At 42.3% G+C, this 57671-nt stretch carries 60 protein-coding genes (1 of these 60 running past the window's edge); 51 read left to right on the top strand and 9 right to left on the bottom strand.

Going from position 1 to position 57671, the window contains the following annotated elements; genetic code table 11:
• Window positions 1-163: 163 nt before the first annotated feature.
• From C4B60_RS13710 to spoIID, 14 genes are all read left to right on the top strand, one after another.
• The gene (locus C4B60_RS13710) at window positions 164-382 is read left to right on the top strand and encodes an AtpZ/AtpI family protein (RefSeq protein WP_104058593.1); all 219 of its coding nucleotides are present in this window, start codon (window positions 164-166) and stop codon (window positions 380-382) included.
• Between the two features lie 4 nt (window positions 383-386).
• Window positions 387-776 carry an ATP synthase subunit I gene (locus C4B60_RS13705; protein WP_104058592.1) on the top strand — a complete coding sequence of 130 codons (390 nt, stop codon included), beginning with the start codon at window positions 387-389 and terminating at the stop codon, window positions 774-776.
• Window positions 777-781: 5 nt separating this feature from the next.
• Complete coding sequence (atpB, locus tag C4B60_RS13700; RefSeq protein WP_104058591.1) at window positions 782-1492, top strand: F0F1 ATP synthase subunit A; 711 nt, start codon at window positions 782-784, stop codon at window positions 1490-1492.
• Between the two features lie 88 nt (window positions 1493-1580).
• Entirely contained in the window at window positions 1581-1793 is a 213-nt protein-coding gene (atpE, locus tag C4B60_RS13695) for a F0F1 ATP synthase subunit C (RefSeq protein WP_039813889.1), read from the top strand.
• A 19-nt stretch (window positions 1794-1812) separates the two neighbouring features.
• Window positions 1813-1947, top strand: coding sequence for a hypothetical protein (locus C4B60_RS21855; RefSeq protein WP_280632272.1), 135 nt, complete (start codon window positions 1813-1815; stop codon window positions 1945-1947).
• A gap of 56 nt (window positions 1948-2003) precedes the next feature.
• Window positions 2004-2525 carry a F0F1 ATP synthase subunit B gene (gene atpF / locus C4B60_RS13690; RefSeq protein WP_104058590.1) on the top strand — a complete coding sequence of 174 codons (522 nt, stop codon included), beginning with the start codon at window positions 2004-2006 and terminating at the stop codon, window positions 2523-2525.
• Window positions 2522-3058, top strand: a complete 537-nt coding sequence (locus tag C4B60_RS13685) for a F0F1 ATP synthase subunit delta (protein WP_104058589.1) — start codon at window positions 2522-2524, stop codon at window positions 3056-3058. The genes atpF and C4B60_RS13685 overlap by 4 nt, the downstream gene beginning before the upstream one ends.
• A 27-nt stretch (window positions 3059-3085) precedes the next feature.
• Complete coding sequence (atpA, locus tag C4B60_RS13680; protein ID WP_104058588.1) at window positions 3086-4594, top strand: F0F1 ATP synthase subunit alpha; 1509 nt, start codon at window positions 3086-3088, stop codon at window positions 4592-4594.
• Window positions 4595-4682: 88 nt separating this feature from the next.
• A complete protein-coding gene (atpG, locus tag C4B60_RS13675; protein WP_104058587.1) occupies window positions 4683-5543 on the top strand; it encodes an ATP synthase F1 subunit gamma in 861 nt (286 codons plus the stop codon).
• Window positions 5544-5786: 243 nt separating this feature from the next.
• On the top strand, window positions 5787-7196 hold the full coding sequence (gene atpD / locus C4B60_RS13670; RefSeq protein ID WP_104058586.1) for a F0F1 ATP synthase subunit beta: 1410 nt from the start codon (window positions 5787-5789) through the stop codon (window positions 7194-7196).
• A gap of 22 nt (window positions 7197-7218) precedes the next feature.
• Window positions 7219-7617: a F0F1 ATP synthase subunit epsilon gene (locus C4B60_RS13665; protein ID WP_104058585.1), complete on the top strand. Its 399-nt coding sequence runs from the start codon at window positions 7219-7221 to the stop codon at window positions 7615-7617.
• A gap of 312 nt (window positions 7618-7929) precedes the next feature.
• On the top strand, window positions 7930-8160 hold the full coding sequence (locus C4B60_RS13660) for a DUF1146 family protein (RefSeq protein ID WP_104058584.1): 231 nt from the start codon (window positions 7930-7932) through the stop codon (window positions 8158-8160).
• A gap of 481 nt (window positions 8161-8641) precedes the next feature.
• A complete protein-coding gene (murA, locus tag C4B60_RS13655) occupies window positions 8642-9937 on the top strand; it encodes a UDP-N-acetylglucosamine 1-carboxyvinyltransferase (protein ID WP_104058583.1) in 1296 nt (431 codons plus the stop codon).
• A gap of 891 nt (window positions 9938-10828) precedes the next feature.
• Entirely contained in the window at window positions 10829-11833 is a 1005-nt protein-coding gene (gene spoIID / locus C4B60_RS13650) for a stage II sporulation protein D (protein ID WP_245153984.1), read from the top strand.
• A 10-nt stretch (window positions 11834-11843) separates the two neighbouring features.
• On the opposite strand, the gene C4B60_RS13645 is transcribed toward spoIID, so the two are convergent.
• Entirely contained in the window at window positions 11844-12305 is a 462-nt protein-coding gene (locus tag C4B60_RS13645; RefSeq protein WP_104058581.1) for a VanZ family protein, read from the bottom strand.
• A 104-nt stretch (window positions 12306-12409) separates the two neighbouring features.
• Here C4B60_RS13645 and spoIIQ point away from each other — a divergent pair, with 104 nt between their 5' ends.
• Complete coding sequence (gene spoIIQ / locus C4B60_RS13640) at window positions 12410-13105, top strand: stage II sporulation protein SpoIIQ (protein WP_104058580.1); 696 nt, start codon at window positions 12410-12412, stop codon at window positions 13103-13105.
• Between the two features lie 367 nt (window positions 13106-13472).
• Here spoIIQ and C4B60_RS13635 read toward each other — a convergent pair whose 3' ends face one another.
• Window positions 13473-14513: an NAD(P)/FAD-dependent oxidoreductase gene (locus C4B60_RS13635; protein WP_104058579.1), complete on the bottom strand. Its 1041-nt coding sequence runs from the start codon at window positions 14511-14513 to the stop codon at window positions 13473-13475.
• A 209-nt stretch (window positions 14514-14722) separates the two neighbouring features.
• Here C4B60_RS13635 and C4B60_RS13630 point away from each other — a divergent pair, with 209 nt between their 5' ends.
• From C4B60_RS13630 to lepB, 19 genes are all read left to right on the top strand, one after another.
• Window positions 14723-15505, top strand: a complete 783-nt coding sequence (locus tag C4B60_RS13630) for an ABC transporter ATP-binding protein (protein ID WP_104058578.1) — start codon at window positions 14723-14725, stop codon at window positions 15503-15505.
• Window positions 15506-15517: 12 nt separating this feature from the next.
• Entirely contained in the window at window positions 15518-16444 is a 927-nt protein-coding gene (locus C4B60_RS13625) for an iron-hydroxamate ABC transporter substrate-binding protein (RefSeq protein WP_104058577.1), read from the top strand.
• 56 nt (window positions 16445-16500) lie between these two features.
• On the top strand, window positions 16501-17499 hold the full coding sequence (locus tag C4B60_RS13620) for a FecCD family ABC transporter permease (RefSeq protein WP_104058576.1): 999 nt from the start codon (window positions 16501-16503) through the stop codon (window positions 17497-17499).
• Entirely contained in the window at window positions 17496-18503 is a 1008-nt protein-coding gene (locus tag C4B60_RS13615; RefSeq protein ID WP_104058575.1) for a FecCD family ABC transporter permease, read from the top strand. The genes C4B60_RS13620 and C4B60_RS13615 overlap by 4 nt, the downstream gene beginning before the upstream one ends.
• 210 nt (window positions 18504-18713) lie before the next feature.
• Window positions 18714-18959: a sporulation transcriptional regulator SpoIIID gene (spoIIID, locus tag C4B60_RS13610; RefSeq protein ID WP_104058574.1), complete on the top strand. Its 246-nt coding sequence runs from the start codon at window positions 18714-18716 to the stop codon at window positions 18957-18959.
• 214 nt (window positions 18960-19173) lie between these two features.
• Entirely contained in the window at window positions 19174-20175 is a 1002-nt protein-coding gene (gene mreB / locus C4B60_RS13605; RefSeq protein WP_104058573.1) for a rod shape-determining protein, read from the top strand.
• 206 nt (window positions 20176-20381) lie between these two features.
• A complete protein-coding gene (locus C4B60_RS13600; RefSeq protein WP_104058572.1) occupies window positions 20382-21221 on the top strand; it encodes a flagellar hook-basal body protein in 840 nt (279 codons plus the stop codon).
• A gap of 27 nt (window positions 21222-21248) precedes the next feature.
• A complete protein-coding gene (locus tag C4B60_RS13595) occupies window positions 21249-22085 on the top strand; it encodes a flagellar hook-basal body protein (protein WP_104058571.1) in 837 nt (278 codons plus the stop codon).
• A gap of 13 nt (window positions 22086-22098) precedes the next feature.
• A complete protein-coding gene (locus C4B60_RS13590) occupies window positions 22099-22371 on the top strand; it encodes a DNA-directed RNA polymerase subunit beta (RefSeq protein WP_104058570.1) in 273 nt (90 codons plus the stop codon).
• A gap of 27 nt (window positions 22372-22398) precedes the next feature.
• Window positions 22399-22821, top strand: a complete 423-nt coding sequence (gene fabZ, locus C4B60_RS13585) for a 3-hydroxyacyl-ACP dehydratase FabZ (protein WP_104058569.1) — start codon at window positions 22399-22401, stop codon at window positions 22819-22821.
• Window positions 22822-23453: 632 nt separating this feature from the next.
• Window positions 23454-24062 (top strand): PepSY domain-containing protein, encoded by a 609-nt coding sequence (locus C4B60_RS13580; RefSeq protein WP_104058568.1) that lies wholly within the window; start codon window positions 23454-23456, stop codon window positions 24060-24062.
• Window positions 24063-24200: 138 nt separating this feature from the next.
• A complete protein-coding gene (locus C4B60_RS13575) occupies window positions 24201-24884 on the top strand; it encodes a response regulator transcription factor (protein ID WP_104058567.1) in 684 nt (227 codons plus the stop codon).
• A complete protein-coding gene (locus tag C4B60_RS13570; protein ID WP_104058566.1) occupies window positions 24881-25903 on the top strand; it encodes a sensor histidine kinase in 1023 nt (340 codons plus the stop codon). The genes C4B60_RS13575 and C4B60_RS13570 overlap by 4 nt, the downstream gene beginning before the upstream one ends.
• 92 nt (window positions 25904-25995) lie before the next feature.
• The gene (locus C4B60_RS13565; RefSeq protein ID WP_104058565.1) at window positions 25996-26772 is read left to right on the top strand and encodes an ABC transporter ATP-binding protein; all 777 of its coding nucleotides are present in this window, start codon (window positions 25996-25998) and stop codon (window positions 26770-26772) included.
• Window positions 26759-28660: an FtsX-like permease family protein gene (locus tag C4B60_RS13560; protein ID WP_167578668.1), complete on the top strand. Its 1902-nt coding sequence runs from the start codon at window positions 26759-26761 to the stop codon at window positions 28658-28660. The genes C4B60_RS13565 and C4B60_RS13560 overlap by 14 nt, the downstream gene beginning before the upstream one ends.
• 447 nt (window positions 28661-29107) lie before the next feature.
• A complete protein-coding gene (locus tag C4B60_RS13555) occupies window positions 29108-29401 on the top strand; it encodes a hypothetical protein (RefSeq protein WP_104058563.1) in 294 nt (97 codons plus the stop codon).
• Window positions 29402-29687: 286 nt separating this feature from the next.
• Window positions 29688-30041: a YolD-like family protein gene (locus C4B60_RS13550; RefSeq protein ID WP_104058562.1), complete on the top strand. Its 354-nt coding sequence runs from the start codon at window positions 29688-29690 to the stop codon at window positions 30039-30041.
• Window positions 30042-30113: 72 nt separating this feature from the next.
• A complete protein-coding gene (locus tag C4B60_RS21505; protein WP_167578667.1) occupies window positions 30114-30287 on the top strand; it encodes a hypothetical protein in 174 nt (57 codons plus the stop codon).
• 27 nt (window positions 30288-30314) lie between these two features.
• The gene (gene lepB, locus C4B60_RS13545; RefSeq protein WP_104058561.1) at window positions 30315-30968 is read left to right on the top strand and encodes a signal peptidase I; all 654 of its coding nucleotides are present in this window, start codon (window positions 30315-30317) and stop codon (window positions 30966-30968) included.
• Window positions 30969-31553: 585 nt separating this feature from the next.
• Here lepB and C4B60_RS13540 read toward each other — a convergent pair.
• Complete coding sequence (locus C4B60_RS13540) at window positions 31554-31982, bottom strand: YwpF family protein (protein WP_167578666.1); 429 nt, start codon at window positions 31980-31982, stop codon at window positions 31554-31556.
• A gap of 228 nt (window positions 31983-32210) precedes the next feature.
• Between C4B60_RS13540 and C4B60_RS13535 the strand changes: the two genes are divergently transcribed.
• Window positions 32211-32600 (top strand): single-stranded DNA-binding protein, encoded by a 390-nt coding sequence (locus tag C4B60_RS13535; RefSeq protein WP_104058559.1) that lies wholly within the window; start codon window positions 32211-32213, stop codon window positions 32598-32600.
• 155 nt (window positions 32601-32755) lie between these two features.
• Here C4B60_RS13535 and C4B60_RS13530 read toward each other — a convergent pair whose 3' ends face one another.
• Window positions 32756-33067 carry a hypothetical protein gene (locus tag C4B60_RS13530; protein ID WP_135122127.1) on the bottom strand — a complete coding sequence of 104 codons (312 nt, stop codon included), beginning with the start codon at window positions 33065-33067 and terminating at the stop codon, window positions 32756-32758.
• A 217-nt stretch (window positions 33068-33284) separates the two neighbouring features.
• On the opposite strand from C4B60_RS13530, the gene C4B60_RS13525 reads away from it, so the two are divergent.
• The 5 genes from C4B60_RS13525 (at window position 33285) to C4B60_RS13505 (ending at window position 38460) form a co-directional block, all read left to right on the top strand.
• A complete protein-coding gene (locus tag C4B60_RS13525) occupies window positions 33285-34298 on the top strand; it encodes a permease (RefSeq protein WP_104058557.1) in 1014 nt (337 codons plus the stop codon).
• A 14-nt stretch (window positions 34299-34312) separates the two neighbouring features.
• Window positions 34313-35197 carry a TIGR03943 family putative permease subunit gene (locus C4B60_RS13520; RefSeq protein ID WP_104058556.1) on the top strand — a complete coding sequence of 295 codons (885 nt, stop codon included), beginning with the start codon at window positions 34313-34315 and terminating at the stop codon, window positions 35195-35197.
• A 315-nt stretch (window positions 35198-35512) separates the two neighbouring features.
• Window positions 35513-36373 (top strand): manganese catalase, encoded by an 861-nt coding sequence (locus tag C4B60_RS13515; protein WP_104058555.1) that lies wholly within the window; start codon window positions 35513-35515, stop codon window positions 36371-36373.
• A 195-nt stretch (window positions 36374-36568) separates the two neighbouring features.
• Complete coding sequence (locus C4B60_RS13510; RefSeq protein WP_104058554.1) at window positions 36569-37708, top strand: YibE/F family protein; 1140 nt, start codon at window positions 36569-36571, stop codon at window positions 37706-37708.
• A complete protein-coding gene (locus C4B60_RS13505) occupies window positions 37705-38460 on the top strand; it encodes a YibE/F family protein (protein WP_104058553.1) in 756 nt (251 codons plus the stop codon). Before C4B60_RS13510 ends, C4B60_RS13505 begins: the two co-directional genes overlap by 4 nt.
• A 250-nt stretch (window positions 38461-38710) precedes the next feature.
• On the opposite strand, the gene C4B60_RS13500 is transcribed toward C4B60_RS13505, so the two are convergent.
• Complete coding sequence (locus C4B60_RS13500; protein WP_104058552.1) at window positions 38711-39370, bottom strand: phosphatase PAP2 family protein; 660 nt, start codon at window positions 39368-39370, stop codon at window positions 38711-38713.
• 257 nt (window positions 39371-39627) lie between these two features.
• Window positions 39628-40836 (bottom strand): YibE/F family protein, encoded by a 1209-nt coding sequence (locus C4B60_RS13495; protein WP_104058551.1) that lies wholly within the window; start codon window positions 40834-40836, stop codon window positions 39628-39630.
• A gap of 318 nt (window positions 40837-41154) precedes the next feature.
• Between C4B60_RS13495 and C4B60_RS13490 the strand changes: the two genes are divergently transcribed.
• The 5 genes from C4B60_RS13490 to C4B60_RS13470 all read left to right on the top strand — a co-directional run bounded on the left by C4B60_RS13490 (window position 41155) and on the right by C4B60_RS13470 (window position 45340).
• The gene (locus C4B60_RS13490) at window positions 41155-42114 is read left to right on the top strand and encodes a helix-turn-helix transcriptional regulator (RefSeq protein WP_104058550.1); all 960 of its coding nucleotides are present in this window, start codon (window positions 41155-41157) and stop codon (window positions 42112-42114) included.
• 73 nt (window positions 42115-42187) lie between these two features.
• Window positions 42188-42820: a type 1 glutamine amidotransferase family protein gene (locus tag C4B60_RS13485; RefSeq protein WP_104058549.1), complete on the top strand. Its 633-nt coding sequence runs from the start codon at window positions 42188-42190 to the stop codon at window positions 42818-42820.
• Between the two features lie 233 nt (window positions 42821-43053).
• Entirely contained in the window at window positions 43054-43554 is a 501-nt protein-coding gene (locus tag C4B60_RS13480; protein ID WP_104058548.1) for an NUDIX hydrolase, read from the top strand.
• 5 nt (window positions 43555-43559) lie between these two features.
• The gene (locus C4B60_RS13475) at window positions 43560-44126 is read left to right on the top strand and encodes a histidine phosphatase family protein (protein WP_104058547.1); all 567 of its coding nucleotides are present in this window, start codon (window positions 43560-43562) and stop codon (window positions 44124-44126) included.
• A gap of 545 nt (window positions 44127-44671) precedes the next feature.
• Window positions 44672-45340: a DNA alkylation repair protein gene (locus tag C4B60_RS13470; protein WP_104058546.1), complete on the top strand. Its 669-nt coding sequence runs from the start codon at window positions 44672-44674 to the stop codon at window positions 45338-45340.
• Between the two features lie 100 nt (window positions 45341-45440).
• Here C4B60_RS13470 and C4B60_RS13465 read toward each other — a convergent pair whose 3' ends face one another.
• The 3 genes from C4B60_RS13465 to C4B60_RS13455 all read right to left on the bottom strand — a co-directional run bounded on the left by C4B60_RS13465 (window position 45441) and on the right by C4B60_RS13455 (window position 51013).
• Entirely contained in the window at window positions 45441-48272 is a 2832-nt protein-coding gene (locus C4B60_RS13465) for a DEAD/DEAH box helicase (protein WP_104058545.1), read from the bottom strand.
• Window positions 48259-49821 (bottom strand): SWIM zinc finger family protein, encoded by a 1563-nt coding sequence (locus C4B60_RS13460; protein ID WP_104058544.1) that lies wholly within the window; start codon window positions 49819-49821, stop codon window positions 48259-48261. The genes C4B60_RS13465 and C4B60_RS13460 overlap by 14 nt, the downstream gene beginning before the upstream one ends.
• Before the next feature lie 523 nt (window positions 49822-50344).
• A complete protein-coding gene (locus C4B60_RS13455) occupies window positions 50345-51013 on the bottom strand; it encodes a serine/threonine protein kinase (protein WP_104058543.1) in 669 nt (222 codons plus the stop codon).
• Between the two features lie 660 nt (window positions 51014-51673).
• On the opposite strand from C4B60_RS13455, the gene C4B60_RS13450 reads away from it, so the two are divergent.
• The 6 genes from C4B60_RS13450 to C4B60_RS13425 form a co-directional block, all read left to right on the top strand.
• Window positions 51674-53599: a BglG family transcription antiterminator gene (locus tag C4B60_RS13450; protein ID WP_104058542.1), complete on the top strand. Its 1926-nt coding sequence runs from the start codon at window positions 51674-51676 to the stop codon at window positions 53597-53599.
• 123 nt (window positions 53600-53722) lie between these two features.
• A complete protein-coding gene (locus tag C4B60_RS13445) occupies window positions 53723-54151 on the top strand; it encodes a PTS sugar transporter subunit IIA (protein ID WP_104058541.1) in 429 nt (142 codons plus the stop codon).
• A 12-nt stretch (window positions 54152-54163) separates the two neighbouring features.
• Window positions 54164-54439: a PTS sugar transporter subunit IIB gene (locus tag C4B60_RS13440; protein ID WP_245153983.1), complete on the top strand. Its 276-nt coding sequence runs from the start codon at window positions 54164-54166 to the stop codon at window positions 54437-54439.
• A gap of 1 nt (window position 54440) precedes the next feature.
• The gene (locus C4B60_RS13435) at window positions 54441-55703 is read left to right on the top strand and encodes a PTS ascorbate transporter subunit IIC (RefSeq protein WP_104058539.1); all 1263 of its coding nucleotides are present in this window, start codon (window positions 54441-54443) and stop codon (window positions 55701-55703) included.
• 272 nt (window positions 55704-55975) lie between these two features.
• A complete protein-coding gene (locus C4B60_RS13430) occupies window positions 55976-56593 on the top strand; it encodes a hypothetical protein (RefSeq protein ID WP_104058538.1) in 618 nt (205 codons plus the stop codon).
• Between the two features lie 81 nt (window positions 56594-56674).
• Window positions 56675-57671, top strand: partial view of a serine hydrolase domain-containing protein gene (locus C4B60_RS13425; protein WP_104058537.1) — the 5' portion only. The gene runs 77 nt beyond the window's last position; 997 of the gene's 1074 nt are visible here — the first part of the coding sequence; its start codon is at window positions 56675-56677; its stop codon lies beyond the right edge, outside the window.

Here is a 57671-nt window from a genome sequence, read left to right as displayed (position 1 = left end):
AACTTTTTGTTCATCACTCGTTGACATACAATAGTGCCTATTGTATGCTTTTAAAGGGTATAATGATAAGGTTTTCATAGATTATTAACTAGCTTAATTATTCTTGATTTCAGCACCATTTACCTACACCCCAATTCCATTCTCAGAATGTGAGGATGCGCCTATGCGTCATCAAAGACGTCCGTACCAAGCGATGGCATTGTACTCTGCCATTCTGTCACAACTAGCTGGTTCCATGCTGGTCGGTCTTTTCGCCGGAAGGTGGTTAGATCAGAAATGGAACACAGAACCGCTGTTTTTGATTCTTGGCCTGCTTCTTGGTCTAACCACCGGAATCTACGCCATGCTTCGCACAGTGAATCATTTCAACTCAGGAGAGTAGTCCAATGCCTGACCTAAAACAGCATTTCCAACGGTATACCAAGTACATCCTTTACTTACTGTCCATCTTCGTTCTCGGCTGGGGTTTCACCCCTTATCCATCAGTGTTTCTAGGCTTAATATTGGGAACTTCTCTCAGCCTTTTTAATCTTTGGCTGATCAGAACAAGAATGGAACGCTTTGATCGGGCAATTGATGAAGGAAAGAAAGTGCGTTCACTTGGGACGTTTTCGCGTATGGCCTCGGCAGGAGTTGCGGTTTTGATCGCCCTGGAGTTTCCGGAATTCATTCATTTGATTTCCACTGTCTTTGGATTAATGATGGTTTATTTCGTCATTATGATAGATTATTTTTGGCAGCAAATTATCCTACATATGAAGCGGGAAGAGAGGTGAAATAAATGAATCATGAAGCGCCATTACGTGAATTTTTGGGGCTGACCTTTAATCTCTCCAATATTCTGATGGTGACCGTTGCAAGTGCAATTGTACTTCTCATCGCTATTTTATCAACAAGAGCACTCGCAATGAAGCCGACAGGCATGCAAAATTTCATGGAATGGATCATGGATTTTGTAAGGAATATTATCAAGAGTAACATGGATTGGAAAACGGGTGGAAGTTTTCACATTCTTGGTATTACGCTGATTATGTATGTTGCAATTTCTAACTTTTTAGGATTGCCGTTCGCGATTACGTATGACCATGTGCTTTGGTGGAAATCACCAACAGCCGATCCGATCATCACGATGACTCTTGCAGTAATGGTGGTGGCACTTACCCATTATTACGGTATTAGAATGAAAGGGTTTAAGGAATATGGGAAAGACTTTTTCCGCCCTATGAAATTCCTTTTCCCGCTTAAGATTATTGAAGAGTTTGCAAACACGCTAACGCTCGGTTTGCGTCTTTACGGTAACATTTACGCAGGTGAGATTCTGCTTGGTCTACTTGCAGGAAGCCTGGCAACAGGTGCCTTTGGATGGATCGCAGCAACGATTCCAACGCTTGCATGGCTGGCATTCTCAATCTTTATCGGTGGAATCCAGGCGTTTATTTTTGTCATGTTAACGATGGTTTATATGGCCCACAAAGTGAGTCACGACCATTAATTATATTACCTGTTCAGTCCGCTGAACAAACCTGAAAACAAAAAACTATTATCCAATACAAGGAGGATTTACCCAAATGACAGGTTCAATTGGTCTTTTAGCAGCAGCATTAGCAGTAGGATTAGCAGCACTAGGTGCAGGTATCGGTAACGGTATGATCGTATCAAAAACAGTAGAAGGTATCGCACGTCAGCCAGAAGCGCGTGGAATGCTTCAAACTACAATGTTCATCGGGGTTGCATTGGTTGAGGCCGTTCCGATTATCGCGGTAGTAATCGCGTTCATCGTACAAGGTCAATAAGCAATAACCTACGATTCAAATGGCGAAGATCATTCCAAGCGAACCTTCGCCATTATTATGGAAAAATGAAGCCGATCGATTAAAAGAGACGCTGACCTTTCCGAAGATCTTCCTATTTAATAACTTTTCTTATGACTATCATCTTTCTTACTAGAAAGATAAACGACATACATCGTATAAAGATTGACTCTTGAAGGGAGTGAAACGAGCGTGTTCACACTTGATGCATTGATTCTAGGAGCTTCTGATGGCTTTAATGGCGGGGATATTCTTTTCCAGCTACTAATGTTCATTATCTTAATGGCTCTTTTAAAGAAATTCGCATGGGGTCCTTTAATGGGCATCATGAAGCAGCGTGAAGATCACATTGCAGGCGAAATCGAAGCGGCAGAACAAAGCCGTACCGAAGCAAAGCAGCAGCTTGAAGAACAGCGTCAGCTTTTAAAAGAAGCGCGTCAGGACGCACAGGAATTAATTGAGAATGCGCGCAAGCAGGGCGACTTACAGCGTGAAGAAATTATCACAGCCGCTCGTGCAGAATCTGAGCGTATGAAAGAAGCTTCATTGCGTGAAATTGAAACAGAAAAAGACCAGGCAGTTGCAGCCCTGCGTGAGCAAGTGGCAACTCTATCTGTCTTAATTGCATCTAAAGTGATTGAGAAAGAATTGACTCTTGAAGAACAGCAGCAGCTGATCAATGAGACAATTGAGAAGGCAGGGGATCTGCGATGAGCAAGTCAACAGTCGCATCCCGCTATGCCCAGGCTCTTTTTGAGCTTGCATTGCAAAATGGACAAGTGGATATAGTGGAAGCGGATCTTCGCGTTGTGCGCGAGGTGTTTGAAAAAAATCCGGAATACACACTGCTTCTTCAATCGCCAAAAGTGACAAAAGAGCAAAAGAAACAGCTGATTCAGCAGGCGTTTAACGGGCTATCAAGCTATGTGATTAATACGCTGTCGATCTTGATCGACCGCCGCCGCGATAATGAAATTGCAGCGCTGGCAGATGCGTTTATCGAGCTTTCCCTGACAAGCCGCGGAACAGCCGTAGCTTATGTATCTTCAGCAACAAAGCTTAGCGAGGCTGACCAGGCGTTGGTTTCACAGGTGTTTGCTGGACGAGTCGGCAAATCAAACTTACAAATTCAAAATCATGTTGATTCATCGCTGCTTGGCGGCATGAGCGTACGCATCGGAAACCGTATTTTTGACGGTACCCTTCGCAGTAAGCTGCAGCGTCTAGAGCGTGAACTAAAGCGATAAGATTCCACAAAATAAGGGGTGACATTCATGAGCATCAAAGCTGAAGAAATCAGTGCGCTGATAAAACAGCAGATTGAGAACTATCAATCAGACATTCAAGTAACAGAGGTTGGTACCGTAATCGAAATTGGTGATGGTATTGCCCGGGCTCATGGCCTTGATAACGTCATGGCTGGAGAGCTGGTTGAATTCTCTAACGGTGTTATGGGTATGGCGCAAAACCTTGAAGAGAATAACGTAGGTATCATTATTCTTGGACCATACCGCGATATCAAAGAAGGCGATGAAGTTCGTCGTACAGGCCGTATTATGGAAGTGCCGGTTGGCGATCAGCTAATCGGACGTGTAGTAAATCCACTTGGTCAGCCAGTCGATGGCCTTGGACCAATTTCAACATCAAAAGCACGTCCAATCGAAAGCCCGGCTCCTGGTGTTATGGCGCGTAAATCAGTACACGAGCCATTGCAAACAGGAATTAAAGCGATCGATGCTCTTGTGCCAATCGGGCGCGGACAGCGTGAGTTAATTATCGGTGACCGTCAAACAGGTAAAACATCTGTTGCGATTGATACCATTCTTAACCAAAAAGATCAGGACATGATCTGTATCTATGTTGCGATCGGTCAAAAGGAATCAACCGTTCGTGGAACAGTTGAAACCCTTCGTAAGCACGGAGCACTTGACTACTCAATCGTCGTTACAGCATCTGCATCACAGCCTTCTCCATTGCTATTCCTGGCTCCATACACAGGAATCACAATTGCAGAGGACTTCATGATCAACGGCAAGCACGTTCTTGTTGTCTATGATGATCTTTCTAAACAGGCAGCTGCCTACCGTGAGCTTTCCCTATTACTTCGCCGTCCTCCAGGTCGTGAAGCATACCCTGGTGACGTATTCTATCTTCACAGCCGCTTGCTTGAGCGTGCAGCGAAGTTAAACGAAACACTTGGTTCAGGTTCGATTACAGCTCTTCCATTCGTTGAGACACAGGCTGGAGATATCTCTGCGTATATTCCAACCAACGTTATCTCAATCACAGATGGACAGATCTTCCTTCAATCAGATCTATTCTTCTCAGGTGTTCGTCCGGCAATCAACGCAGGTCTTTCTGTATCACGTGTTGGAGGATCCGCACAAATTAAAGCAATGAAAAAAGTATCCGGTACGCTTCGTCTTGACCTTGCAGCTTACCGTGAGCTTGAAGCATTTGCTCAATTCGGATCAGACCTTGATAAAGCAACACAAGGTAAGCTGAACCGTGGTGCGCGTACTGTTGAAGTACTGAAGCAGGATCTGAACAAACCTCTTAAGGTTGAAAAACAGGTTATGATTCTTTATTCATTAACACGCGGACACTTAGATGACATTCCAGTAGGGGACATTCGCCGTTTCGAAACTGAATTCCTAAGCTGGTTGGATTCAAACCACACTGAGCTGCTGGATCACATCCGCACTACACAAGGTCTTCCAGAAGACGATGCAATGGTAGCGGCAATCAATGGATTCAAAAAGACGTTTGCTAAAAGCGAATAAGCTTTCGTAAACCGCACATAAAGAACCATGTTGATCAGCGGGCCTCCCGCTGGATCCACATTTTTAACCAAAAGGGTGGTGAGAACCAATGGCATCGTTACGCGATATAAAAAACCGTATTACATCGACAAAAAAGACAAGTCAAATCACAAAAGCGATGGAGATGGTATCTGCTTCAAAATTAAGCCGTGCTGAGTCAAATGCAAAAGCATTTGTCCCTTACATGGCGAAGGTTGAAGAAGTAGTTGCTTCGATCGCAGTAGGCGCTAAGGATGCAACGCACCCAATGCTTGTATCACGTCCGGTGAAAAAGACTGCTTACCTTGTCATCACGTCTGACCGCGGATTGGCAGGAGCGTATAACTCAAACGTTATCCGCGCTGCTTACAATGCAATCCAAAGCCGTCATACGAGCAAGGATGAGTATGTTGTTATGACTGTAGGCCGTGTTGGCCGTGACTTTTTTGCGAAAAAAGAGGTTAACATTATCGATAGCATCCTTGGATTACCAGATCAGCCAATCTTTGCTGATATTAAAGAAATTACGAGCAAGGCAGTGGCGATGTATGCAGATGAGGCATTTGATGAGCTTTATATGTACTACAACCACTTTGTCAGTGCCATCTCCCAGGAAGTAACGGAGAAAAAGGTTCTTCCTCTTACAGATGTTGCCTCTGTATCAAGCAAGGTTTCATCTTATGAGTTTGATCCTTCTGCCGAAGCGATTCTTGAAGTGCTTTTACCACAATATGCAGAGAGCCTTATCTACGGGGCACTGCTTGACGGAAAAGCCAGTGAGCACGCAGCACGTATGACAGCAATGAGAAGTGCAACTGATAATGCGAAAGAGCTAATCGACTCGTTATCTCTATCCTACAACCGCGCACGTCAAGCCGCGATCACTCAGGAAATCACTGAAATCGTCGGCGGAGTAGCGGCACTGGAGTAAGAAAAGCGGAGGCGGCCGTTTAGCCCCGACAAGCATAAGACAACCTGCCCGAATAGGCGCTTTTTGCCTATTGGGCGGGGTGGCTTATGACTCGAGGGGCTGGCCGCCGGAGCTAGCCAAAAGAAAAGTGGAAGACGCCGTTTAGCCCCGACAAGCATAAGACAATTCTTTTATGCACTCGAGCAGCTGACGCGCTTCCGTTTCCAACATAAGTTTCGTAAAAGCAAGCTAGGAGGGAAAAACATGAATAAAGGACGCGTTCAAAAGGTAATGGGACCGGTTATCGACGTAAAATTCGATAACGGCCAGCTGCCTGATATTTTTAACGCTCTAACAGTACCTGTCGGCGTCAAAGGCGACACGACACTAACGTTAGAGGTTGCGCTTCACCTGGGTGATGATGCCGTTCGTACGATTGCTATGTCCTCTACAGATGGAGTAACACGTGGTGCTGAGGTTACTGACCTTGGTGCGCCAATCTCTGTACCTGTAGGAGATGCAACATTAGGACGTGTATTCAACGTACTTGGAGAAGCAATTGATTTGGCTGGCGAAATGGCACCGGGCACTCGCCGTGACCCGATTCACCGTCTAGCGCCAACATTCGAACAGCTTTCAACAGATACTGAAATTCTTGAAACTGGAATCAAGGTTGTTGACCTTTTGGCTCCTTACATCAAGGGTGGAAAGATCGGTCTATTTGGAGGAGCGGGTGTTGGTAAAACCGTACTAATTCAGGAACTGATCAACAACATCGCACAAGAGCACGGCGGTATCTCTGTATTCGCCGGTGTTGGAGAGCGTACTCGTGAAGGAAATGACCTTTTCCACGAGATGACTGATTCAGGCGTTATCAAAAAGACTGCCATGGTATTTGGACAAATGAATGAGCCGCCTGGTGCGCGTATGCGTGTTGCACTTTCAGGTCTTACAATGGCTGAGTATTTCCGTGACGAGCAAGGACAGGACGTTCTTCTTTTCATCGATAATATCTTCCGTTTCACACAAGCCGGTTCTGAGGTATCAGCACTACTTGGCCGTATGCCATCTGCCGTTGGTTACCAGCCGACACTAGCTACTGAAATGGGTCAGCTTCAAGAGCGAATTACATCGACAAACGTTGGTTCGGTTACATCAATCCAAGCGATCTATGTACCAGCCGATGACTATACGGATCCAGCTCCGGCAACAACATTTGCCCACTTGGATGCGACAACGAACCTTGAGCGTAAGCTTTCAGAAATGGGTATTTACCCGGCTGTGGATCCTCTTGCATCAACTTCTCGTGCTTTGTCACCTGAAATTGTTGGAGAAGAGCATTACGCAATTGCGCGAGAAGTACAACAGACACTTCAGCGCTATAAAGAGCTTCAGGATATCATTGCGATTCTTGGTATGGATGAGCTTCAGGAAGAAGATAAGCAGGTCGTGTCCCGTGCACGCCGTATTCAATTCTTCCTATCTCAAAACTTCCACGTAGCTGAGCAGTTTACAGGCCAGAAAGGTTCTTATGTACCAGTAGCAGAAACAATTGCTGGCTTCAGAGGAATTCTTGACGGCAAATACGATCACCTTCCAGAAGATGCGTTCCGACTTGTCGGCCGTATTGAAGAGGTAATCGAAGCTGCAAAGAAAATGGGCGTAGAGGTATAATTAGGGACCAGGAGGGGAAAAAATGAAGACCGTAAAAGTCAGTATTGTCACTCCCGATGGCCCTGTGTACGAGTCTGATGTGGAAATGGTAAGCACAAAAGCTCAAAGCGGTGATCTTGGCGTTTTACCAGGGCACATCCCGATGGTCGCCCCGCTTGAAATCGGTGCTGTTCGTCTTAAAAAAGAAGGACACACAGATTATGTAGCTGTCACAGGCGGTTTTCTTGAAGTCCGACCTGAGCAGGTAACGATTCTCGCGCAGGCTGCAGAACCGGCAGACCAGATTGACATTGAACGCGCGAAGGAAGCAAAGCATCGCGCAGAAGATAAACTCAAGCAGGATAACATGGATTTCAAACGTGCTGAATTAGCGCTTCGCCGCGCAATCAACCGCATTGAAGTTTACCAGCATGACCGTTAGGCTTTAAGCACTTTCGGCTGAGTTAATTGAATAAAGGAATACCGGCTCTTTTTCCGGCTTCAGCCTTTGGCGTTCTGGAAATTAGCCGGTATTTTTTATTTTAAGGAAAATGATTTTCGACCTATTATTATCCATTAAATGGACGGGTTGTCATACACAAGCAAAGCATCCTATTGCTAAGTTAAAAGTATGATTTTTTTAATTTTATAAAGGGGTATCTACCCAATCTCATAAACGACGGACATAAAATCAGGCAGAGGACAGAATTCTATTTAAGAAGCGGATTGCTTTTGAAATAAGGAGGCACGCACGATGGCTTCATTTGGACAACAGGCGTTACTGAGCATGATTATTCATTTATCATTTATTGGGCTGACTTTTTGGGCGCTGCAGGCGCTGCGTATCGATGCAGCTTTGAGACCAAATCGGGTTTTTCAGGCAAGAGTTTTAATGGTTTTATTAAGCGTTGCAATCGGATCGAGCGTAGCAGATTTTTTCCTTTCATATGCCAGCTGGTCTCAGCAGCTGCCATTCCTTTGGTGAAAATGTGAACAATGAAAGCTCTTTCATAAAGAAAAGTAATAAAAATTTTGTAAATTTACGGTTTACTACTATGAAATATTCCTGTAATGGTTTATTTTTATTTATGGGTGGAATACTCAACCATTGGGTCATTACAAACATATTTCAGCCTGCAATTAAAACTCTCTATATACAATGAGAATGAGCAAAATTGACGAATAGAGAGTTTTGCAGCCGATAAAACCTAAAAAGTGTCGTTTTTCGACTTTATTAGGCAAGGCATGACTATTTTCTCTTGTATTAAAGGGTTTTAAAGTGATATGATTTGAAATGTTTTAGTTTACCAATTTACAAGTTAACTTGTAATGGAATTGGTAATGACGATACGTAACACCTTGCCAATAGAAAATGACTGACTGAAGGTAATGATCCGTTTTTCACTTCAGTCGCTAACTTTGAATATGAATAGTAGTACAGAATTAAGACGCGGAGGGGAAATCAATTGGATAAAATCATAGTACGTGGCGGTAACGCGCTACATGGCACAGTAAAGGTGGAAGGAGCGAAAAACGCAGTCCTTCCAATTCTTGCAGCAGCATTACTAGCAAGCAAAGGAAAAAGTACACTTTTAGATGTACCAGCTCTATCTGATGTTAATACCATCAATGAAGTGCTTCGGCATTTAAATACGGAAGTAACGTATTCTGTAGAAGAAAATAAGGTCGTTATTGATGCTCAGGATCAGCTCGAAATAGAGGCGCCATTTGAATATGTACGTAAAATGCGTGCATCTGTTCAGGTTATGGGCCCATTACTTGCGCGTAACGGCCATGCCCGTGTTGCATTGCCTGGCGGCTGTGCAATCGGTTCACGTCCAATCGACCTGCATTTGAAGGGCTTCGAAGCAATGGGTGCTTCAGTAACTGTAGGCAACGGATTTATTGAAGCAAAGGTTGACGGTCGCTTAAAGGGAGCAAAAATCTATTTAGACTTCCCAAGCGTGGGAGCAACTGAAAACATCATGGCTGCTGCTACATTGGCAGAAGGAACGACCATCCTTGAAAATTGTGCGAAAGAACCGGAAATTGTTGATATGGCAAACTATATGAACAAAATGGGCGCAAGAATTAAAGGTGCAGGAACAGATACAATTCGTATTGAAGGTGTAGAACATCTTAGCGGAGCAACTCATAATATCATTCCTGACCGCATCGAGGCAGGTACATTTATGATTGCCGCTGCGATCACAAACGGAAATGTTCTAATCGAAAATGCAGTACCTGAGCATTTAGCTTCAGTTACGGCAAAGCTTAAGGAAATGGGCGTAACAGTTGAGGAAGAAAACGATGGCCTTCGAGTAATCGGACAGCCAAACCTGCGCTCAGTGGATATTAAAACCATGCCACATCCAGGCTTCCCAACAGATATGCAGTCCCAAATGATGGCGCTTATGCTGCGTGCACAGGGGACAGGTGTCATTACTGAGACGGTATTTGAAAACCGCTTCATGCACGTGGAGGAATTCCGCCGCATGAACGCTAATGTGAAAATTGAAGGACGTTCTGTCATTATGAAGGGACCTAGCAACCTTCAGGGAGCAGAAGTAGCAGCAACTGACCTGCGTGCAGGAGCAGCACTGATTCTAGCTGGACTTGTATCAGAAGGCTACACACAAGTAACGGAACTAAAACATTTAGACCGTGGATATGTAGACTTCCACAAGAAACTTGTTTCATTAGGCGCAGATGTAGAACGGATCAACGAAGAAGTAAGAGAAGAAGCAACAGTCCAAGCGTAAGACTGAACTTATTTTACTATTCTAACTCCATGATCACACTCATACTAGTAATCTTATTAGCAGTATACACACGAACCTTCGTGAGTATACTGCTTTTTAGTGTGGAAATAATGGATTAATCTAAATAACCAACTTCCAGCAGAGTCATACTTTGTTAGAATGGATAACAGATGAAGGACGTCTGCTTTAGAGGTATTTACCCATTACTCGACACTTTCGAAGAAGAAAACAAGTTATCCTGAAGTTGATTGGAGTGTAAGGGGCGACTCCTGCGGGAAGAAGCGGAAATCAACATGCTAACTTAATAGGCATTCACCTATAACACTCTAATTTAGAAGAAAGTTATTGCATGGTTGTTATATTAGATGATCGCCTAATAAATGCTTTTAGTGCAGAGTAAAGAGGCATTCACTCATATCACACTGCCCTTCGAAGAACTAAAACTACTTAACCTACAGTTGATTGAAGTGGAAGGGGCTGACTCCTGCGGGAAGAAGCGGGAGCTTGAGATCCACTTGCGACAGCAAGTTAGCTCAGGCCCCGCCCCGCGGAAAGCATGCCCCTGAAGCGGAAATCAACATGCTAAGTTAATAGGCATTTACCTATAACACTCTAATTTCAGAAGGAAGTAATTGAATAGCTGCAGCAATATGTGATCACCAGGAAAATACTTTTCCACAGCATTGATTGAAGTGGAAGGGGGCGACTCCTGGGGGAAGAAGCGGGAGCCTGAGATCCACTTGCGATAGCAAGTTAGCTCAGGCCCCGCCCCCCGGAAAGCGTCCCCCTGCAACGGAAATCAATGCCAAAATTACATATCCAAAACAATGTTCTATTTACCACTGCCACGCATAGATTCTCATGAGTAACCATTGCCGAGGAGGGAGTCAATTGAAGAAATACAACCCACTATGGATCATACCCATTCTGTACGTACTAACATTGCTGCTCATCCCTGCTGTTGTCCTTCTCCCCTTTTCAAAACACCAGGAAGAAAAACAAAGCACAGAACAACCTAAACAAACGCAAGAGGGAGAAACCCTTACTGTAGAAGTCTACAGAGACCAGCTCGACACAGTAGAACAAATCGAACTCGAATCCTACGTCTCCGGTGTAGTAGCAAGCGAAATGCCAGCCTCCTTTGAAGAAGAAGCACTAAAGGCTCAGGCACTCGCAGCAAGAACCTATGTAACCCGACTAATCTCAGCAGGAGGAGCAGAAGGTCTTCCACAAAAAGCTGATATCACAGATACCACAGCGCACCAGGTTTATAAAAGCGATCAGGAGCTAAAAGAACTGTGGAAGGATGAATTTGATTGGAAAAAAGAAAAAATAGACCAGGCGGTAGCAGCAACAAAGGGTGAAGTCCTGACCTATGAGGGGAAGCCTATCACGGCATCCTTCTTTTCAACCAGTAACGGCTGGACTGAAAATGCAAAGGATTATTGGGAAGAAGACATCCCGTATCTGCAATCGGTCGAAAGCAGCTGGGATGAAGAAGTGGCGCCTGAGTTCCTGAGTGAGGTTTCAATACCTATAACTGAATTTGAAGAAAAACTGGGCATCACACTCAGCGATGGAGAAATCGGAACGGTTATGGAGCGTACGCCCGGTCACAGAATTAAAACAGTCAGCATCGCCGGTCAATCCTTTACAGGACGGGAAATCCGTGAAAAGCTCGGTCTTCGTTCAACCGATTTCCACTGGGCACAAAAAGGCGATTCAATAGTAATCCAGACCAAAGGCTTTGGTCATGGCGTAGGAATGAGCCAATACGGGGCAAACGGGATGGCAAAGGAAGGCAAGAGCTACGGAGAGATTGTCACACATTATTTTAAGGGCGTTGAAATCGGAACCGTTGATAAGATTCTTCCTTCATTAGTGGCCCAAAAATAAATAAAAACGATCAAGCCTCAGTGCTTGATCGTTTTTTTGTATGACGGATCCATTTTTCAAACGATTGTAGCCGTTTTCCAAGGAAGCCGTTCTTTTTTATAAAATAAGCCCGCTGAATCAAAATATAAACGACCAGCACGCCTGCAAGGTCCTTAATCGCATCTATCAGGGTCGCTGAGCGCGTGGGAACAAACGCTTGATGAATTTCATCCAAAAGTCCGTAAAACGCAGCAAAAACGGCTGCAATTAAATGAGTTGTGGTCGTCAGCTTTCCATGGGCTAAAAGAGCAATCACAAATAGAAAATGTAAAATAGCAAACTCAACCACATGCATAGATTCCTTAATAAATTGATCAGCCAAATCATTCTGCAGCTTAAATACAACGTCATGAGGAAGGCTGGAGAGTGCCCAAATTAATATCATATAGAGGAAAGGCAGGAGTGTTACAAAAATTTTCAGCCATCTTTTCACAAAGGGTTCCTCCTGTAGGTGTTCTTCTAGGATTGTATCATGCGTTTGCTTGCCCGAAAGAAAAATTTTGTGACAATGTATAGAATTTCCTATAATCGTTCACAATGGTTGCTGAGGTGATGAAAATGAGTCAGGGAGATAAAAAACACTCTACCCTAAATTCAAACTGGAAACGTTTCATGAAAAAACGCTGGTCGGTGCCGGCTCTATATCTGGCATGTGCGGCAATCGTTGTTTCAACCGTTTTCGTATTGCAAAGTCCAAGTAATAATGAGGTTGCTACAGTCACAGAGCAGTATTCAGTGGATCAAAATAAAGCAGTTAACGATCCAACTGGAGAAGTAACAGAGGTCAATCAGTCAACGGAAAAAATGGCAATGCCGGTCGTAGATCCATCTGCAATCACAATTCATCGTTCTTTTTATGATCAGGATGCATCTGCCGAGGAGCAACAGGACGCACTTGTAGTCGTTAACCAGAACTACTTCCCGAACCTTGGAATTGATATTGTTCAGGATGGAAAGTCTTTTGAGGTAACGGCAGCAATGAGCGGAGAAGTAAAAGTTGTTCAGGAAGACCCGTATTTAGGAAATTCGGTTGAAATCGAGCATGCAGACGGTCTTGTGACAAAATATCAGTCCCTAAAAGACATTTCAGTTCAAGTAGGGGATAACGTTAAACAAGGCCAGCCAATTGCAGCAGCAGGTACAAGCGAACAAAATCCAGAAGCAGCTACACATCTTCACTTTGAAGTATACAAAGATGGCGTTGCTGTAAACCCTGAATCGTTGACTGAATAATGTCTATGGTAAAAAGCTGTCAGATCAGTATATGCTGAATCTGGCAGTTTTTTTGTATGTGGAAATTTATTTTAAGGTACCAACAGTCAAAATTCGACCAATTCATTAATTCAATACTTCTATGCGATTTTCCTTCATAAAGCCTTAATTTTGAAAGAGAAAGCTGAACCAACGATCACTTTTACTTGTTAACGAATGTACGATTACATAAAATTCAGTGCAATTTTGTAGTGCTTATTATGAGCGGTATTCGCTGGATTATGAGCGGAATTCTGAATTTATAAACGGAACCCTCGCGTTTACTAGCCGTTCGTAAAAAACCGCCCCCATAAAAGGAGGCGGCTATCAACCATTCATTTATATTCATTTATAATTTCTTCACCAATTCACGGTTTCGGTCCTTAAACACATCATTATGGGAGGAAACCATCGCGGCAGCGTTAGCGTCAGGCGTGATAAAGCGCTTAGCCTGGTTCACCGCATTAGCTGCATCGTGGAACGCACCCATCAACAGATTCAGCTTGCCGTCGTGCTTTACAATATCGCCCGCTGCATAAAGGCCGGGCACCGTTGATCCGCTTGCTGCGCATGCCTTGATAAAATACTCATCCTCCATCTCAATCGGAAGCTCACTATTTTTAATGAGTGATGCATCAATTTCGTAGCCGTGATTAATAATCACATCATCCACATGAAGGTAGCTCGTTTCATTTGTAATGCTGTGAGTAAGCTCGACACGCTCAATGGCATCATGGGAGCGGGAAGCCTGAAGCTTCGTAATCTGTGTATTTAATAGGCAAACCGCTGAGCTTTCGGTAAGCTGGCCGATTTGTGATTCATGGCCTTTAAAATTACAGCTTCGGTGAGTGATATACACTTTTTTTGCGATCGGCTCAAGCTCATTCGCCCAGTCAATCGCTGTATTGCCGCCGCCTGAAATGAGGACGACTTTATCCTTGAACTTTTTCAGCGACTGAACCGTGTAATGAAGGTTCGACACTTCAAAGCGTTCTGCTCCTTCAATCTGCAGCTTCTGCGGGTTTAAAATGCCGCTTCCAACCGCTATAATCACCGTTTTTGAAAGGTGGACATTGCCAGCTGCTGTGGTGACTTCAAAATGTCCGTCACTATTTTTCTTAATCGAATCTACTTTTTCATTTAAACAGACAGCAGGGTCAAACGTGAGACCCTGCTCAATCATCTGCTCCACCATTTTCGCGCCGGTAACCGGAGGCATTCCGCCAGCATCCCATATCATTTTTTCAGGATAGACATTTACTTTACCGCCAAGATTCGGCTGGTATTCAAGGATTTTTGCTTTCATTCCGCGCAGTCCGCTGTAAAAAGCTGAGTATAAGCCGGCAGGACCGCCGCCGATAATCGTTACATCGTATAAGTCGTTATGCATTAGTTTCACTCCCGATAATAGTCAAATCATCTGCGAATAGTGGATTGACAACATTGATTCTCATTCTCAGTTATAACAATACGCTCATTGTAGCACAAAAGCAATCTGAATTGTGTTGACAATTTTATTTTTCCGCTTTATAGTTAGTATTGTTGACACTGATAATCATTATCAGTTTATTTTATTTGATTATACAGGAGGCCCTTATAATGGTGCGTCTATATACAGAAGATCTTTCAATTGGCTATGGTGACCAGCCGATTGTGAAAAATTTGAGCATTCAAATTCCGGATAAAAAGATTACAACGATTATCGGGGCAAATGGATGCGGCAAATCCACACTTTTAAAAGCGATTACCCGGATTATTAGTCATCAGTCAGGCTCAGCAGTCCTTGACGGCAAGCCCATTTTAAAAGAAAGCACAAAGACTCTTGCAAAGAAAATGGCCATTCTGCCGCAAACCCCTGAAAGTGCTTCAGGTCTTACAGCAGGCGAGCTTGTTTCCTACGGTCGATTCCCCCACCAAAAGGGATTAGGACGATTAACCAAACGTGATGTGGAAGTGATCGACTGGGCGCTTGAAGTCACAGACACGCTTGAATTCAAGTACCGTCCTGTCGATTCATTATCAGGGGGTCAGCGTCAGCGGGTATGGATTGCGATGGCTCTCGCTCAGGAAACGGATATCATCTTTCTTGATGAACCGACAACCTATCTTGATATGGCTCATCAGCTTGAGGTTCTTGAGCTTTTGCAGCGGCTGAACCGTGAGCAGGGACGGACAATTGTCATGGTTCTTCACGATCTTAATCAGGCAGCCCGCTTTGCAGATTACCTGATTGCGATGAAAAACGGAGAAATTATTAAGGCCGGCTCAAGTGAAGAGCTATTAGAGCCTGATATTTTAAGACAGGTGTTTCATATTAATGCAACCATAGGGCGTGACCCGCTAACTAATAAGCCAATGTGCTTAACGTACAATTTGATCTAAGGAGAAACCATCATGAAAAAAACACTCATCCCTTTTTCCCTTTTAACGGCACTTATGCTGTCAGCCTGCAACTCCGGTGGAGATAATGACTCAGCAGGCAACGATAACGCAGGAGAACCCGCCGGCGACGCTGAGACCATCACATATGAATCAGAAAACGGTCCGGTTGAAGTACCTGCAGATCCTGAACGCATCATCGTTCTCTCTACCTTTACCGGTAATGTACTCGCGCTTGAAGAAAATCTTGTCGGTGTTGACTCCTGGTCTAAAACAAGTCCGAATTATGAGCTTGAAGGGGTTGAGGATGTTACAGCCGAAAACCTGGAAAAAATCATTGAGCTAGAGCCGGACCTGATCATCGGTCTTTCCAATACACCAAATATTGAGCAGCTACAGGAAATAGCACCGACGGTTACCTTTACCTACGGAGCGCTTGATTACCTTGAGCAGCATGTAGAAATCGGCAAGCTGTTAAATAAAGAAGAGGAAGCGAATGAATGGGTAGAGGACTTCCAGGCGCGTGCACAGGAAGCCGGTGAAGAAATCAAAGCGGAAATCGGTGAAGACGCTACAGTAACCGTTATTGAAAACTTTGATAAACAGCTTTATGTGTTTGGTGATAACTGGGCCCGCGGAACGGAAATCCTTTATCAGGAAATGGAACTGAAAATGCCTGAGAAGGTAGAAGAAATGGCTCTTTCTGATGGCTTCTACGCTCTTTCGACAGAAGTGCTGCCTGAGTATGTAGGCGATTATTTAATTGTCAGCCGCGCAGCAGATCAGGATAACTCCTTCATGGAAACAGAAACCTACAACAACATTCCAGCAGTCCAAAATGGTAATGTATATGTAGCAGACGCAGAAAAATTCTACTTCAACGATCCAATCACATTGGATTATCAGCTGGAGTTCTTTAAAGAAAATTTCTTAGGAAACTAAGCAAAACGGCTGTAGCAAAAACTACAGTCGTTTTTTGTGCGAAATGAGTGAAAAAGATGGATCGACAACGTGCATTAGGAATAAAATTTACAGCAGGAGTGCTGCTTCTGATCGCAATGTTTATCGTGGCTGTTACATTCGGCGCAGCCAATACAACATTTAGTGATGTGTACCGGGCAATTTTTACAGGCGACAGAAGCTCTGTTTCTCTTATTCTGATTGAAATCAGATTTCCACGAGAGATAGCGGCAGTTGTGGTCGGTGCAGCTCTTGCAGTAGCAGGTGCCATTATGCAGGGGATGACAAGAAACCCCCTTGCTGACCCGGGCCTTTTAGGCTTAACAGCTGGCGCGAATGCCGCTTTAGCAGCTGCTTTTGCGTTTATTCCAGGAATCAATTATATGGGAATTATTCTGGCAAGCTTTGTTGGTGCTGGAGTCGGCGCCGGGCTTGTCTTTGGCATTGCTTCCCTGAGGCGGGGAGGCTTTTCACCTATTAAAATCGTTTTGGCAGGTGCTGCTGTATCAGCCTTCTTATTTGCGATTGCAGAAGGCATAGCGCTTACCTTTAAGCTTTCACAAAATGTAGCCCAGTGGACAGCAGGCGGGCTGATCGGCACAACCTGGTATCAGCTTGATCTTCTCGTGCCGATTGCTGCCGGCGGAATTGTCGCCGCCATTTTATTTTCTAAACAGCTGACAATTTTAAGTTTAAGTGAAGAAGTAGCAATTGGTCTTGGCTCGAAAATCGGCCAGGTGAAGGCTGTATTTTTTGTGCTGGTGATTATTCTTGCAGGCTCAGCTGTTGCGCTTGCAGGTAACCTTGCCTTTGTAGGGCTTTTGGTGCCACATATCGTAAGAGCGATTGTCGGTACAGACTACCGCTATATTTTACCGATGTGCGTGCTTGTTGGCGGAGCGTTTATGCTTCTTGCTGATACAGCAGGACGATTAATTAATGCACCTTATGAAACGCCTGTTGCAGCGATTGTCGCAATAGCGGGTCTTCCTTTCTTCCTTTATGTTGTTCGGAAGGGAGTGAATATGACAGCATGATCCATCCATCTCTTTTAAAAAAACAGCGGCTTCTTATTGCTGCTTTTATCCTTTTAGTACTGGCTACAATGGTCATTAGTCTCGGCTTTGGCTACTCCTCTGTTTCCTACAGCCGGATTATTCCGACTCTATTGGGACAGGGAGAATTTAAAGACGAATTTGTTCTATTTGAATTACGGCTCCCGCGTATGATCGTGACCCTGCTTGCCGGAATGGCGCTTGCAGTTTCCGGTTCAGTACTTCAAAGCATTACGCGAAATGATCTGGCAGATCCCGGGATCATCGGGATTAATTCAGGAGCGGGTGCAGCAGTTGCTGTGTTCTTTTTATTTTTGCCGATAGAAGCAGGCACGTTTACCTATATAATTCCGGCGGTTGCATTTGCAGGAGCTCTCGTTACCTCAATTTTGATCTACCTGTTTGCTTATGAAAAAAGCACCGGTCTTCAGCCGATACGGCTTATTTTAATCGGTGTAGGTTTTTCCTTTGCGCTGTCAGGTCTAATGATTGTGCTCATTTCCTCAGCTGAGCGTGAAAAAGTTGATTTTATTGCCCAGTGGCTCGCAGGAAATGTATGGGGAACGAGCTGGCCGTTTGTACTGGCTCTGCTTCCCTGGCTCCTCATCCTGGTACCGTTTGTATTATACAAGGGGCAGCGGCTAAATATCCTGAACCTTAGTGAATCAGCAGCGATTGGCGTCGGCATTGTTGTTAACCGGGAACGGCTCATATTAATGCTTGCAGCTGTCGCACTTGCTGCTTCTGCTGTTTCCGTTACCGGTGGAATTGCGTTTGTAGGACTTATGGCTCCTCATATTGCAAAATCGCTCATCGGCCCAAGAAATCAGCTGTTTATTCCATTAGCCATGCTGATTGGCGGATGGCTTCTCCTGACGGCTGATACGATTGGACGAAACATTATTGAACCAGACGGCATCCCTGCAGGCGTCATCGTTGCCATTATCGGGGCACCGTATTTTGTCTGGCTGTTGCTGAAAAAGTAAAAAACAGTGTATAGCAAAGATAATTGATAATGAATCAAACTTAAGGTGAACCGGGTATAAAGAGCTTTATCTTATCACTTTTGAATGGATGGAAAACCTTTTCAAACAACTGTAAAAAATCAAGCATAGCCTAAGCCCCATCCTGCATATAATGGGACAAATGGAGGGGGTCACTCCCCTGGATTGATCCCCTGTGGGAGGCCTGGAGCAGTGCACGACTACATCAGGGAGAGAACGCTCTTGGTTGGCAAGCATATAGTGGAGACGAGACAAACCGTACGCGTCATTGCCAAAACCTTTGGTGTATCCAAAAGCACCGTGCACAAGGATCTGACCGAGCGACTGCCTGAGCTAAATCCGGCATTAGCCAACGACGTAAAAAACATTCTCGACTATCATAAATCGATTCGGCATCTTAGGGGCGGGCAGGCAACGAAACAGAAGTACAAGGGATAAGGGGCCATGGATCAAACTTTACGTTTGGTTCATGACCTCTTGTCTTTGTTGTGGTAAGATATACTTATGGGACTCTGCTTACGTGATGATTTATGCTAAAAACCCGTTCAGGTTCGGCATTACCTACATAGTTTGAGCTGGTCGATGGTAGTTTCTTAGGAAATTAGATCGACTTTGTCCGCATGGGAAAAGTAGAAGGGAGAAACGACAAGAAATGTTTGCAAAGGATATTGGGATTGACCTTGGTACAGCTAATCTGCTGATTCACGTCAAGGGTAAAGGAATTGTTCTAAATGAGCCATCGGTCGTAGCAATTGACAAAAACACGAACAGGGTTTTAGCCGTGGGGGAAGAAGCGCGAAATATGGTGGGTAGAACTCCGGGTAATATCGTAGCGATCCGTCCGTTAAAAGATGGAGTCATCGCCGACTTTGATGTCACTGAAGCCATGCTGAAGCACTTCATTAACAAGTTAAACGTAAAAGGCTTTTTATCAAAGCCGCGCATTTTAATCTGCTGTCCGACCAACATCACAAGCGTAGAGCAAAAAGCCATTCGTGAAGCGGCAGAAAAAAGCGGAGGAAAACGCGTATTCCTTGAAGAAGAGCCGAAGGTAGCGGCGATCGGAGCAGGAATGGATATCTTCCAGCCGAGCGGAAATATGGTGGTGGATATTGGCGGAGGAACAACCGATGTAGCCGTTCTTTCGATGGGCGATATCGTAACCTCTTCATCTATTAAGATGGCAGGTGATCAATTTGATACCGATATCTTAAACTATGTAAAAAAACACTATAAACTATTAATCGGTGAACGTACTGCGGAAAGCATTAAAGTAAATATTGCCACTGTGTTCCCTGATTCACGTCATGAAGAGCTTGAAATTCGCGGGCGTGACATGGTAAGCGGTCTACCGCGCACGATCACGATCACATCAGGCGAAGTTGAAGGCGCTCTTCGTGAGTCGATTTCAGTAATTGTCCAGGCGGCTAAAAACGTGCTTGAAAAAACACCGCCGGAGCTCTCTGCCGATATTATTGACCGCGGCGTCATTTTAACAGGCGGCGGCGCACTGCTGCACGGAATTGACCAGCTGCTTGCAGAGGAATTGAAGGTTCCTGTCTTTATTGCTGAAAATCCAATGGATTGTGTGGCAATTGGAACGGGCGTAATGCTTGAAAACATTGACAAAATTGCGCACCGCAGAATCGGTTAAGACTCCCGCATGCCGATTGGGATGGAATTTTGATGTCCAACGATTGTCGGATAAACGAAAACCATCCCGAATAGCCATGCACAATCTGCCGAATAAAGGTATAATAGGATAAGTGAGCAAAAGGAAGCCTGTAAAAAAATCTGCATTTCTGCCGATAAACATAAGAGTATTCAGGTAAACCAATTTGACTCAAATGAGGTGAAGGAATGTTTAGAGGATTTTACACAGTGGCAACCGGTATGATTGCCCAGCAGCGCAAAACTGAAATGCTGACCAATAATTTATCTAACGTCAATACACCCGGCTTCAAGGCGGATCAGTCCTCCATGAGAGCTTTTCCCGACATGCTGTTATCAAGCCTTGGGGAATCAAAAACACCAGTGAAAAACGGGTCGAACATCCCCCAATTATCAACTGTCGGCGCTTTGAACACGGGTGTATACATGCAGGAAACGATGCCATTATACACACAGGGAGATATACGGGAAACAGCCCTTGCAACCGATTTTGCTCTTCTTGAAGGGGCAATGCCTGTCAATGAAGAAACAGGACTGCCCGGTGCAGTCTTCTTTATGCTTGAAAATCCGGACGGGGAGAATCGTCTCACTCGAAACGGTAATTTCGCCCTTGATGGAGAAGGCTTTTTAACGACAGCAGGCGGCCATTACGTACTTGATCAGGAAGGCAGCCGGATTGAACTGCGAAACGAAGATTTTACTCTGCAGGAAGACGGGCAGATTTTAGTCAATGGACAACAGGCAGCGCGCCTTGGTGTTGCCTATGTCGATGATCCGCTTGTACTTGTTAAAGAAGGCGAGGATCTTCTTCGTGCACCTGAAGGAACCGTACTTCAAAATGCATATACACAAGCCGATGCCGCATTTACCCTTCAGCAGGGCAGTCTGGAGCAATCAAATGTTGACAGCGCCCGCACCATGACGGATTTAATGACCGCCTACCGTTCATTTGAGGCAAACCAGAAAGTCCTTCAGGCCTACGACCGAAGCCTTGAGAAAACGGTCAATGAGGTAGGACGTGTTAATTAAACGAAAGCGGCAAAGGGAGGCTGACTGATGATCCGTACAATGGTAACCGCAACAAATACAATGGGGCAGCTGCAAAAGCAGCTTGACCTTATTTCAAATAATATTGCCAACTCCTCCACCACCGGCTACAAGGAGAGTACAGCAACCTTTTCTTCCATGCTTGCTCAGGAAGCTCAAAACCAGAGAGGGGACAGCGCCAATCGGCTGACTCCCCCCGGCCTGCGGCTTGGAAACGGAGCGAAAATAGCCCAGACACAGCTTGTAAGCGCGCAGGGAAGCTTGCAGCGAACGGACCGGCCTTTAGACTTTGCTTTCAACAATGAAAATCTTTTCTTTAAGGTTCTTGTGCAGGATGCTGAAGGCGGACAGAAACAAAATTTCACCCGAAACGGTGCATTTTATTTTACACCGGTTAACGACCAGGAAGTTATGCTGGTTGATGGCCAGGGCAATGCGATTCTTAACCAGAACAATGAAACGATTGTACTCGATGGTCCGGTTGACGACATCAGGCATGTAGGAAACGGAAGAATTGCTATGAATGCTAATGGAACCGAGCAGCAGGTCGAACTTGGCGTTGTAAACATACAACGGCCACAGCTAATGGAGCGTGTATCAAGTATTTATTTTGGTATTCCGGAAAATGCTGAAGAGCTTGGAATTGATCCTGCAGAGGCAGTGGTTCAAATGGAGGGCGGTCTCAGGCTGAATGTTGGCCTTGAGCAGGGAGCTCTTGAACAGTCGAATGTAGACCTTTCAAAATCGTTTACGGATTTAATTCAGGTCCAGCGAAATTACCAGTTTCAATCTAGAGCCATATCCATTTCAGATCAAATGTCAGGTCTTGTAAACGGAATGCGTTAAAGGAGTTTTTACAATGAAAAAGTCTCTAACCAAAGAAGAAAAAGTACAGAGTAAGCAGGAAAAAGCAGCGAAAAAGGAACAGGGAGAAAGCAGACTTCCACGCTGGGTTCAGGTTCGGCGTTTTCCGATTATTGTGCGCTTATTAATCGTGATCATTCTTGCTGCAGGGTGCTTAATTCTTGGACTCATGGTCGGCTACGGCGTGATCGGAGACGGTAATCCAATGGACGCGTTAAAGAAAGAGACGTGGACTCATATTCTTGATATAGTAAGACAAGGTACGTAATTCCAGATAGACACAGGGGGAAGTTGAATGTTAGACAGCCAGCAGATTAAAGAAATCATCCCGCACCGCTATCCATTCCTGCTTATTGACAAGATTGTTGAGATTGAGGAAGGCAAGCGTGCAGTAGGAATTAAAAATGTGACGGTTAACGAAGAATTCTTCAACGGCCATTTCCCGGATTATCCGGTGATGCCAGGTGTCCTGATTGTGGAAGCACTCGCTCAGACTGGAGCGGTTGCCATGCTGAAGCAGGAAGAGTACAAGGGCAAGCTTGCTTTTTTCGCCGGAATTGATAACTGCCGCTTTAAGCGTCAGGTAAAGCCTGGTGATCAGCTGCGCCTTGAGGTTGAAATTGTGCGCATAAAAGGGCCAATCGGCAAAGGCAAGGCAACAGCGTCAGTAGACGGAGAAGTTGCCTGCGAAACAGAGATCACGTTTGCGTTGAAATAAGTTTGTGAAAGCCTTCTTCTAACGATGAGTTAGGGGGAGGTTTTTTTGTTGAAGTTCGATTTCGTGTGTTAGGCGCTTTTCGCTCACAATTTTCTAAGATCAGCTATGTGAAGCCCAATGTACATTTAGTATTTTTGCAGCCTTCACAATTAAGTAGTGTCAAATTTAGTCCCAACGAGTTGATTGAAGTGGAAGGGGGCGACTCCTGCAGGAAGCAGCGGGAGCTTGAGATCCACTTGCGCAGCAAGTTAGCTCAAGCCCCGCCCTGTGGAAAGCGTCCCCCTGCAACGCAAATCAACACGCTTACTTGAAAAGCATTAACTCATACATACTACCTTCGAAGAAATAAACAATTTACCCAACGAGTTGATTGAAGCGGAAGGGGGCGACTCCTGCAGGAAGAAGTGGGAGCTTGAGATCCACTTGCGCAGCCAATAAGCTCAGCTCCCGCCCCGCGGAAAGCATGCCCCTGCAGTGGAAATCAACACGCCTCATTAAGAGGCATTCACTCCTAACACTTAAATTTTAAATTTCTCATCAAATTCTAATCTCCTTCATCTTTTTCTCTCATCTTCGCTGGATAAGATAATAGCAGAACAACAAACAACAAAACTTATCAGGAGGCGTTAAGAATGAACAAAAAAATCATCATTGGAACAGCAGCCAGCGTAATAATCTTAGGTGGAGCCATCGGTGCAGGTGCCATGACTGACCAATTCAAAACAGTAGGAATCGTAAACCCAGAGCCCGCTGAGCAATCTGAACTAATCAGCCTGGACGAAGCAAAAGAAAAAGCATTGGCAGAATATGAAGGTGTCGTAGAAAGCGTTGAGCTCGAGAAGCAATTCAAAGGCTATATTTACGAAATCGATATCGATAACGGTGAATACGACTGGGAACTGGATATGGATGCATCAACCGGTGAAATTTTGAAAGCAAAAGAAGAACGTGACGATGATTGGAACGAAACCAGCAGCAACAACCAGACAGATGACAACGGCACAGCTTCAGCAATTGATTCAAATACAGCTTCAAGCAATACGAACGAAGAATACATCTCTCAGGAAGAAGCAGTAAAAATCGCAATGGCTCAAGTCTCAGGAACATTAGAAAGCGTTGAACTGGATGAGGATGACGGTCGCATGATCTACGAAATTGAAATTAACAAAGACAAGGATGACGATGCTGAAGTTGACATTGATGCGGTGACTGGTGAAATTATAGAAATCGATCTGGACTAAATAATAAGTAAGAAGAATCCGGCTGGAAATCTCCAGCCGGATTTTTTGATGAATGAAGGCAACATCCTGCTTTAGCGGCCTGCCTGCAAAATATGGTATTCTAGCCCTATACAATTCAAATACAGGTGGTTCTAAGAGATGAATATATTTCTGGTTGAGGATGACAAGCAGATTGTAGAACAAATGGAGAAGCATCTTGCGAAGTGGGGGTTTCAGGTGACGGTGCCGGATGATTTTCAGAATGTAATGGAGGCGTTTCGAAAGGAGAAGCCTCATATTGTGCTGCTGGATATTCAGCTGCCGGCCTATGATGGGTTCTATTGGTGCCGGGAAATTCGCAGTGAGTCAAAGGTGCCGATCATTTTTCTTTCCTCACGTGATCATCCGATGGATCAGGTGATGGCCATGCAGCTTGGTGCAGATGATTATGTACAGAAACCGTACAATATGGAGGTATTGGTCGCAAAAATTCAAGCCGTAGCACGACGCACGTATGAGTATTTGGACACGCCTGAAAAAAATCCGGTTCAGACTTGGAACGGAGCTGAGCTGGATATAAAAAAAGGCACACTATCATTAAATGGACAGATCATGGATCTAACGAAAAACGAACTATATATCCTGGCAATATTGCTTGAGCATTCAAATGAAATTGTCACGCGCGATACCTTAATTCGCAAGCTGTGGGATGATGAGCGCTTTGTAAATGACAACACCCTGACCGTAAACGTCGGCAGGCTGCGTCAAAAGGTCGCTGAGCTTGGAATGGATGAGGTCATTTTGACGAAAAAAGGGATCGGTTATATGGCGGTGAGCCGATGATCACGTATTTTGTTGAAAAGAAAAGCTGGATTGCCGGATTTTTCTTTATCCTTCTCTTCTCAAATCTCCTTTTTTGGCTCGATCCGGGCCTTAAGCTGAGTGGGAGTAGTGTGCTTTATTTTAATGGAGTACTAATTATATGTTTCATCCCTTTTCTCCTCTGGCGTGCGATGCGTGAAACGAGATATTTAAAAGAGGTTGAGGAAATCGCCTTACATAATGAGGTTTCAGACTGGGGTCCGCTTTTGCCGGAAGCAGAAGGAGTAAATGAAAAGCGTTGGCAGGCAGTGCTGTCAGATGCGTCACAGTCAGCGAGACATCAGGCGGCTTTAAACGAGGACAGACACTCGTTGAAGTCAGCTGATATAGAAGCGTGGGTGCATGAAATGAAGGCGCCGCTTACTTCTTTAAAGCTGCAGATTGACGCTGAAAAAGAAAATCCCGTTATGCAAAAAATCGATTTTGAATGGAGCAGGCTGCATTTTCTTCTCGAACAGCAGCTCTATCAGGCAAGACTTTCCTCGATTGAACACGATACCGTAATGGAACATACAGAGTTCGGGCAAATTATTTTCCCTGAAATTAAATCCCTATCAGCGGTCTGCAGAGCGAGAGGGATCGGTTTTGAGATTGAAGGGGAGGAGCTTACCGTTTTAACCGATCTGAAATGGAGCCGGTTTATTTTCCGTCAGGTGCTGACAAACGCGGTAAAATACAGTCCCGATCAAAGTGAAATCATCATTTCAGGAGAGAAAAATGAACGCTTTGCAGAAATTCTGATTAAGGATGAGGGACGGGGCATTAAACCGGAGCATTTGCCAAGAATTTTTGAAAAAGGATTTACGGGAGAAGCAGGGAGGCAGCAAAGCAATGCGACAGGGCTTGGGTTGTACCTTGCTAAACAGGCAGCAGATTCATTTGGAATCAAAATCGATGTTCGGTTACAGGAAAAAGGAACCGAGGTACGATTGATTTTTCCATTGCCTGATACATTCCAAAAGCCCCTGCATACAAGGTGACAAAACTGTCACCTTGATTGTCATGTAAATCAAACGATTGTCATGCACGGCCCTTTTATAATGAAGTCAGATCAAGGAAGGAGCGATAATAAATGTCTCAATCTAAACTAATTTTAACGGCAAAAAACATACGAAAAACCTTTGGAACGAAAAAACGTCCGATTGAAGTATTAAAAGGACTTGATTTAGCGGTAGAAGCGGGAGAATTTGTTGGCATTATGGGCCCATCCGGAGCGGGAAAAACGACCTTTATGAATGTTCTAGCGACCATTGATACAGCAACCTCAGGAAGCATCGTCATCGGCGGGTCTGACGTAACGGCGATGAAGGATAAAAAGCTTTCTGAATTCAGAAGAAAAGAGCTTGGCTTTATTTTTCAAGACTACAATCTGCTCGATACGCTGACAGCAAAAGAAAATATACTGCTTCCGATGTCACTTGGACGCCACTCGAAAAAGGATGTGGAGGCCACCTATTCAAGCCTGGCAGATGCTTTTGATATCAGTCATGTTTCAGATCAGTATCCACATGAGCTTTCAGGCGGCCAAAAGCAGCGGACCTCTGCCGCACGGGCGTTGATTCATCAGCCAAAAATCCTTTTTGCCGATGAGCCGACCGGTGCCCTGGATTCAAAATCAGCAGCTGTACTGCTTGGCAAGATGGAGGAACTTAATCGCAAAAACGGCGTCACAATCATGATGGTTTCCCATGACCCGCTTGCCTCAAGCTACTGCAGCCGCGTACTGTTTTTACAGGACGGCAAGCTTTACACCGAGCTTCACCGGGGCGGGCGCAGCCGCCAGGCCTTTTTCAATGATATTTTAAATGTTCAGGGTGTGCTTGGAGGGAATGTTCATGAAGCTAAGTGAACTCGTCCGGCGTAATATGATCGCGAACATCCGGCAGTATTACCTGTACTTTTTCTCGCTGATCTTCAGTGTTATGCTTTACTTTATTTTCAGCACGATGCAGCATGAGGACCTGATCAGTCAGGCTACTGAAGCATCCAATGGATTTAGTGCAGCTTTTCGCACAGGTGTTTTTTTCCTTGCTGCGATTATGATTGTTTTTGTGAGCTATGCGAGGAATCTGTTTTATAAAAGACGGGGAAGAGAGATCGGTCTTTTTCAGCTGATCGGACTGTCACGCGGTGCAGTTATCCGCATGCTGCTGATTGAAAACTTAATCATGCTAACTGCTGCAGCATTGGTTGGCACTGTCTTAGGGCTTCTCTTTTCCAGACTGTTTTTACTGTTGTTTTTTCAAATTATGCGTTTTGAAATGGAGATCGGCTTTCAATTTTCAACAGAAGCTCTTCTTCAAACAGGAGCGCTGCTCTTGCTTTTACTTGTTATCACGTCCTGGCAAACGATTAAATTCGTCAGGAAGCATACGCTGGTTCAGCTTTTCCAATCCAGATCAGAAAGTGAACAGATCCGTGAAATTAAGCCGGTTCGTCAGCTCATTCTAGGAGTGGCGGGAATCCTGCTTGTCGCATTTGGCTACTGGTATTCAGGCCGTATGATGAATGCATTCTTACTGCTGAATATGCTGGTCGTTCTTTTTGCAACCGTATTTGGAACATATCTTGTGTTCCGTGTGTCCATTGGCTGGCTCATGACGGTATACCGCAAAAAAATGAATGGTCATTTACAGTTTAAGCATGCCTTATCCATTGCGCCAATGGTTCACCGCTTAAAAAGCAATGCGAGGCTGCTGACGTTAATTGCGACACTTTCTGCGATTACCCTCACATTTGTTACGGGTGCATATTCTCTTTACTACTCAGCAGAAGAGGAAGCCCGGATGATGACTCCTCAGGACTTTATGTTTGATCTGGCAGAAGGGACTGAACCTGGAGCAGAGTTTGAGCGTCTGCTATATGAGGAAGGCCTTACGTATGAAGCTCATGAAATTGAAGCCTTCTCGGCTGATGTGAATTATGAAAACTTTGATCAGGGCCTTGGCCTTACGATGGAATCAGGAACACCAACCATCGTATCGGCAAAAGATCTGCGTGATACAGGAGTTGATGTGACGGTTAGACCTGGAGAAGCGGTTTATTTCGGTGGAATGGCTACACCGGTCATGCCGGAAGACAGCAGGATGACATTAACCACAGGTGAGACCTTTAACATTGTTGAGATTTCAAACAGATCCGGACTTAACCAGGGTGTAGCATACAGCGTTTTTGCTGTAAACGATGAGGACTTTAACGAAATTAGACCTGATGAGGTCCGCAGCTACCTGGCCATAAATCTTGCTGACAAAGCGGAGCGGGAACAGGCAAATGATATTTATCATGATTTTACATCCCTTCTTGAAGACGTGACGATCTCCAGTACAAATGTTGATATCACCATGATGCGTATGGAGATGTCGGGCATTATGATCTTTATCACCGGGTTCTTAGGGATTGTGTTTTTATGCGCAACAGGAAGCATTCTGTACTTTAAGCAGATGACAGAAGTAGAAGAGGAAAAAGGAAGTTACCGTACGCTCCGGCAGCTTGGTTTTACAGTTGGCAATATGATGAGCGGTGTGGGGTTGAAGCAGCTATTGTTTTTCGCTATCCCGCTTCTAATCGGACTCGGTCATACGTATTTTGCGCTGAAGTCCGTTTCGTTTCTATTTAGTACAGATATTACGATTCCGGTTGCCATTTCAATTGGCGTGTTCACACTGATCTATCTCGTTTTTTACATCCTCAGTGTGACGAATTCCCGCAGTGAGATTACGCGGGCGATTAAAGGGTAGTGAAAGTTTGTTAACCGTCTCCTATTTGTGGGAGGCGGTTTTTTTGTGGGGGTGAGGGAAATGAGCGTTGGCTCATAAATGGCGGGTTTTCGCTCATAAAATAGAAATGCGCTCATTACCTGAGCAAATCGGCTCACATTTTCAAAATCGCGCTCGCAAATCAGCGATCATCCAGGAAAATAAACGAAACAGCCCCTATATATATGTACAGCAGGTAAAAAACGACCCCTCACTATCCATTTCTTGATCCAAACACGCTAAAAACACCATTGTTCTCTATTCTCCACGCCATGCCATGGGTAACAACGAAAAAGACGAAAGCCCACATTAAACAGTGGTTGTTTTCGTCTATAATATGTCCTTTTTTATATACATAATCCTTTCCACTCTGGAGAAGCTAATGGAAGACCGGACCTGGTCATCAAATTTCGAAAGGAGATGGATCATATGAATAAGTTTCTAAAAATTACAGCTGGTTCATTGCTTGCAGCAGCTCTAATGGTTGGATGTAACATGGATAACAATGCTCGTGACGATGATAACGGGCCGATTGACAACGCTGTAGACAGAACGCAAGAGGAAATTGACCGTGGTGGAAACTACATGAACGACCGCGCGAACGATGTTGAAGACGATATGACTCGTGACAACGATGTTCTGGATAACAATGACAACAATAACATCGAAGAAAATAACAACGGCATTATTGATGACAACAACGATCGTGACAACAACCGCTAATGCCATTATTTTAAGGTAATGGAAGAGGAGGCATCCTCTTTTGCAAAAACCCCGTTCCATGGACGGGGTTTTTAAATTGAAAATATGTTATAAATCCTCTTCCGCATCATCAATAACTCCTCCTATTTTTATGTATTCTAAAAGCTTACCGGTAAACAGACAATCCTTCAACCAGGCCATTTAAAATTGGTGTGGGAAATTTTCCTTTTGTTATAAATAATTTCTTGTGTTTTAAAAGGGAACATTTGTTCTATAATAAAGAAAGAGGGTAAAGGAGGGGTGTCAAATGATTCGAGACAGAGGAAAAATAAAATGGCAGCCGGCCATGATGCTGCCTGAATATTCAAAGCTGCTTAAAAAGGCAAACGATGATGCGGAAAAAATACAGAAACCTGTAATCGATGAACAGGCATTTCAGGAATTTGAAATTCGGATCTATGAGGCAATGGAATACAGTCTGCTTGCTCAATTCAGCTGCTTTAAAGACGGCCGCATACATACGATAAAGGGCTATGTTTCATTTATTGACTATAATCAAAAGCATTTCCGGATAAAAAATGAAAACCACAAAGTTACGATCCTGCCTTTTGGTGAGCTGACGGATGTGCAGGTGCTCGACGAACAAATACAGCATGATTAAAAAAAGATCAATTTTAAATGAAATAAATGATATAGTAAAAAAAGGAAGTCAATAAGGGGGGAGAAAACCAGGGTGAAAAATTACCTTTTTCTTTTTGCTGTACTCCTGGGGATCGCACTATTATTTTCTTTTCGTTATTTCTTTCATGCTTTCAGTGACACTGCGCTTCAAATTGCATTGTTCTCTTCGGTCATTGTGGTGCTGATTCTTAGAGAGAAGCTGCAGATCAGCTTTAGTGACCATTAAAAATGAACTGGAGGGGAGGTTGCTCATTTGAAACGATTTTCTTTGGTAGTCGTGGCACTTTTATTAAATGCATGTTCCTCAGTAAGCTCCTCAACTACACAAGAAACCATCACAGATGATATCACACAGCCTGTTATTGAAAACCTCGTACCGCCTGAAGACTCAATCATTATAGAATGGGCAGCCGATAATATGGACCGGGGGCAATATGATTATTATTTTGGAGAGAAGATGCTTGTCGTCGATCCGAATGATTCTGAGCTTGAACGGGGAGATGTGATTTATTTTCATACGCCTGAATTTGAGTACGAATTTGATGTGCAGGATAATAGTTTAGCTCGGGTCGTCGGATTACCGGGTGAGACAATTGAAATTAAAGAGGGCCATGTTTTCATCGACGATAAAAAATTCATTTCCTTCTACTCCCAAGCCTTAAATAGAGGTTTGACCGGGGAAGAGTATTTTGAAGAAGTGGATCCATCAACCCGCATAAACGATGAAAGCTGGAAGGAGTACTTTGCTACAACGATGAAGGCTGTAGAAGTACCGGATAACACCGTATTTGTATTAGGCGATAATTGGTGGAGAAGCGTGGATAGCAGAGAGTTTGGTCCTGTACCTGAGGACGTTATTATCGGAAAAGTCTTAGGGTACGAAAAGAAGGCTGTCTCTACTCCGTAAATCAGTTCATGTATATCATGAATGGTTCTCGATCATTGGCGGATAAACCTTTGGTCACAGCAGGCTTGACTACTTCCTTCTCCATTAGACTTGGTTGATGAGGTAGGCGTAACGGGATATTGATGAATCAGCGTATAACCAAAACAAAACCAGCCCAAAAGGCTGGTTTAATACGTTAAATGGATTGAAGAAGTTTATTTCCGTGGTACGACGATTTCTTTAATAGGTAGGTCTTGCTCCAATTTCGCTTAGCACTTTCAAGTAGATAGTTATAGTTAAAATACCAAAATTGATGCCATTTGTACCGGAAGCTCATAAGCTTGTCCCTCCTATACGATCTGAATTCTTACCTTAAGAATACAGACACATTGTTCAGGGAGTATTAACGGAATATAAAGATCATGTAAATTTTATTGTAAATGAAATGGTAAATTTGAATTACTAGGGGTACTATCCTTCCAAACAAGAAGGTCAGGTATACCTGAAAAAATATATATTATTAAACAAAAAACCGCTGCCTGTCCCATTGTGGGATAGGCAGCAGTTTATACGATGCTCAGGGATTTCTATATTGTTATAAATCTTTTAATTTTTCTTCAGCCGCGGCCGTTCCTTCATCTGCGTACGAAATTCATGGAGCAGGTCAGTTCCTGTCAAGTCGGAGTCGGAAACGAGATGGTTGAGCAGATCTTCTGCGTATTCGTTTCGCTGGTTTCGTATATGTCCGGTAAACAAAACGCTGATTTTATTACCAATATGGCGCACCTCATGAACATGGGCGTAAAAGGCAGCGGGGTCATTACGTTCATTTGAGATAACGGCAAGTACTTCTAAATTTTCACGGTTTTGCTGGATATTATTAAAGTAGTCCAATTCCTTATCTGATAAAAAAGCCTCCAGGATCCACGTTTGCTTCTCGTCCTCTTTATTTATAATTAATCCGTCATAAAGGTCAAAAGAACGCAGTGCGTCATTTTCTACAATCTGCAGCCTTACCAGCTTAAACGTCTTCATCCTAAAGCCTCCCCTCATCAATGTATGGACTCATTATAGCATATAAGAAATTTAGAAAAACATGAAAAAGGACTATTTTCCAGAGAGTCATTTTACAAAATCCTCCTAATCTTCTAACTGAAAAAGGATTTTTTTGTTCGGTTTAATGAAAAAAAGAAATAAATCCTGTTTTTACAAGGATAAAAGAATCATATAAGATGAGTTCAGTGCTAAGAAAGGAGGGGGAAAATGATCAACCAGGTAACACTCGTTGGAAGACTGACAGCGGATCCGGACCTGAGGGAAATTGGAAACGGCAAGCATGTCCTATCCGCTTATATTGCCGTAAACCGTCCGTTTAAAAATCAAAATGGGGAAAACGAAGCTGATTTTGTCCGCTGCACCATCTGGAACCGCACAGCTGAAACGACAGCAAAGTACTGCTCAAAGGGCTCACTGGTCGGCGTTACCGGCCGGATTCAAACAAGAACCTTTGAAAGAGAAGGAAAACGCCAGTATGTAACAGAGGTTATTGCTGAAGCCGTGCGTTTTCTCGAACCAAGACGCTCCTCATTTCAGCCGGAAGCTGAAGAAAATCCCACATCATCTGACTCAATTCATCTAGAAACCATCACATAATGAAGTAAATACACTCCCCACACCCACTACGAAACATCCTCCCCGCATTACCCCGCTATACAACGGGCCGTCCACTCCACTCCAAAAGCGGTGGCCCAAATTCTCGCAAAAAAGCCCCAGCTTCCCAGGCAGGGGCTTTTTCATGTGTAGTGATCTTATGCCAAGTACCGAATCTCCTTAAAATAAGACTGAAGCTCCGCCCAATTCTCCGAAAAGCCATAATCATAGCTTGCAATCGTCTCATAAGAATACATCATCAGGCAATCGAGCCTCGCCTGCTTCTTTTTTAAATCATGAAGAAGGGCGTAGGGGATGGTGTAGTAGGGATGAACCTGTTCAGGGTTTAAAATGGCTAGATTTATTCCATTTGCCTGAACATACTCTGTTAAATGAGCGAGCTGAAAATTGGGGCAGTGCTCCGTGCAGGTCAGCGGCAGATGCTTATTTAGTAACATAATTCCGTTCATTGGTTGGTCCTCCCGATTTGCATGTAGCTTAATCATCAGGATTTCCATCTTACATTCACCTTATTCTATTTTTAATAAAATCTTTCGGGCTTATAAATGGGGAAATTGTCTACAAATTAAGGAAAATATGAAGTGTCTATGAATGGTTCTCATGCTGCTGGCATATATATTGTTAAGGAAAAATACGTCTTTACATAGGCAGGATCGGAGGATGCTAATGTCACGCTGGCTCTATTCCTCGTTAGTAAATACGACAGGTGTACTAGCGCTAATCGTGGTTGTTTATTTTGTTACTTATACCCCATGGCTGATGAATAGTGTGTCATTTTTACTCTCTGATTCTTTTATCCAGTTGAATACTATATTTTTAAGTATTTTAATCGAAGCAGTCCCATTTGTTTTAATAGGTGTACTAACTGCCGGATTTATTCAGATGTATATTACAGAAGAGCATATACGTCGCTGGATTCCAAAGAATAAATACAAGGCGATTATTATGAGTTGTTTAGTTGGGGCTGTCTTTCCAGCATGTGAATGCGGTATTGTTCCAATTGTCCGGCGATTAGTGAAAAAAGGGGTCCCGCTTTATGCCGGAGTTGGAATTCTTCTAACGGGACCTTTAATTAATCCCATGGTGATCCTGTCCACATATATGGCATTTGGAAATCATGTAACGATGGCTGGTTTAAGGGTGGGGGGTGGTTTTACAGCAGCTCTGCTCATAACTCTCAGCATAAGCACTCTGTTTAAATCCAACCAGCTTAAAGGACCCTTAGCAGACCCTGTCCATAAAGAAGCACAAGCTGGAACTAATCGTTCTTTTTCCTATAAGGCAAGGGGAATGATGCAGCATTCCATTGATGAATTTTTTGATATGGGAAAATACCTGATCATTGGAGCATTTATTGCAGCCTCCTTTCAAACATATATCCCTGTAAAGTCTCTTTACCTTTTTGGTGATGGGTTGATGTATTCGACTTCAGTCATGATGGGACTTGCTTACTTTTTATCTTTATGTTCAGAAGCGGATGCTTTTATTGGTGCATCTTTTAGTAATCTATTTCCATCCGTATCAATATTGGCATTTTTAATCTATGGACCTATGATCGATTTAAAAAATACCATTATGCTGTTGAGTGTGTTTAAGATAAAGTTCGTTACAGTTTTACTCCTGCTAATTACTGCTATCGTGTTTGGTTCTATAATCGTCACCCAATCTCTTTTTTTATAGGAAGGTGAATAAGTATGAAGTTCCAGCTAACTCAATTTTTAAAGCTGATCTTATTAGGAGCTTTTTCCTCTTTCTTTTTTAAATTGCATCTTACAGGGGAAATTGCTAAATTTATTAATCCAAAGTATATCCTCATGAGTCAGCTGGCGGGCTTTTTATTTATTTTATTATTTATTATTCAGCTTGGAAGAGTCTGGGAGATCAATGCTCAGCATCACTGCTCTGCAGGCTGTAACGGGGATCACGATCATAGTCATTCACGGTTTAAAAAAGTGTTTGGTTATTCAGTTATCATCTTACCTCTTCTGACAGGCTACGGTATAGAACCAGCAACCCTGAACTCTTCCATTGCCGGTAATAAAGGATTGCTGCTGCCCCAAAATGAAGGGATGAGTCAAGCAAGACAAGACGCATTTAATGAAGTCGTTTCAGACAGGGAACCTCTTGATGAGAATGAACCGATTCCCAATAATAATTACTTATCCGATAGTGAATATGACAGGAAGATGGAGTTGCTGAAAGAAGAACAGATCGAAATGAGCGAGGATGTCTTTGCAGTCTACATTGAAGAAATTCAAACGAATCCTCAAATGTATAACGGGAAGAAAATTAAAATAAAAGGATTTGTCTACAAAGAAAACGGATTAAATTCAAATCAGTTTATTATTTCCAGGTTTCTTATTAACCACTGCGTTGCAGACGCGAGAGTAGTCGGAATGGTAAGCGAATATAAGGATGCTGCCTTGTATACTCAGGACACCTGGGTGGAGCTGCAGGGAACCATCAGAACTGAAGAATACAATGGGGTGGAAATTCCAGTCATCCAGGTGGAAGAAGTAGAGACCATTTCAGAGCCGGACGACCCATATATATTCCCCATTTTAGTTAAAATCGTTTAATTTCATTTTTTTCTCCCCACTAAAAAACCAATACGACATTCAACATCAACAGGCTGCCAGAAGCCAGTATTAACTGACTTTCTGAACAGCCTTTTTAGCGTTGATTAATAGTGTGACAGCAACTGCAACTAGCTTTTCATTTGCAGGATTGGTTATCCACTAGTTCGGGTGGTGCCTGGCACCACGCAGAGACACCACGTAGCTCTTTAAATTACAGCTTTTAATCTTGCTTCTTGTTTTAGGCACCATTTTGTTTTGTTTTAATATGATAGAAAGAGCCTAAAAGTTCAATCTGATTCAAGGGGATGATTCTTTTTGTTCTATCACGTAAAAGAACTTCAATACCATGCAAAACCCGAGCGTCCAGATCCGTTATTTGCCAAAAAGCTGCAGGAAATTCTAGGAGGGCAGTTTGGGGAAATTTCCGTTGCTCTGCAATACATGTTCCAGGGCTTTAATGTAAGAGGAAACGGAAAATATAAAGATTTATTAATGGATACTGGTGCAGAAGAACTTGCACATATTGAAATGCTGGCCACAATGATCGCAAGGCTTCTGGATGGTGCACCAGTGGGTGATTTAGAGACAGCGGCCCAGGATCCAATTGTTGGTGCCATACTAGGCGGGATGAATCCTCAGCATGCCATTGTTTCAGGTTTAGGAGCTATTCCTGCTGACAGCGTGGGGAACAAATGGAAGGCAGATTATATTATTGCAAGCGGAAATCTTCTGGCTGATTTTAGAGCCAACTTAAACGCTGAATCCCAGGGCCGTCTCCAAGCAGTCAGACTATACGAATCAACTACAGACGCAGGTGTAAAAGATATGTTATCCTGGCTGATTGCACGGGATACTATGCATCAAAATCAATGGTACGCGGCGATCCAGGAACTTGAGTCAAAAGAGAACATTGTCGTTCCAAGCACATTTCCTAAAGAATTAGAAAAACGTGAGGTCTCTTATACGTTGTTTAATTACTCCAGAGGTAATAAGAGTGCAGAGGGGCGCTGGGCAAACGGAGTTAGTATGGATGGATTAGGGACATTTAATTATGTTGAATATCCATTTCCTTTTGGCGATAAGCCTGTTTTAAATCCTGCTCCGCATTACATTCATGATACATTGCCGTCAGTTTTGAAAAGCCAGACACAGCACATGCCACCTAACTTATGCTGATACTCTTAATTGCTTCTCCTTATATATGGAGAAGCTTTTTGTAATAGCTTCGCTTTTAAATCAAATAAACTTCTAGAAGGTGAGCACTAGGCGATCGATCATGGCATTGTTGCTTATATTGGTTTATTATTAGGTAATCTGAAAATAGGCTGAAAAGAAATGCGTTGGACATTCAATCGTGAATGGAGGGTTAGATTGGATATTTTTAAAGATAAATTAAAAACGGTTACATATAAACAGCTATTGTTTTACTTAATAGTGGTGCTTTGTTGCGCTGGGAGCATCATTTTTGTTCACAATAATCATTCCTACTACGATCGGCCAATTGCACAGGTAATAGAAAGTGAGCTCATTGATCGTACTGAATTTCAAGATTCAATGAATAATGAGGATAATTTATTCACACAGCACATAAAAGCTGAAATTAAAAATGGATATGAGAAAGGAAAGATCGTTGAATTACATAATGAATTTTCCCTATCCAAAGCATACGACTTTGAATTTACTGTTGGAGACGAAGTATTTATAAATCTTGAAGATAATCCAAAAGAAACGGATAACTTAACAGGTACGATTGCAGATGTAAAACGTGATAAATATTTAATAGTGGTTGCCTGGGTATTTATTTTTACATTATTGATTGTCGGGAGAAAACAAGGGCTATTTTCTATCTTAAGTTTAGCAATTAATGCAATGCTGATTTCTTATGCCCTGGACATTTACCTTGCTCATTCACATATAAGTTTACTATTAATTTGCGGCATAGCCGCTATTTTGTTTACAGTGCTTTCCTTATTATTAGTAAATGGATTAAATGAAAAAACCTATGCAGCCATTATCTCAACCTTACTGGGTACATTCCTTTCCCTCCTAATTACGTATCTTGTGTTACTTCTGACGTCTGAGAGAGGACTGCGGTTTGAAGAATTGCAATTTATTACAAGACCCTACCAAATGGTTTTTCTTGCTGGATTGTTTCTCGGCTCATTAGGTGCTGTGATGGATGTTGCCATAACCATGTCTTCTTCTATTTTTGGCTTGTATGAAGAAAATAAAAGGATATCTATAAAGGACTTATGGAAATCGGGGATGGAGGTTGGCAAGGATATTATGGGCACCATGACAAATATCTTGCTCTTTGCTTATGTAAGTGGATCCATTCCGGTTCTTATCCTTTATTTTAAAAATCAGTATCCGTTGGGTCTTACATTATCTTTAAATTTATCATTGGAGATAGCGAGGGCATTAGCCGGAGGTATCGGAATTGTGTTAACCATTCCCATAGGAGTTTACATCACTATATTTTTTGTTACTAAAAAGAGGGCGAAAATATGAATGTATTGGTAGTCCTCGCAGCCATATTATTTCTTTTGATGACCTTGATTGGCGGAAATAAAGGGATAAGATCGTTTATTGCTCTATTTTTTAATTTTGGTGTTATCATCATTACCACTTTATTTATGACGGTCCCTGGTTTAAATCCGATTATCCTGACACTTATAGCGTGTGTCATCATCAGTTGTATCAATCTATTTTTTATTAATAAAATTAATATTAAAACAAAAACAGCGTTTATTTCCTCTATTATTTCGACCAGTCTTTTACTTTTGTTCATATTTTTTATAACAGATCATGCAAAGATCCAGGGATTTGGTGAAGAAGAAATAGATGAACTAAGTATGTTCTCACTTTATATAGGAGTAGATTTTATAAAATTAGCTGCTTCTGTTATTGTGATGAGCACCATAGGAGCTATCACGGATGCCGCTATATCAATTTCTTCCCCAATGCGTGAAATCCATTACCATAACCCTGATATAAGCAGGAAAAACCTATATCAAGCCGGAATGAAGATTGGCAGGGATATTTTAGGAACAAGTACAAACACTTTATTTTTTGCATTCTTTGGTGGTTATCTGGCTTTACTAATCTGGTTTAAAGATTTGTCCTATTCAATGGGTGAGGTTGTTAACTCCAAAATATTCAGTGCTGAAATGATTACCATACTTTGTGCTGGCATTGGGCTTACGATTGTTATTCCAATCACTTCCTGGATTACTGCCGTCTTTTTAGTGAAAAAAAGATAAAAAATCTATACCAAAACCTGTTAAAGAACGATCACCTGGGACAGTCTAGATCGCAGAGGAAACTGTTACCGCTCCTAAAGAATGATTTTTGAGCATTTAAAAGATGTGATCGAGTATAAGCAGCTAAATGTCTAAAAAACATAAAAAAGATGATCCCTATACAATATAGGTATCATCTTCTAACTGCTTAACCTTTTATTTTTATCGTGTTTTTTAAACGGGTGTCAGTTTAATTCTTTCTCTTTTCTTCTTACAAAAAACGTAATTCCTTTAGTAATGTCAAGCGGATACCTGATAAGCACAAATAAAACCAGGTAATTGAAATCGTAATAGCTGCAAAAATATCGGAAGGAAAATGAGCACCGATAATAATACGGCTTATGGCAACCAGAAAAATCATCGTAATTAAAGAAAAAATGATGGCTGTTTTTATGGTTAGTTTATTGAGATAAACGAGGCTAAGATAGATCAAAAATGAAAACAGTAAAACGCTCCGCATCGTATGTCCGCTTGGAAAACTGTAAGAGGTGATTTCAAGGGAATTTCCGAACACTTCGATGGAGCTCATTTCACCCGGACGCTGACGTTGAAAGCCGACTTTCAGCAAAAAGTTTAATAAAATTCCCCCGAGGGTGAGGACATACAAAAAAATAATTTCTTTCCATAGCTTTTTAAACAAGAGGTAAAGAGACAAAAGAAACGTCAAAATGAGAATCGTTTCTCCGGAACCGATTTTGGTGATCCCCTCCATCAACATAACAATAGCCGGTGAAATCCATCTCGCCAAACCATCGATAATGAGGGAATCGATTAACTCGAGTTGTTCACGCCAGGAAAGCACGGAAATTAAAATAAATAAAATCAGACAGGTGACAGGAAAAAAGATATGTATGTTATTCTTTGAGTGCATCAAATCAGTCTTTCTAGTTTAGTATTGACTTACAATTTCTTAACACTATTATTCTATCCTTTTAAAGGAATGTAAACCAAAAAGAGTTTAAAAGAAATGCTTCAGTTTATTGAAGAGCATCAGATCTAACCAATTCTTGACGAAATACACCCTCTCGCTCAGTTTGAAGGTGCATTTAAAAACAGCTTGGTAAAATTGGATTTCTGATTAGATAGCAAAGAAAAGAGCCGAAGCGGTTAGTATCGCCCCGGCTTTTCTTAAGCGCCTGTATTTCGGTCGCCGACAATAATTGTAGGATCTTGTTTTGTTTTTACCTCCTGCTTACTCAAAAGCAAAGCCGAGATAAGTGCAGTAATCGGAATGGCCAAAACGAGACCAATACTCCCGGCAAGTGTCCTCAAAATTTCAACTCCAAAAAACTCCATCTGAATCAATTCACCATACGGATATTCATAGGCATAGATTAATAAAAGAATTGGAAGGGAAGCACCAACATAAGCTAAAATCAGGGTATTTGCCATAGTGCCCATTATGTCCCCGCCTACGTTCATTCCAGATTTGAAAAGCTCTTTAAATGACGCCTTCTTGTAATTGCGTTTTACTTCCTCAATTGATGAAGCAATCGAAATAGCAACATCCATCACAGCACCCAGCGCTCCAATAATAATACCGGCAAGCAGCAGGCCGGAAAGATCAATCGGTAGTTCCTGAGCCATCGCGCCAAGCATCCGCTCATCTTCGCCATGAAAACCTGAGAGGTTCATTAGCCCCATGAAAATAACGGAAATAAGAGCTGCCGATCCCAAGCCGCCTACCGTTCCGATGATAGAAGCAAGCGTTTTACGGGAAAAGCCGCTTACAATCAAAAAGGTTAAAGCCGTTACAATCGCTCCGGTAATGAGCACAAGCAGGATAGGGTTATGTCCCTCAAGTAAATAAGGAATCATAAATTTAAAAAGAATAAAGATGGTCAGTCCTAAGGTGATAACGGATTTTGCACCCTTGAGCTTTCCGAATAGGAGTAAAAGGGCAATGAAAAGCCCGACAAGGATATAGGAAGGAAAATCCCGGGCGTAATCCAAGGGATAGGCATTGGTGATTTCCCCATTTTCAAGCTGCAACTGGATTGTAATCCTGTCACCTTCTTTAAACCAGAAGTTGCTGCTTCCGTAGACGCTGTTTGGGTAATTAAAGCCTGTGACTTCCATCTCCTGGCCTTTATATTCTCCTGATAAAATCTCTACATTTAATTGTTGAAACTCTGTTTCCGCTTGAGTCATTTCGTCCAGTTCTGTTCCTTCTTCGATCACTTCAAGGACACGGGCCGTTGTGGTATGCGTATCAGGAATATTTTCCTGCATCATCTCTTGTTCTCCGGGGTTCGAAGGTGGGAGCGTATTTGCTGCAAGAGCAGAAGAAGGGATTGCAAGAAAGGCGAATAAAATGAAAGTGAGTAGTTTAAACATTAGGTCTATCCGTCCCTTTGTGTGTATTTGTCATTGGTTGCGGTGCGCTCTTATTATAGCAAAGGAATGGGGGGCACGAGTCTAGTAAATTTAGGTTAAATCCCAAAGGTGATAGAAGTATTGGATGTTTGTAAACTCCTTCCTTTACAAGCCTGGTAAAAGGTTTGTTATATTGCTTCATTAAAATGACTTGCTTAATTAGTAGTTCGGTTGAATTTAGAAAAATATTCAAATGATTTATTGAATTTATCAAAGAATCCCCTTAAACTATCGGGGCAGGATAGTAGAATATGACTCTTATTTTGGAGGTGGAATTATATGCCTAAAATTGACAATATGTTAGCGATTCTATGGATGCTTCGTTCAGGAGAAAAAGTTACTGCAAAACAAATTTCAGAAAAGCTAGAGATGAATATAAGGACTGTGTATCGCTATATTGATACAATTTCAACAAGTGGCGTACCGATCATTTCAGAACCAGGACATAACGGTGGATACTCCTTATTGAACAATTTTATCGAGGCTCCTCTTTTTTTTGATTTTGAGGAGCAAGCGTCTCTATTTCACGCTGCTGTTTTTGCAGAAGAAGCGGGATATTATGGAGGCGAAGCACTAAATAGGGCCATTTCAAAACTAAGTAAATACTCAAATCAAGAGCAGGAAACCAAGATTAACCAACATTTAACTAGCCTTGAAGTAATAAGTGCAATAAGTTCACCCTCTATGGACCCTTTTTTGAAGGAGTTGGAGCGATCCGTAGCTAACGGGTACTCCGTAAAAATTCTTTACCTTACAAGTGGCGAAACGCAAAATAAGAGAGTGGTCGATCCGTACAGAATTATCTATTGGAATAATAAGTGGTATATGATTGGATTTTGTCATCTTAGGAATGAAGTCCGTAGTTTTAGAGTAGACCGAATTGAAAATCTAATGCTGACTGAAAATAAGTTTAACCCTCCGGAAAATTTTTATGCACGTGACTTTTTTACAAAAAATCTTCTTCCAACGACAGAAGATAAGGAAGAGATTATTTCTTTGGTTGTTCATGGGGATAAAAGTGTATTGGATGATCTTTGCCAACATTGGTTTTTAGGACATTACATCCAGGAACGGACTTCAAATCGAGCAGTTTTTCTTCTTGAAAAAGAAATAATACATACATATGTACCTTATTTACTTTTACCGTACAATAAATCTATTAAAGTCATTGAACCGATAAGTCTTAAGAAAAGAATTGTTGAAGTTCTATCGGAATTAATTAAATTTCATCAAGTATAATAACTTCCCTGACATTAGCTGTCAGGGAAGTTTTATTATACTTACAATATCAATTGTGATTGGAGTGTTATTAGTGCAAACAAAAAAAGTATTTCTATATGTATTTGACACAATGTCGGACTGGGAATATGGATATTTAATTGCTGAACTAAACTCAGGAAGATATTTTAAAAAAGGTTTAGCACCTTTAAAAGTAATGACAGTAGGAGCTAATAAAGAGCTGATTACTACTATGGGAGGACTGAGCATTAAACCAGATAGTTCACTTGACGAATGTACTTTTGAAAGTAAAGATCTTTTGATTTTACCAGGAGGGACTACTTGGAGTGAAGAAATTCATCAGCCTATCTTAGAAAGAATTAGCCTGGCTTTAAAGGTGGGCACTGTTGTGGCTGCAATTTGTGGCGCAATTGAAGGTCTCGCGAATATGGGTTACTTAGATACTAGAAAGCATACAAGTAATAACGTAGAATATACAAAGATGGTTTGTCCAAACTATAAAGGAGAAAAGTTCTATGAATTGGGACCTGCGATCTCGGATGAAAACTTAGTTACTGCATCAGGAATAGCTCCTCTCGAATTTGCAATGGAAGTATTGAAAAAAATAGATGTACTTACACCAGAAACATTACAATCATGGTATAAACTAAATAAGAATCATAAACCTGAATACTTCTTCGAGTTAATGAATTCAATAAGTAAATGAAGTAATGAAAAAGCTCAATTTCTCTATTTTTATTGTAGAGAAGTTGTGCTTTTTAATTTGAAATAACCTTATTGATGTAAATCCGCATTTTCCTGATGCTACTCCATATAAAGTGAAAGAATGCATTCCTTAAATAATGAATGCTTTTTTCTTTGTCTTCCAAAAGGAAATTAATGTTAAACTAAAGGGGCAGTTTACCGGAATAAGTACGTATGTTTATTGGGGGCGAATACGTGTATTATCAAACAATATGTTTCATAAAGAGAAACGATGAACTTTTGATGCTAAATAGAGATTACACACCTACTCAAGGTCTATGGAATGGTGTAGGTGGAAAGATGAAAGAAAATGAAAAACCATTGGAATGTCTTGTACGAGAAGTAAAAGAAGAAACCGGTATTGATATTTCATCAAACAATATAACCTATAAAGGTATTGTATCTTGGGAAATAGATAATACAATTACTGGTGGTATGTATGCTTTTCTAGTTACTGTTCCTGTGGATTATGAATATCAAACTCCTAAAAAGATTGACGAAGGAATTTTAGACTGGAAAAAGATAACCTGGTTATTGGATGGTAACAACCTTGGGGTAGGTGAGATGATACCACATGTTCTTCCTAACCTCTTAAAAATTTCTTCGACCTTGCATCATAAGTGTGAATTACATAAAAAGAAATTAACAAAATATGAATTCACTGAGCTTCTAAGTGAGAAAAAAATGAGGTTTTAAGTAATATGAATACCATAATTTATATGATTAGACACGCAAAATCACCATTTATTTTCGGAGAAGAACGAACACGAGGATTATCAAAAGAGGGTGAAATAGACTCAAAAAAAATTACAGATTTAATGAGTAAGGTGAAAATAGATGTTATAGCCTCGAGCTCTTATAGGAGAGCTATTCAAACGATTGAAGGTATTGCCGAACAGAAAAATATAGAAATATATCCTATTGAAGAATTAAGGGAAAGACAGTTAAAAGGGGCTTATAAATTGCCTGATGATGAAATTCAAAACGCTATTAAAAAATCCTACGAAGATTTAGATTATTTTTTATCAGGAGGGGAGTCAATTAGAGAAGTGCAAAAGCGCTCTATACCAGTAATCAAAAGTCTTTTAAATCAATACAAGGGGAAGACCATAGTTATTGGGACACACGGAAATATAATGACAATAATTATGAATTACTTCAACTCAAAGTACGAATATGATTTTTGGAAAAATACAACTAAACCTGATATCTACAAATTGGTTTTTGCAGATACAAGACTTCAGGATGTACAAAGAATATGGAAATAATGTTATTCAACTAATTGTAAGCTTTACTGGAATAACAGTAATGCTTTTCTACAAACGTTCAGAATTCCTAGTTCCAAAAAAGTAGTATTACTCCTCATTATCCGACGGAAATGAAGTTATGAAAATGAACGATAGATAATTTTTCGGAATATGTTTTTTCTTCAAATGGGAAGATGGTCAGGCTACTATAATTTGGATGCAAAAAATGAATAGTAATTGGTATTATGTTTCCTGTACTTAGTATCCCAATTCATTCAATGGAGAATAGCAAATGAAATACTCTTCAAAAGAAAAGCATCTAGATTTACTTATTGAAATGAAAAGATTAATTCAACTAACTTTTTTCAGCGTTATTCAAATGGATGGGTATAAATCACTTATAAAGGGGAGGAAGTAGTGTTTGACCTTGAAGAAAATCCAAACTTAAAAGAACAATCACGCCGGGCTGTAAATGTTAAGAAATTCTTAGATATTTACAATTAAAGGGTGCATTCTATCTTATACCCATAATTATGAAACAATACCTTAATAAGGGGTTGAATAAAATGAATGAAAATCAAGGTGCAGAAAGAAAACGTTCTTTAAAAGCTGAAGATATTCTCCAGAAGATCAATAGTGAAACTAAGCTGGGTGACTTGCGAAAAATCGCAAAGGACATAAAAGTAGATCACGAACTAGCTATGGAGCTGTGGGCAACTGAAGAGTTCCTCCCAAGACTATTAGCGATTTTAATTATGGATAAAAAACTTCTTTCGCAAGATGTGCTAAATAAGTTTGATAAGGATATGCAGGCTCACACTTTTGATGAGCGAAATAACTTAATGGATTGGTTAATGGCTAATCAGCTTACTAAAAACAAGAAAAATATTGCATTGATGGAATCTTGGGAAAAAAGTCCTTCTGCTCTTCAAAGGCGGGCTTTCTGGTATTATCAGGCGCGATTGAGATGGACTGGACAAATACCACCTGATAACACTTCATACTTGCTATCAGCATTAGAAGCTGCTATTACGCAGGAAGAACCAGAAGTTCAATGGGCTATGAATTTTACAGCAGGCTGGATAGGCGTTTATGATGAAAAGAATCGCGCACGGTGTATTCAACTTGGTGAGAACACAGGTCTTTACAAAGACGAAATAGTAGCAAAAGGATGTACGCCCGACTATTTGCCGGAGTTTATTACAATTGAAGTAAACAAACGGCAAAAAAAGTAGTAAAAAAAGAATTTAAGAAGTACTAAACTGAAGTATTCACCAAAAAACAAAAGACCGCCTAAAGCCAGGAAACCCTGACTTAGACAGTCTTTAGCATTAATTACTGTGACAGCACCAGCAAATCCTCAAGCTCCTCATTTGTAAGCTCGGTGATCCACTGATCGCCTTTAATGATTTCTTCATTTAACGATTGCTTCTTCTCAAGCATCAGGTCGATTTTTTCTTCTACCGTTCCAGAAGAAATAAATTTATGCACATGGACAAATCGTGTTTGGCCGATGCGGTAGGCGCGGTCTGTTGCCTGATTTTCAACAGCCGGGTTCCACCAGCGGTCATAGTGGATGACGTGGTTGGCAGCGGTCAGGGTTAAGCCGGTACCGCCGGCCTTAAGCGACAGGATAAAGATTGGAAACGAGCCGTTTTGAAACTGTTCCACCATCTCATCCCGTTTATTTTTCGGCGTAGAGCCATTTAAAAATGGGACAGTAACTCCGTATTGCTCCTCAAGCACCTGCTTGATCATATTCCCCATTGAAATATACTGGGTGAAAATGATCGTGCCTTCCTTCGCGTCCATAATCTGTTCCACAAGATCCATCAGCTTCAGCATCTTTTCAGAGCGTTCTGTGATGTATTCAGGATCAAGCTCGCCTAAAAACAGGGCAGGGTGATCGCAAAGCTGCTTTAAGCGATTCAGCATCTGAAGGACCATGCCTTTACGTTCAATGCCGCTTAGCGTTGGAATCTTCTCAAGCGTATCCTTCACAAGCTGCTCATACAGCGACGCCTGCTCAGTTGTCAGCGGGCAGAATTCCTTTTGCTCAATTTTTGAAGGAAGATTTAAGCCGACTGCCGGATCATTCTTCGTTCTCCGCAGAAGGAACGGACGGATTCTTCCCTGCAGCTTTCTCGTCAGAAGTTCAGAGCTGTCACGCTCGATCGGCACAATATACTGCTGGCGGAAGCTTGAAAGTGTACCAAGATAGCCGTGATTAATAAAATCAAAGATCGCCCAAAGCTCAGATAGACGATTCTCCATCGGTGTTCCCGTTAAGGCAAGATGATGCATGCCCTCAAGCTTTCTGATCGCTTTAGACTGCTTCGTATGCGGGTTCTTAATATTCTGCGCCTCATCAAGCGCAACGGCAGACCACTGAACAGACGTCAGCTCCTCCTGATCGGCATGACAAAGGCCGTAGGAGGTCAACACAATATCTGTGCCTTGAATGACGCGGTGGAATGACTCCTCCTTGTGACGGGAAGGCCCGTAATGCAGATGCAGCTTAAGTGATGGGGCAAACCGTTCAATTTCCCGCTGCCAGTTTCCAAGAACAGAAGTCGGACAGACGATTAAAAACGGTGCAGTCAGTTTTTCTGTTGCTTTCACATGAAGCATATAACTGATCAGCTGAATCGTTTTTCCGAGTCCCATATCGTCTGCCAGACAGGCGCCAAAACGGTTTGTACGAAGGAAGTGCATCCAGCTGAAGCCCTGCTGCTGATACGGTCGGAGCGTTCCTTCAAGTCCTGCTGGCGGTTCGATGAGCGGAATTTGGCCTACATCGTTCAGTGAATCCAGCATCGATTTCATCGAGCGGTTTAATTCATATTGAATTCTAAGATCATCAAGCTCAATAACATCTTCAGGAGCACCAGCTGCCTGATCAAGCTCCTGTTCAAGAAGATCACGCATGCGAATACCGCGCTTTTTCGCTGTTTCCATCGCCCGCTGGATGCGGGCAATTAAAGCAGGATCAAGCGCGATCCAGTCTCCGTTGATCTGAATAAAGCGTCTTTTTTCATTAACAAGCGAATCAAATTCCTCATCGGTCATATCACTGCCATTAATAGAAACCTTCCAGTCATACTCAACGAGTGCATCCAGTCCGACAAAGGAAGGACGGTAGCTGTGATCGCCTTTTACAGCGGCTTTTAGAGCAACATTTGACTGCTGAATCGACTTCCACCATGATGGCAGTAAAATTTCAACATCCAACGCTAAAAGCTTCTGACTTCCTTCCGTTAAAAAGAGCCACGCACGTTCCTCAGACATCTCTGTTTGCCAGACGCCTTCATCCTTAAGATACGGAATGAGGCGAACCCAGCGTGAAAGCTCCTGTTCGATCGCTTCTTTTTCTTTTTTCCAGCGATCAGGAAGCGAGCGCTCCAGAGGAACAGAAAGCTTTAGATCATACGTCCAGTCAGCCCGGCGCTGGTCGCGTAAAAATGGCTGCATCGTCCAAAGCCCATCCTCAGACATCGGCTCTTCAAACCGGATTCCAAAGCGGTAAGGGGAGGCGAGGTCTTTTTCCTGCACCCAGTCAGACCATTTTTCTTCATCAAAATACGTTGCAAGGTCAGCCGCGGTTAAGGCATGATTCTCATTGAAAATCCGTTTCACAAGCCCGCGGCTTCTATGGTTATGTTCAAAAAAGTACGTAATTGCCTGCTGGTACCAGTCGTTAAAATGCTCCTTATCCTCTTCACCAATCTCCATCTGGGCATCAGAAATATCACGCCATTCCTCCCAGAAATCATCACTTAACGTCATGTTAAACTGGTCATAGTCACGTGCATCCTTGCCGTGCCATTCCTCGAGCCATTTCCCCTCTGTGATCCATTCGAATAGAAGGGGAGCAGCATCGTAATAAAATTGGGCAGAAGGGGAGAGATCCCAAGTAATCCGGCCATGAAAGCTCGGCTGCGCAAAAAGAGTAAGTATGGACCAGCTATCAAGCACAACACTGTAAACATGAGCTTCTTCATGCTTTTTCAGCATCGTTCCGTGAAAGCTCTCCTTATGCCATAAAAGGAGATGTCGCTGCCAGGAGTCGGGAGGAAGAATCTCGCCATCCTGCGTAACGGCCTGAAGGGAAAAGTGACCACCCGACAGTTTTGTTACATCGAGAATTTTATTTTCACTCTTCCACATGGATCAGTTTCCCCCTTTTGCATTCCTCATGAAAGGCACGAAGACGCTTATTCTCTGTTAAAACGGACTGAAAATAATGCTCCCATCGCTGGACCTGGTTGCTTTGCTGATAGATCTTCTTTAATTTCTTTAAATAGCGAACCGCTTTTCGGTATGTTTCCCGCTGGCGTCCTGCGATTAACGCTTCAATCCACTGATGCAAAAGAGGGACAGCAAACTCAGGACGCTCTGTGATCAGCTGCTTAAACCCGGCAGCTTCAAGCTCCTCAGGCGTAAAGCCAATCCAGTCCACAAGCTCAACCCAGTTCTTATAGCGTCCTGAATCAAGTAAAAGGGAGCCAAGATGTCTTGCACTAAAAGGAAGCAGCGCCTCATACACCATCACCGTTGAATCTGGCGACTGCATACGAATCTTTCCGGTTTCAAGCTTTCGGATCAGCCAGTGGGCAAATGCCCGTTTTTCAGACTCGGAAGGGAAAGCATTCAAATGGTCCGGAACCTTTTTAGGCAGCTCCTTTAAAATCGTAACTGCGGCATCGAGCTTATCATCCCACAGCATCCATTCCATCCATCTGACAGCATGCGGAACAACAGAAGGAGGCGAGAGCTTAAACTGCTCCTTCCAGATGTCGTTTTTAGAAAGCAATAAAGCAAGACCGGTGCGGGCATACAGCACCTCATCCTTCACTGTCTCTTCTGATGAGATTCGCTCAAGCTCCTTTTCTCTCCAGGCTTTTGAGGTGAAAAGCTGGAACCATAAAAGGGAATAAACAGAATAGGAAATAGGCGACGAAATGTCCTCAAGAAGCTCATGAGACCCCTTGCGAAGATCCTCCAAAAATGGATCAAAGGCAAACGGGCGTGCATAAACGGCTAAGTCAGCGAGCGCGTCCTCCATCTCCTCTACTAAAAAGGCAAGGTGGTCGATGATTTCTTCATCTTTAAGAGAAGCTCCTTGTGCGCTGATTTCCTTTGAAAGAGAAATGAACAGCCAAAACATCGTATGGAGCTCATAAAGAGGCTTCCATTCCTTTTCCATCGGTGTAGTTTTAAATAGGGTCTGCTGCGCATTCTTCGTGTAGTGATTAAATAAAAACGGCTGTTCAAGCAGCTGCTGGTAATCAAAGTGAGCAATGGATTTCTCAACAAGCGCTTTCCAGGCTTCAGGTGATTTTTCCATTTTAAGCATGGAGGTTTTCTGGTTTCTCCATTTCGAGATCCATTGGCTGACACTTGATGACTGCTGATAAAATTTAAAAAAGACAGCCATGCGGTGGCGGCACCAGTTTTCCTCCGGACAGCTGCAGGAGCTGGATTTTGAAGGATCTAATGAAATCCGTACATTGACCTGGTACACATCGCGCACCTTAGCACGCAGCATCTCCATGGAAGGATCGTAGCCCGCGTCATATACGGTTCCTTGTCTATATAAGAAAAGCCCTTTTTGAATAAGGCGTTCGTCTTGCTGATTGGATGGCATGAATTTTAGAAAAAGCTTTTGCTCAAGCTTTTCGATGCCATCTGTAAATGATTGAGATTCAAAACTCATCGCATTCCTACCACCTTTAAATATTAAAAAAAACGTACCTTTTATTATACTCTATTTTAGTCAAAAAACGAACAGGTTGAGGGAAAGTGGTGTGGAAACTGGAGAAATGTATTTAAAATGAAATCTTTGCAGTTTTAAAATTGGTATTAAAGGACAGGGGATAGTAGGAGTTTGATGCTTGAAAAGGGGAAGGTTGATTTCCGCTCCAGTCGGATGCTTTCCGGGGGGCGGGGCTGAGCTAATTGGCTTCGCCAATGGATCTCAGCCTCCCCGCTTCTTTCCCCTCGGAGTCACCGACTTCCACTGCAATCAACCTTGGGTGGGACTTTGTAAGTGCTTTTAAAAGTACATGTTAAAGGATATAAGAACAGATTAAATAATAAGGGGTTTTGACAGATTAACCCAAGCTTGGGACAGTAAAATTGAAAAGTAATTAGATAAAGTCGATCCATCGTTAACACCTCTGGCTCGGGAAGATAATGCAAAAAAACCTGATCTGATTTCGCCAATCAGACCAGGTCTCTTACTTTTTAAACAACAATCTCAGCGCGCGCCTTGAAAATTCTTCGAACGACGAGTGACCGGCGCGTTGGTTGTACCATTTTCGTACGGTTTCCACCAGCCAAAAGGGCACGGAGCTTCCGTCGATTAAATGGTAGTATTGCTCGTAGCCCTGCTTTAAATGCTCCCAGCGGAAATCATTTCCCGGTAAAACATATTCGGAAACATCTATGATCTTAGCCCGGCCATTCTGCAGGAGAATATTTTTTAAATGAATGTCACGGGGATTAAGTCCTTTGCTTCGAACGTAATCTCTGGCATCCTCTACATCCTGCACGGCCTGTTTTGGAATATGAACTCCCTGCAAAATGCAATCAAAAAGTGTGATCCCTTTTTCGTAGCTTAGGACAAGAAACTCATCATAAGCCCCGTAGCAGACCGGAAAATACACAGACTCTCCCAGGATCCCATAAACTTTCGCTTCCATCGCCACTTTCTCTTTTTTTTCATTCGCATACAATTTATACGCATAGCCTGGTGTTGAAAGAGATTCAAACACAGCAGCATCAGTGCCGACTCCGATGCAGCGCAGATCTGATGTTTCACCTTCAATTGTGACGGGCTCATTGTTTGGATGTGACATCACCTTAATTTTCAATAACTCAGGTATGGGACGTTCCCAGTCGTTCATCTTAAAGTCTCCTCTAAATAGGATGGGGTATCATGTGCTTGGTTATAGTAGTGTTTAATTATTATAAGTAACAAGCTTCCGAAACACTATGCGCCTGAAGTACTGAAAGCTTTCATATTTCTGTATTTCCTTGGGGTTTAGTCCAAATTTAACGCATTCGGAAACAAAGAATCATGCATAATAACAGTCTATTCAGAGTTACCTTCATGTGTAATCAATATATGCCCGTCAAAAAAATCTAGACAACCAAATCTTTATCACCCCAAACTCAATAATTGGTGATTATGTTTTAGGTTTTGGAGCGGGAATTCATATGAGATCGAAGAACTTTATCAAGTCTCCACGAGTTGATTGGAGCGGAAGGGGCTGACTCCTGCGGGAAGAAGCGGGAGCTTAAGATCAACCTGCGATAGCAGGTTAGCGAAGGGCCCCGCCCCGCGGAAAGCATGCCCCTGCAGCGGAAATCAACTTGCCTTGTGCAAAGGGACACGTTAACTGCCGATCCCCAAAAGACTGAAAACTACAACTTTTCTCCCCCTTAGTGATAATATAACAAGTAGAATTAATGACTTATCCGGACTTCTGTTTAAGCGTTTAAACTGGGGTCATTTGTTGTCCTTCCTTATAGATAAAGGAAGGTAAAATCATAGAGGTGGCAAAATGAATAATCGACAAACGAAGATTCTCCATCAGCTGGTACGAAATAATACGAATGAAACATTGACGATAGATATGATCGCAAGCTCCCTGAATTGCTCAGAGCGAACGGTTCGAAATGATTTTAAGCAAATTGATTTGTGGCTGAAGAAAGAATCCTTTCAAGCGGAAATTATAAGAAGACCTAATATTGGAGTTCGTTTTGAAGGGTCTGATAAAGAGAAAAGGCAGATTCTGTCCCTGATTGATCAATCACGTCCCATGCAAGCTGACCGAAGTGATGAGGAACGTAAACTACATATCATGACGATGCTCATTAATGAAGGAAAAACAGTATCACTTCAGGATTTAATGAATGAATTTTTCGTGAGTAAACAAGTGATCAAACAGGATTTACTTGAAATCTCATCGTGGCTAGAGCCGTTTGGACTTGCGGTTGAATCAAAACAAAAAGTGGGGATTCGCCTAATTGGAAAAGAGCGGGATAAACGGACGGCTCTTTTAAGATTCCATACTTTCTTTGAAGAGGACAACCTGCCTTCCTTTTATAATAAATGGTTTTCTGAGGCTGAATTAAGCAAGGTAAAGCATCAGATAAAGCGCTTAGAAAAAGAACTAAATAAACAATTTACATCAGACTCTTTTCTTAATTTAGTGTTCCATTTGTTAATTACAACCCAGCGGATAAAGCGGAAGCAAACAATCAGTCTATCGCTTGAAAATGCCGAAGCACTAAAAGCAAAAAAAGAATATGAGGTCACAAGAAATCATTTAAAAGAATTGGAGTCATTTTTCCTGATAAAGTTTCCCGAAGATGAGATCCTGTACTTCTTACTCCATGTACTGAGTCTAAAAGAAAAAAATACAGGAACCCATTCATTCAATGAAGCAGCAGAGGATATCCATGGACTTATTCGTACGATGATTCAAAAAACCTCTCAGCTCACAAACATTACTCATGATACGGATCCTTTGTTATTTGATAGCCTGGCCGCTCATATGCAAACCACCTTTGAACGAATTAAGCACGGACTTTATCATAAAAATCCTCTTCTATTAGAAATAAAGCAGGCCTATCCGTATACATTTGCCACTTTGTTTCAAATCATGGAAGAATTAAATGAGACGGTTGGGTTTGTGTTTCCTGAGGATGAGATTGGGTATCTTGTTTTACATTTCGAGGCTTCAAAAGAACGCTTGAAAAAACTGAATGGGAAAAATAAAAGAGCCATCGTTGTCTGTTCAATGGGGATCGGGATGTCGCAGCTTTTGACGACAAAAATTGAGCGGAAATTCCATTCGCTCGAGCTGCTCCGCTGTGTGGCAGCTGATGAGGTGGAGGAGTCCATCCGGCATGATCAGCCTGATTTCATTATTAGCACCATCCCTTTAGAGCACACAACTTTACCGGTTATACTTGTATCTCCACTTTTTCCAAAAGCAGAGGAAGAAAAGCTGAAGGAGTTCATTTCCACTGCAGACAGAGAAAAATTTTCCGATTTTTCTGCTTTAAAAAAGTTTTTGGATCAAGAGTTGATTATTTTAGGGGAAGAACTAGAAGGACCAGATAAAATAATTGAATCCTTATGCGGACTGCTTGAGAAGAACGGATATGTAAATAAAGACTATGTTCATGATTCAATTGAACGAGAGGCGCTCTCTGCTACAGCTATAGGAGGGGAGATTGCTATTCCCCATGGCAATCCGAGAAACGTATTAAAGCAGGGTGTTGCAGTTGCGATCTTTAAAAATCCTGTACACTGGAAACAGCAGCTGGTTTCTGTTGTGTTCATGCTTGCGATTAAAGATACGAAGGATGAAGCAGTGAAAAAGATGTTTGAAGAAATCAGTTATTTAGGTGAAAATCAAAACCTAATCGAAGAGTGGAAAAAGATGAAAACGGCAGATCAGTTTTACACCAGTATTTAAATAGAATGGTTAATAAGACGGGTTTTTCCGCAATATGCGGCAAAAACCCGTCTCTTTTATTGCCCATTTACCCAGTAAGATAAAAGCATAAAGAACATAACGTTTTTAAAAGGGGGTTAACAAATGCTTGAAACAAAGCTGACAGAAGAGATGGTCCAATTTACTTCTGAAGCGAAAAGCTGGGAAGAGACCATACGAATTGCTTCAGCCCCTTTACTCGATAAGGGCTCTATTGAACCAAGGTATGTAGAAAAAATCATTTCGAATGTAAAGGAGCTTGGTCCCTATATCATTCTCATGCCTAATGTGGCCATGCCCCATGCACGTCCTGAAGATGGCGTAAATGAAACGGGTATCAGTCTTTTGGTCTCAAAAGAAAGCGTTTACTTTCAAGGTGAGAAGAGTGCAAGAATCTTTTTAGTCCTAGCTTCAAGTGATGCAACGTCACATTTAGAGCTCCTCAAAGAAATCTCTGAGATTTTAACCGATGAAGAAAAACTTAATGAGCTTTTAGCAGCAAAGAATTATCAGGATATTAAAAACTTATTCTAGGAGGAATTTATAATGAAGATTTTAGCGGTGTGTGGAAACGGGTTAGGAACAAGCTTCATGCTTTCTTTAAATGTAAATAAGGTGCTGAAGGATTTGAATATCGACGGCGAATGCAAAAACATGGACCTTGCGAGTGCGAAAACAGAGAGCGCAGATTACTACATCGGTTCACCTGAAATCATGGAGCAATTAGAAGATGGAAACAAAAAAGTCATCCCAGTTGTGAACATGGTCAGTCAAAATGAAATTGCAGAAAAGGTAAAGAAACATATCCTGGAGGCAGAATAATATGTTTAATGTCATTATGAACGACATTCTTGGAACACCTGCCATCCTGGTCGGCTTATTTGCTTTAGTCGGCTTACTGCTCCAAAAGAAGGGAGTAGCGGATGTTGTTTCCGGAACGTTAAAAACCATTATGGGCTTCATCATTCTCGGCGCCGGGGCAGCGGTGCTAGTTGGTTCCTTAGAAATTTTCGGTGCGATGTTTGAAAAAGCATTTAATATCCAGGGCGTTATTCCAAATAACGAAGCCATCGTGGCATTAGCCCAAAATACATTTGGCACAGAAACAGCCATGATCATGTTGATTGGGATGCTCGTCAATATTTTACTTGCCCGCATAACAAAATTTAAATATATTTTCTTAACCGGTCACCATACTTTATTCATGGCTTGTTTACTGGCAGCGGTTTTATCTACTTCAGGCATGAATGGTGTAGTACTTGTGATCGTCGGTTCACTCATTTTAGGTTCGTTAATGGTCTTACTTCCTGCATTACTGCAGCCAACCATGAGAGAAATTACAGGATCAGATGACATCGCACTTGGTCACTTTGGTTCGATCGGATACTTCGTGGCAGCAAAAGTAGGAAAGCTGACTGGTGACAAAACGAAAACAACGGAAGAGGTAAAGGTGCCGAAATCTCTTGGATTTTTACGAGATTCATCCGTAGCGCTGGCGCTCACCATGGCAATCATGTACTTTGTGGTAGCAATGGTTGCTGGCAGCGGATTTATTGAAGCGGAATTAAGCGATGGAACAAACTTCCTTGTCTTCTCTCTTCTGCAGGCGATCACCTTTGCCGGTGGGGTATTCATTATCCTGGCGGGTGTGCGGATGCTCATTGCAGAAATCGTTCCAGCATTTAAAGGGGTTGCAGATAAAATTGTCCCAAATGCAAAGCCTGCACTGGATTGTCCAATCGTATTCCCATTCGCTCCAAATGCCGTAATTATTGGCTTCCTTTCAAGCTTTACAGCCGGTTTGATCAGCTTGTTGTTACTTCCTGTGTTTGGTCTGGCCGTGATTGTACCTGGACTCGTTCCTCACTTCTTCACAGGTGCAGCAGCTGGAGTCTTCGGAAACGCAACAGGCGGACGAAGAGGAGCCATCATTGGCGCCTTCACAAACGGGCTATTAATCAGCTTCCTGCCTGCGCTATTATTACCTGTACTCGGTTCACTTGGCTTTGAAGGCACAACCTTTGGAGATTCTGACTTTGGTGTTGTCGGGATTTTGCTTGGTTATCTGATTAGTTTGTTCTCTTAAAAATTTCATCTGTTAATGAGGCTGAGACAAATATTTGTCTCAGCCTCTTTGGCCCGGTTCACTGCTCTGCAGGGGCACGCTTTCCGCGGGGCGGGGCTTGAGCTAACTTGCTAACGCAAGTGGATCTCAAGCTCCCGCTTCCTCCCGCAGGAGTCGGCCCCTTCCGCTCCGTTCACCTCATATTTTTAAAATTATCATTAAAAACCTATATTTACTAATTATGAAACAAATTGTATGATGGGCTGAGGAGTATGGAAAAGAGGGGATAGTAGATGATTAAAAACAAAGCATTTTTAGGAATTTCGGCTTTATTATTTTGTCTTTCGCTCTTAATCTATTATTTAATCCCTAATGAAGAAATCCTGCAGGGATCTGTATCAATCATGATGTTTCCCATTGAAGAAGGTGGACGGGTCAATATTTTAGGGGTGATTGGTACTCTGTTATTAATCGGTTCTCTCATTTTTCTTGGAAAAGGGCTCGGAAAATATCATGCAAGGAGTATTGTTGCGGCATTGCTTCTATTCGCATTTACCCCGCCATTGATGACAACAGCTTACCAGGAAACGCTGGCAGTAGGTGTGAAAGCTATTTCATATGAGGATGACAATGAGTGCTCATTATCACCTATTAAAGAAGGTTTAATTCAAGGTGTATGCCACCTTACACTGCATAATCGGAGCAATAAACCAGTGACGTTTGAGCTTGAGTTTGTTGATCCCTATTTTTTTGGAGAGGACTCACGGATGGTATCCCTTATGAATATTGCTGGTCCATACAAGGTGACATCGAAGCAAATGAGAAGAAGAGGCTTCACTTTAACGAACTGCTTGATGTATCCGATGTTCCCAATTATGTTGGAGGCGGCGGCTCATCAAGTGTCCGTATAAAATTAATTGGGAGTGATAGTGTGGAGGTTTTTCTTTAACTCTTACCATTTATGGAGTTGGCAGCTGATGTGGAGGGACATTATGTTAAAGAAGTATGTAGATAGTAAAGAGCTGATGAAGGTACATAATATTATCGGGTTAAGTGTTGCTTTAATTAAGAACGGACAAATTCAATCAATCGAAAACGAAGGCCTAATGGAAGCAGGGACCGATAAAATAGTGCACAATAACTCAGTTTTTAATGCGTGTTCGATTAGCAAGTTTTTAACGGCATTAGTCGCGTTAAAGCTAACAGAAGAAGACAGGCTCGATTTAGACGAAGATATAAATAAAGGGCTGCGTTCATGGAAAATTCCTACTAGTAATTTAGCAGGTGAAAAAAAGATGACATTACGAAACCTGTTAATTCATCAATCCGGAGTGGTGGACCCTGAGGGCAGCTTTACGGAACTAATCCCTGAAACAGGCTTCCCATCAATGAGCGAAATACTAAATGGAAGCACGCCGTATTGTAAGACACCAATTCAAATTCAGTATGAACCAGAGAGTGATTTTCATTATTCAGATGCAGGATTTTGTATTATACAGCAGCTAATAGAGGATGTGACTGGAGGACCTTTTGAAAAAACTGTAGAGGAACTGATTTTTGAGCCATTACAAATGACGAATAGTACATTTTTGCAAACTGAAGAGACTGTAGAGAATTTTGTTTCTGGTCATAACAAAGACGGTACAGCAGTGAACGGAAAATTTCCAGTATATCCTTATCCCGCAGCTTCCGGACTATGGACAACTTCATCAGACTTATCGAAGCTGCTCATTGAATTGATGGACGCCTTGAATAATAAAAGCAGAATTGGAATTTCAGCAGCTAACGCACACGAAATGATAAGCGAACAAGGCAGTAAAAGCTGGACTGGATTAGGAGTATTTTTAGACGGTTCAAATAAAGAACTCCAAATCTCTTCACTTGGCTGGGGAGTTGGTTTTCAGTCAATGATGCTTGCTTATCCTCAATTGGGGAGCGGCTTAATCATCATGACAAATACAGATTCAGGTGTTCATCAGTTAAAAGGCA

Source organism: Jeotgalibacillus proteolyticus (genome assembly GCF_002926065.1).
GTDB lineage: Bacteria > Bacillota > Bacilli > Bacillales > Jeotgalibacillaceae > Jeotgalibacillus > Jeotgalibacillus proteolyticus.
This window is presented reverse-complemented; position numbering and strand designations above follow the sequence as displayed.

Excerpts from the sequence above, each read along its gene's own strand:
- C4B60_RS13710 (WP_104058593.1), top strand. The coding sequence starts at position 164 with ATGCGTCATCAAAGACGTCCGTACCAAGCGATGGCATTGTACTCTGCC.
- C4B60_RS13705 (WP_104058592.1), top strand. The coding sequence starts at position 387 with ATGCCTGACCTAAAACAGCATTTCCAACGGTATACCAAGTACATCCTT.
- atpB (WP_104058591.1), top strand. The coding sequence starts at position 782 with ATGAATCATGAAGCGCCATTACGTGAATTTTTGGGGCTGACCTTTAAT.
- C4B60_RS21855 (WP_280632272.1), top strand. The coding sequence starts at position 1,813 with ATGGCGAAGATCATTCCAAGCGAACCTTCGCCATTATTATGGAAAAAT.
- C4B60_RS13685 (WP_104058589.1), top strand. The coding sequence starts at position 2,522 with ATGAGCAAGTCAACAGTCGCATCCCGCTATGCCCAGGCTCTTTTTGAG.
- atpA (WP_104058588.1), top strand. The coding sequence starts at position 3,086 with ATGAGCATCAAAGCTGAAGAAATCAGTGCGCTGATAAAACAGCAGATT.
- atpG (WP_104058587.1), top strand. The coding sequence starts at position 4,683 with ATGGCATCGTTACGCGATATAAAAAACCGTATTACATCGACAAAAAAG.
- atpD (WP_104058586.1), top strand. The coding sequence starts at position 5,787 with ATGAATAAAGGACGCGTTCAAAAGGTAATGGGACCGGTTATCGACGTA.
- C4B60_RS13665 (WP_104058585.1), top strand. The coding sequence starts at position 7,219 with ATGAAGACCGTAAAAGTCAGTATTGTCACTCCCGATGGCCCTGTGTAC.
- C4B60_RS13660 (WP_104058584.1), top strand. The coding sequence starts at position 7,930 with ATGGCTTCATTTGGACAACAGGCGTTACTGAGCATGATTATTCATTTA.
- spoIIQ (WP_104058580.1), top strand. The coding sequence starts at position 12,410 with ATGGTTGCTGAGGTGATGAAAATGAGTCAGGGAGATAAAAAACACTCT.
- C4B60_RS13635 (WP_104058579.1), bottom strand. The coding sequence starts at position 14,513 with ATGCATAACGACTTATACGATGTAACGATTATCGGCGGCGGTCCTGCC.
- C4B60_RS13630 (WP_104058578.1), top strand. The coding sequence starts at position 14,723 with ATGGTGCGTCTATATACAGAAGATCTTTCAATTGGCTATGGTGACCAG.
- C4B60_RS13625 (WP_104058577.1), top strand. The coding sequence starts at position 15,518 with ATGAAAAAAACACTCATCCCTTTTTCCCTTTTAACGGCACTTATGCTG.
- C4B60_RS13620 (WP_104058576.1), top strand. The coding sequence starts at position 16,501 with ATGGATCGACAACGTGCATTAGGAATAAAATTTACAGCAGGAGTGCTG.
- C4B60_RS13615 (WP_104058575.1), top strand. The coding sequence starts at position 17,496 with ATGATCCATCCATCTCTTTTAAAAAAACAGCGGCTTCTTATTGCTGCT.
- mreB (WP_104058573.1), top strand. The coding sequence starts at position 19,174 with ATGTTTGCAAAGGATATTGGGATTGACCTTGGTACAGCTAATCTGCTG.
- C4B60_RS13600 (WP_104058572.1), top strand. The coding sequence starts at position 20,382 with ATGTTTAGAGGATTTTACACAGTGGCAACCGGTATGATTGCCCAGCAG.
- C4B60_RS13595 (WP_104058571.1), top strand. The coding sequence starts at position 21,249 with ATGATCCGTACAATGGTAACCGCAACAAATACAATGGGGCAGCTGCAA.
- C4B60_RS13590 (WP_104058570.1), top strand. The coding sequence starts at position 22,099 with ATGAAAAAGTCTCTAACCAAAGAAGAAAAAGTACAGAGTAAGCAGGAA.
- fabZ (WP_104058569.1), top strand. The coding sequence starts at position 22,399 with ATGTTAGACAGCCAGCAGATTAAAGAAATCATCCCGCACCGCTATCCA.
- C4B60_RS13580 (WP_104058568.1), top strand. The coding sequence starts at position 23,454 with ATGAACAAAAAAATCATCATTGGAACAGCAGCCAGCGTAATAATCTTA.
- C4B60_RS13575 (WP_104058567.1), top strand. The coding sequence starts at position 24,201 with ATGAATATATTTCTGGTTGAGGATGACAAGCAGATTGTAGAACAAATG.
- C4B60_RS13570 (WP_104058566.1), top strand. The coding sequence starts at position 24,881 with ATGATCACGTATTTTGTTGAAAAGAAAAGCTGGATTGCCGGATTTTTC.
- C4B60_RS13565 (WP_104058565.1), top strand. The coding sequence starts at position 25,996 with ATGTCTCAATCTAAACTAATTTTAACGGCAAAAAACATACGAAAAACC.
- C4B60_RS13560 (WP_167578668.1), top strand. The coding sequence starts at position 26,759 with ATGAAGCTAAGTGAACTCGTCCGGCGTAATATGATCGCGAACATCCGG.
- C4B60_RS13555 (WP_104058563.1), top strand. The coding sequence starts at position 29,108 with ATGAATAAGTTTCTAAAAATTACAGCTGGTTCATTGCTTGCAGCAGCT.
- C4B60_RS13550 (WP_104058562.1), top strand. The coding sequence starts at position 29,688 with ATGATTCGAGACAGAGGAAAAATAAAATGGCAGCCGGCCATGATGCTG.
- C4B60_RS13540 (WP_167578666.1), bottom strand. The coding sequence starts at position 31,982 with ATGAAGACGTTTAAGCTGGTAAGGCTGCAGATTGTAGAAAATGACGCA.
- C4B60_RS13535 (WP_104058559.1), top strand. The coding sequence starts at position 32,211 with ATGATCAACCAGGTAACACTCGTTGGAAGACTGACAGCGGATCCGGAC.
- C4B60_RS13530 (WP_135122127.1), bottom strand. The coding sequence starts at position 33,067 with ATGAACGGAATTATGTTACTAAATAAGCATCTGCCGCTGACCTGCACG.
- C4B60_RS13525 (WP_104058557.1), top strand. The coding sequence starts at position 33,285 with ATGTCACGCTGGCTCTATTCCTCGTTAGTAAATACGACAGGTGTACTA.
- C4B60_RS13520 (WP_104058556.1), top strand. The coding sequence starts at position 34,313 with ATGAAGTTCCAGCTAACTCAATTTTTAAAGCTGATCTTATTAGGAGCT.
- C4B60_RS13505 (WP_104058553.1), top strand. The coding sequence starts at position 37,705 with ATGAATGTATTGGTAGTCCTCGCAGCCATATTATTTCTTTTGATGACC.
- C4B60_RS13500 (WP_104058552.1), bottom strand. The coding sequence starts at position 39,370 with ATGCACTCAAAGAATAACATACATATCTTTTTTCCTGTCACCTGTCTG.
- C4B60_RS13495 (WP_104058551.1), bottom strand. The coding sequence starts at position 40,836 with ATGTTTAAACTACTCACTTTCATTTTATTCGCCTTTCTTGCAATCCCT.
- C4B60_RS13490 (WP_104058550.1), top strand. The coding sequence starts at position 41,155 with ATGCCTAAAATTGACAATATGTTAGCGATTCTATGGATGCTTCGTTCA.
- C4B60_RS13475 (WP_104058547.1), top strand. The coding sequence starts at position 43,560 with ATGAATACCATAATTTATATGATTAGACACGCAAAATCACCATTTATT.
- C4B60_RS13470 (WP_104058546.1), top strand. The coding sequence starts at position 44,672 with ATGAATGAAAATCAAGGTGCAGAAAGAAAACGTTCTTTAAAAGCTGAA.
- C4B60_RS13465 (WP_104058545.1), bottom strand. The coding sequence starts at position 48,272 with ATGTGGAAGAGTGAAAATAAAATTCTCGATGTAACAAAACTGTCGGGT.
- C4B60_RS13460 (WP_104058544.1), bottom strand. The coding sequence starts at position 49,821 with ATGAGTTTTGAATCTCAATCATTTACAGATGGCATCGAAAAGCTTGAG.
- C4B60_RS13455 (WP_104058543.1), bottom strand. The coding sequence starts at position 51,013 with ATGAACGACTGGGAACGTCCCATACCTGAGTTATTGAAAATTAAGGTG.
- C4B60_RS13450 (WP_104058542.1), top strand. The coding sequence starts at position 51,674 with ATGAATAATCGACAAACGAAGATTCTCCATCAGCTGGTACGAAATAAT.
- C4B60_RS13445 (WP_104058541.1), top strand. The coding sequence starts at position 53,723 with ATGCTTGAAACAAAGCTGACAGAAGAGATGGTCCAATTTACTTCTGAA.
- C4B60_RS13440 (WP_245153983.1), top strand. The coding sequence starts at position 54,164 with ATGAAGATTTTAGCGGTGTGTGGAAACGGGTTAGGAACAAGCTTCATG.
- C4B60_RS13435 (WP_104058539.1), top strand. The coding sequence starts at position 54,441 with ATGTTTAATGTCATTATGAACGACATTCTTGGAACACCTGCCATCCTG.
- C4B60_RS13430 (WP_104058538.1), top strand. The coding sequence starts at position 55,976 with ATGATTAAAAACAAAGCATTTTTAGGAATTTCGGCTTTATTATTTTGT.